Source organism: Palleronia sp., from assembly GCF_042089775.1.
Classification (GTDB): Bacteria; Pseudomonadota; Alphaproteobacteria; order Rhodobacterales; family Rhodobacteraceae; genus Palleronia.
Genome location: NZ_JBELKF010000020.1, coordinates 1 through 49926, shown reverse-complemented (window position 1 = coordinate 49926; position 49926 = coordinate 1). Strand labels below are relative to the sequence as shown.

46 protein-coding genes and 3 pseudogenes are annotated in these 49926 nt (G+C 66.2%); 11 read left to right on the top strand and 38 right to left on the bottom strand.

Annotation, left to right across the window (positions count from 1 at the left end):
- Positions 1–153 precede the first annotated feature (153 nt).
- The 17 genes and pseudogenes from ACFDS3_RS07585 to ACFDS3_RS07505 form a co-directional block, all read right to left on the bottom strand.
- Entirely contained in the window at positions 154–429 is a 276-nt protein-coding gene (locus tag ACFDS3_RS07585; protein ID WP_375261747.1) for a hypothetical protein, read from the bottom strand.
- A 24-nt stretch (positions 430–453) separates the two neighbouring features.
- Entirely contained in the window at positions 454–729 is a 276-nt protein-coding gene (locus ACFDS3_RS07580; protein WP_375261746.1) for a CBS domain-containing protein, read from the bottom strand.
- Positions 729–1634, bottom strand: a complete 906-nt coding sequence (locus tag ACFDS3_RS07575) for a FoF1 ATP synthase subunit gamma (protein WP_375261745.1) — start codon at positions 1632–1634, stop codon at positions 729–731. Before ACFDS3_RS07575 ends, ACFDS3_RS07580 begins: the two co-directional genes overlap by 1 nt.
- A complete protein-coding gene (locus ACFDS3_RS07570; protein ID WP_375261744.1) occupies positions 1618–3150 on the bottom strand; it encodes a F0F1 ATP synthase subunit alpha in 1533 nt (510 codons plus the stop codon). The genes ACFDS3_RS07575 and ACFDS3_RS07570 overlap by 17 nt, the downstream gene beginning before the upstream one ends.
- A complete protein-coding gene (locus ACFDS3_RS07565) occupies positions 3140–3910 on the bottom strand; it encodes a F0F1 ATP synthase subunit B (protein ID WP_375261743.1) in 771 nt (256 codons plus the stop codon). Before ACFDS3_RS07565 ends, ACFDS3_RS07570 begins: the two co-directional genes overlap by 11 nt.
- 3 nt (positions 3911–3913) lie before the next feature.
- Positions 3914–4204, bottom strand: coding sequence for a F0F1 ATP synthase subunit C (locus tag ACFDS3_RS07560; protein WP_375261742.1), 291 nt, complete (start codon positions 4202–4204; stop codon positions 3914–3916).
- Complete coding sequence (locus tag ACFDS3_RS07555) at positions 4201–4887, bottom strand: F0F1 ATP synthase subunit A (RefSeq protein WP_375261741.1); 687 nt, start codon at positions 4885–4887, stop codon at positions 4201–4203. Before ACFDS3_RS07555 ends, ACFDS3_RS07560 begins: the two co-directional genes overlap by 4 nt.
- Positions 4878–5177, bottom strand: a complete 300-nt coding sequence (locus tag ACFDS3_RS07550) for an ATP synthase subunit I (protein ID WP_375261740.1) — start codon at positions 5175–5177, stop codon at positions 4878–4880. The genes ACFDS3_RS07555 and ACFDS3_RS07550 overlap by 10 nt, the downstream gene beginning before the upstream one ends.
- Positions 5174–5458, bottom strand: coding sequence for an AtpZ/AtpI family protein (locus tag ACFDS3_RS07545; protein ID WP_375261739.1), 285 nt, complete (start codon positions 5456–5458; stop codon positions 5174–5176). Before ACFDS3_RS07545 ends, ACFDS3_RS07550 begins: the two co-directional genes overlap by 4 nt.
- On the bottom strand, positions 5451–5864 hold the full coding sequence (locus ACFDS3_RS07540) for an ATPase (protein WP_375261738.1): 414 nt from the start codon (positions 5862–5864) through the stop codon (positions 5451–5453). The genes ACFDS3_RS07545 and ACFDS3_RS07540 overlap by 8 nt, the downstream gene beginning before the upstream one ends.
- A complete protein-coding gene (gene atpD / locus ACFDS3_RS07535) occupies positions 5861–7267 on the bottom strand; it encodes a F0F1 ATP synthase subunit beta (protein ID WP_375261737.1) in 1407 nt (468 codons plus the stop codon). Before atpD ends, ACFDS3_RS07540 begins: the two co-directional genes overlap by 4 nt.
- 160 nt (positions 7268–7427) lie before the next feature.
- Positions 7428–8609, bottom strand: a pseudogene (locus tag ACFDS3_RS07530) (acetate/propionate family kinase); the annotation flags it as partial.
- A gap of 14 nt (positions 8610–8623) precedes the next feature.
- Positions 8624–10019, bottom strand: a pseudogene (locus ACFDS3_RS07525) (bifunctional enoyl-CoA hydratase/phosphate acetyltransferase).
- A 17-nt stretch (positions 10020–10036) separates the two neighbouring features.
- On the bottom strand, positions 10037–10867 hold the full coding sequence (locus ACFDS3_RS07520) for an SDR family oxidoreductase (protein WP_375261736.1): 831 nt from the start codon (positions 10865–10867) through the stop codon (positions 10037–10039).
- A 105-nt stretch (positions 10868–10972) separates the two neighbouring features.
- Positions 10973–12158: pseudogene (locus ACFDS3_RS07515) on the bottom strand (IS3 family transposase).
- Positions 12159–12184: 26 nt separating this feature from the next.
- The gene (locus ACFDS3_RS07510) at positions 12185–12439 is read right to left on the bottom strand and encodes a hypothetical protein (protein ID WP_375261735.1); all 255 of its coding nucleotides are present in this window, start codon (positions 12437–12439) and stop codon (positions 12185–12187) included.
- Positions 12440–13808: 1369 nt separating this feature from the next.
- Positions 13809–14900, bottom strand: coding sequence for a class I SAM-dependent RNA methyltransferase (locus ACFDS3_RS07505; RefSeq protein ID WP_375261734.1), 1092 nt, complete (start codon positions 14898–14900; stop codon positions 13809–13811).
- A gap of 84 nt (positions 14901–14984) precedes the next feature.
- On the opposite strand from ACFDS3_RS07505, the gene ACFDS3_RS07500 reads away from it, so the two are divergent.
- The 5 genes from ACFDS3_RS07500 (at position 14985) to ACFDS3_RS07480 (ending at position 20619) form a co-directional block, all read left to right on the top strand.
- Positions 14985–16400, top strand: coding sequence for an alkaline phosphatase D family protein (locus ACFDS3_RS07500; RefSeq protein WP_375261733.1), 1416 nt, complete (start codon positions 14985–14987; stop codon positions 16398–16400).
- An 86-nt stretch (positions 16401–16486) separates the two neighbouring features.
- Complete coding sequence (locus ACFDS3_RS07495; protein ID WP_375261732.1) at positions 16487–17014, top strand: 2Fe-2S iron-sulfur cluster-binding protein; 528 nt, start codon at positions 16487–16489, stop codon at positions 17012–17014.
- Positions 17011–17982 carry an FAD binding domain-containing protein gene (locus tag ACFDS3_RS07490; protein ID WP_375261731.1) on the top strand — a complete coding sequence of 324 codons (972 nt, stop codon included), beginning with the start codon at positions 17011–17013 and terminating at the stop codon, positions 17980–17982. Before ACFDS3_RS07495 ends, ACFDS3_RS07490 begins: the two co-directional genes overlap by 4 nt.
- Positions 17979–20153: a xanthine dehydrogenase family protein molybdopterin-binding subunit gene (locus ACFDS3_RS07485; protein ID WP_375261730.1), complete on the top strand. Its 2175-nt coding sequence runs from the start codon at positions 17979–17981 to the stop codon at positions 20151–20153. Before ACFDS3_RS07490 ends, ACFDS3_RS07485 begins: the two co-directional genes overlap by 4 nt.
- 52 nt (positions 20154–20205) lie before the next feature.
- A complete protein-coding gene (locus tag ACFDS3_RS07480) occupies positions 20206–20619 on the top strand; it encodes a VOC family protein (protein WP_375261729.1) in 414 nt (137 codons plus the stop codon).
- Here ACFDS3_RS07480 and ACFDS3_RS07475 read toward each other — a convergent pair.
- The 8 genes from ACFDS3_RS07475 to rsfS form a co-directional block, all read right to left on the bottom strand.
- Complete coding sequence (locus tag ACFDS3_RS07475; protein WP_375261728.1) at positions 20609–23608, bottom strand: error-prone DNA polymerase; 3000 nt, start codon at positions 23606–23608, stop codon at positions 20609–20611. The two genes, ACFDS3_RS07480 and ACFDS3_RS07475, sit on opposite strands and share 11 nt — an antisense overlap.
- 42 nt (positions 23609–23650) lie before the next feature.
- Complete coding sequence (locus ACFDS3_RS07470; RefSeq protein WP_375261727.1) at positions 23651–24121, bottom strand: hypothetical protein; 471 nt, start codon at positions 24119–24121, stop codon at positions 23651–23653.
- Entirely contained in the window at positions 24121–24603 is a 483-nt protein-coding gene (locus ACFDS3_RS07465; RefSeq protein WP_375261726.1) for an RNA pyrophosphohydrolase, read from the bottom strand. The genes ACFDS3_RS07470 and ACFDS3_RS07465 overlap by 1 nt, the downstream gene beginning before the upstream one ends.
- The gene (locus ACFDS3_RS07460; protein WP_375261725.1) at positions 24600–25943 is read right to left on the bottom strand and encodes a S41 family peptidase; all 1344 of its coding nucleotides are present in this window, start codon (positions 25941–25943) and stop codon (positions 24600–24602) included. Before ACFDS3_RS07460 ends, ACFDS3_RS07465 begins: the two co-directional genes overlap by 4 nt.
- A 7-nt stretch (positions 25944–25950) precedes the next feature.
- The gene (locus ACFDS3_RS07455; protein ID WP_375261724.1) at positions 25951–27066 is read right to left on the bottom strand and encodes a murein hydrolase activator EnvC family protein; all 1116 of its coding nucleotides are present in this window, start codon (positions 27064–27066) and stop codon (positions 25951–25953) included.
- Entirely contained in the window at positions 27063–28586 is a 1524-nt protein-coding gene (gpmI, locus tag ACFDS3_RS07450) for a 2,3-bisphosphoglycerate-independent phosphoglycerate mutase (protein WP_375261723.1), read from the bottom strand. Before gpmI ends, ACFDS3_RS07455 begins: the two co-directional genes overlap by 4 nt.
- 61 nt (positions 28587–28647) lie before the next feature.
- Complete coding sequence (rlmH, locus tag ACFDS3_RS07445; protein ID WP_375261722.1) at positions 28648–29118, bottom strand: 23S rRNA (pseudouridine(1915)-N(3))-methyltransferase RlmH; 471 nt, start codon at positions 29116–29118, stop codon at positions 28648–28650.
- A gap of 1 nt (position 29119) precedes the next feature.
- Entirely contained in the window at positions 29120–29488 is a 369-nt protein-coding gene (gene rsfS / locus ACFDS3_RS07440; RefSeq protein WP_375261721.1) for a ribosome silencing factor, read from the bottom strand.
- Between the two features lie 243 nt (positions 29489–29731).
- Here rsfS and ACFDS3_RS07435 point away from each other — a divergent pair, with 243 nt between their 5' ends.
- A complete protein-coding gene (locus ACFDS3_RS07435; protein ID WP_375261720.1) occupies positions 29732–30691 on the top strand; it encodes a YihY/virulence factor BrkB family protein in 960 nt (319 codons plus the stop codon).
- Here ACFDS3_RS07435 and ACFDS3_RS07430 read toward each other — a convergent pair whose 3' ends face one another.
- From ACFDS3_RS07430 to ACFDS3_RS07420, 3 genes are all read right to left on the bottom strand, one after another.
- The gene (locus ACFDS3_RS07430) at positions 30692–31423 is read right to left on the bottom strand and encodes a Crp/Fnr family transcriptional regulator (RefSeq protein ID WP_375261719.1); all 732 of its coding nucleotides are present in this window, start codon (positions 31421–31423) and stop codon (positions 30692–30694) included.
- A 162-nt stretch (positions 31424–31585) separates the two neighbouring features.
- Positions 31586–31945 carry a hypothetical protein gene (locus ACFDS3_RS07425; RefSeq protein WP_375261718.1) on the bottom strand — a complete coding sequence of 120 codons (360 nt, stop codon included), beginning with the start codon at positions 31943–31945 and terminating at the stop codon, positions 31586–31588.
- 3 nt (positions 31946–31948) lie between these two features.
- Complete coding sequence (locus ACFDS3_RS07420; protein WP_375261717.1) at positions 31949–32242, bottom strand: YqjD family protein; 294 nt, start codon at positions 32240–32242, stop codon at positions 31949–31951.
- A gap of 204 nt (positions 32243–32446) precedes the next feature.
- On the opposite strand from ACFDS3_RS07420, the gene ACFDS3_RS07415 reads away from it, so the two are divergent.
- Positions 32447–33052 (top strand): hypothetical protein, encoded by a 606-nt coding sequence (locus ACFDS3_RS07415; protein WP_375261716.1) that lies wholly within the window; start codon positions 32447–32449, stop codon positions 33050–33052.
- 3 nt (positions 33053–33055) lie between these two features.
- On the opposite strand, the gene ACFDS3_RS07410 is transcribed toward ACFDS3_RS07415, so the two are convergent.
- Genes ACFDS3_RS07410 through ACFDS3_RS07385 form a run of 6 tightly spaced genes read right to left on the bottom strand, consistent with a single transcriptional unit; the run spans position 33056 to position 38738 of the window.
- Positions 33056–33775 (bottom strand): gamma-glutamyl-gamma-aminobutyrate hydrolase family protein, encoded by a 720-nt coding sequence (locus ACFDS3_RS07410; protein ID WP_375261715.1) that lies wholly within the window; start codon positions 33773–33775, stop codon positions 33056–33058.
- On the bottom strand, positions 33772–34728 hold the full coding sequence (locus tag ACFDS3_RS07405) for an amidoligase family protein (RefSeq protein ID WP_375261714.1): 957 nt from the start codon (positions 34726–34728) through the stop codon (positions 33772–33774). Before ACFDS3_RS07405 ends, ACFDS3_RS07410 begins: the two co-directional genes overlap by 4 nt.
- Positions 34729–34762: 34 nt before the next feature.
- Entirely contained in the window at positions 34763–36304 is a 1542-nt protein-coding gene (locus ACFDS3_RS07400) for a phospholipase D-like domain-containing protein (RefSeq protein WP_375261713.1), read from the bottom strand.
- A complete protein-coding gene (locus ACFDS3_RS07395; RefSeq protein WP_375261712.1) occupies positions 36301–38016 on the bottom strand; it encodes a sensor histidine kinase in 1716 nt (571 codons plus the stop codon). Before ACFDS3_RS07395 ends, ACFDS3_RS07400 begins: the two co-directional genes overlap by 4 nt.
- A 1-nt stretch (position 38017) precedes the next feature.
- Positions 38018–38584, bottom strand: coding sequence for an RNA polymerase sigma factor (locus ACFDS3_RS07390; RefSeq protein ID WP_375261711.1), 567 nt, complete (start codon positions 38582–38584; stop codon positions 38018–38020).
- A complete protein-coding gene (locus ACFDS3_RS07385) occupies positions 38577–38738 on the bottom strand; it encodes a NepR family anti-sigma factor (RefSeq protein WP_375261710.1) in 162 nt (53 codons plus the stop codon). The genes ACFDS3_RS07390 and ACFDS3_RS07385 overlap by 8 nt, the downstream gene beginning before the upstream one ends.
- Positions 38739–38845: 107 nt before the next feature.
- Between ACFDS3_RS07385 and ACFDS3_RS07380 the strand changes: the two genes are divergently transcribed.
- Positions 38846–39670: a response regulator gene (locus tag ACFDS3_RS07380; protein WP_375261709.1), complete on the top strand. Its 825-nt coding sequence runs from the start codon at positions 38846–38848 to the stop codon at positions 39668–39670.
- An 81-nt stretch (positions 39671–39751) separates the two neighbouring features.
- Here the strand turns inward: ACFDS3_RS07380 and ACFDS3_RS07375 are convergent, their stop codons facing one another.
- From ACFDS3_RS07375 to ACFDS3_RS07360, 4 genes are all read right to left on the bottom strand, one after another.
- Complete coding sequence (locus tag ACFDS3_RS07375; protein ID WP_375261708.1) at positions 39752–39943, bottom strand: DUF1328 domain-containing protein; 192 nt, start codon at positions 39941–39943, stop codon at positions 39752–39754.
- Positions 39944–40056: 113 nt separating this feature from the next.
- Positions 40057–45351 (bottom strand): translocation/assembly module TamB domain-containing protein, encoded by a 5295-nt coding sequence (locus ACFDS3_RS07370; RefSeq protein ID WP_375261707.1) that lies wholly within the window; start codon positions 45349–45351, stop codon positions 40057–40059.
- A gap of 11 nt (positions 45352–45362) precedes the next feature.
- On the bottom strand, positions 45363–47171 hold the full coding sequence (locus ACFDS3_RS07365; RefSeq protein ID WP_375261706.1) for an autotransporter assembly complex family protein: 1809 nt from the start codon (positions 47169–47171) through the stop codon (positions 45363–45365).
- Positions 47172–47264: 93 nt separating this feature from the next.
- Positions 47265–48131: a formate/nitrite transporter family protein gene (locus ACFDS3_RS07360; RefSeq protein ID WP_375261705.1), complete on the bottom strand. Its 867-nt coding sequence runs from the start codon at positions 48129–48131 to the stop codon at positions 47265–47267.
- An 83-nt stretch (positions 48132–48214) separates the two neighbouring features.
- On the opposite strand from ACFDS3_RS07360, the gene ACFDS3_RS07355 reads away from it, so the two are divergent.
- The 3 genes from ACFDS3_RS07355 (at position 48215) to ACFDS3_RS07345 (ending at position 49862) form a co-directional block, all read left to right on the top strand.
- Positions 48215–48478 (top strand): Rho termination factor N-terminal domain-containing protein, encoded by a 264-nt coding sequence (locus ACFDS3_RS07355; protein WP_375261704.1) that lies wholly within the window; start codon positions 48215–48217, stop codon positions 48476–48478.
- A gap of 417 nt (positions 48479–48895) precedes the next feature.
- Positions 48896–49171: a hypothetical protein gene (locus tag ACFDS3_RS07350; protein ID WP_375261703.1), complete on the top strand. Its 276-nt coding sequence runs from the start codon at positions 48896–48898 to the stop codon at positions 49169–49171.
- Between the two features lie 136 nt (positions 49172–49307).
- A complete protein-coding gene (locus tag ACFDS3_RS07345) occupies positions 49308–49862 on the top strand; it encodes an MCP four helix bundle domain-containing protein (protein ID WP_375261702.1) in 555 nt (184 codons plus the stop codon).
- Positions 49863–49926 lie beyond the last annotated feature (64 nt).

Below are 49926 nucleotides of genomic sequence, written 5' to 3'. Positions count from 1 at the left end.
CAAATCACTCATATCGCCCCCTCTTGTTCGAGGGCCGCGAATCATGCGGGCCGCACAGCCTCAACCTGATTAATGGGTCCTGAGCCTAGCTCGCAAGGCCGCTCGAAGATGGCCATATTCAGGTTATTGCACAGAGCGAGTTTTGCCATGCCGCTACAATACCGGCGACAAATGGAGCGACTCAAAGTAGGAGGTTTCGCACCGCATACTATGTCGAATTGATTGGCCATGACTCTGTGACGATGGCAGGGCGGCAATGACGTTGACGAGGACGAGGACCGCCGGGTCAGCGCCGCTCCACGATCTCACCAGAGCCTGACCGGGAAGCTCCTCGCTGGCATCGAGGGCGATGTCGCCGAGGGACACGACACCGACGAGCCTGCCGGACCCATCGCAGACGAGTAGCCGGCGTACCTGGAGGTCACCGATCTGCCGCGCAACGTCCAGAACCGATTACCGCGGCGAGCAGGCGCGCAAGGTTCGGGACACGATCTCCGACACTGCGATCTCGGCCGTCGGTCCGATCTCCGGCAAGACACGGATCGCGAGGTCGCGATCCGTCACCACTCCGGTCGGGCGGCCGTCGAGGCAGATCGGCAGCCAGCCTATGTCGCGATCCTTCATCGGCGCCGCCGCCGCGCGTACCGACGCCTGCGGGCCGATCGTGGTGCAGGGCCGCCTCATGATCCGCTCCGCCAGCAATTCGCCCTCCCCCGCCATGCGGACCATCACCCCTCCACCTGCGCGGCCCCGTGCTTTGGCTTTCGGTCGCGGGCTTGCAGCGCCTCAAACCCGGAGATCACGTCCAGCAGTTCCGTCGTAATCTGCGTTTGTCGGACACCGCGCATGTCCGCGTTCAGATCCTCCAGGCGGTCGTCGACCGACTTCTCCGCCTGCTGCATCCGCACCAGACGCGTCGCATTCTCGGTTCTCATGGCCTCGGCAATCGCGCGGTAGAGCGTGGCGAAGAGCAGGTTGCGAACGATGGCGGCGAAGAGAGGCTCCGGCTTCATGGTGACCATTGGCAGAGTTGTCGAAGATCGCGGCCGTCGTGCCAGGTCTTTCAGCATGACAGGGTCCAGGGGCAGCAACTTGCGGGTCACGGGTCGGTGCTGGCCATTCTCCATCCGCTCGGTGAACACCAGCGTCACGGCGATATCGGCCTCGGCACTCAGGTCGTTGAGGCGTGCAACCAGCGTTCCGGCAAGGCGTGCGATCCCGTCGGTATTCGCAGCCGGAAAGAGCGTGGCATCGGGATGCAGTCCTTCCCCGAGCAAGGCGTCCTCCAGCTGCGCCCCGACGCAGAGCACCCGAAGATCGTCGGCCTCGGGCAACGTCTGGCGGGCGTGCAGAGCCAGCGCTTCGTTGTAATTGCCGCAAAGCCCGTGATCCGAGCCGAGGGGCACGACGACATGGCGCCGTGTCTGCGGTTGTCGTCCTGCAAGCGGCCCCACGCAGCGCAGGAAGGTCGCGAGACCGTCGAGCACCGTCTCGCGATAGGCGTCGATATTGCGCGCCGCCTCCTCGTAGGAGGTCGCATTGACCGCAGCCATGGCCTTCATCGCATGCACGATGCCGCGCACGCTATGGAAAGAGTCGATCCGGTGGGACAGGGCCTCAAGCGTCTCGGCCATTGCCACCTCCTGCAGACGCGGCCGCTTTTCGCCCCAGGTCCAGGACGCGATCCCGCTGAACCTCGTCCATCGGAGCGTCGGCGGCCAGTGTGTCGGCCAGCCCGGCATCGTCCTGCCGGATCGCCTGCCGGATCGCCTGTATCGCGGCGGCGGCATGCCCTTCGTCCAGCCCGTCCAGAACACCGTTCATCGCGCATGTCAGAACGGCAAGCTGTTCTACCGCCGGCATCGGGTCGCGCTCGGGCTGGCGCAGCGCAGCGCGCGCGGCAGCTCCGCGCGTCAATCGATCCCGCGTCGCCGGATCGAGACGCGTGCCGAAGCGTGCGAAATCCTCGAGCTCCTCGAACTGCGAAAGTGTCACCCGCAGATTGCCTGCGATATCGCGCATGGCGCGTGTCTGCGCCTTTCCGCCGACCCGACTGACAGAGAGGCCCAGATCGACCGCTGGAAACTGGTTCTTCCGCACCAAGCGCGGCGACAGGTAAAGCTGCCCGTCGGTGATCGAGATCAGGTTCGTCGGGATATAGGCCGATAGATTTCCCGACTGGGTTTCCACCACCGGCAAGGCGGTAATCGACCCTGCGCCCGCCGATTTGGCGAACTGTCCCGCACGCTCCAGAAGCCGCGCGTGCACGTAGAAGATGTCGCCCGGATAGGCCTCACGTCCCGGCGGGCGGCGCAAGAGCAGCGACAACTCGCGGTAGGATTGCGCATGATGCGTCAGATCGTCGAAGACGATCAGCACGTCGCGCCCCTTGTCCGCCAGCGCCTCGGCCATCGCCATGGCGGCGTAGGGTGCGATGTAGGCCAGCCCGGGGGCTTCCCCGTCGCCGGCGATAACTGCGATGGTGTTCTCCATCATGCCGCCGTCGCGGATCGCACCGAGGACCTTTGCCACCGCATCGCCACGCTGGCCGATCGCGCAGTAGATACAGGCGACACCCGTGGTCATCTGGTTCAGGATCGCGTCGACCGCGATGGATGTCTTGCCGGTCTGCCGATCCCCGATGATCAGCTCTCGCTGGCCAAGGCCGATCGGTATGGCGGCATCGACGGCCTTGAGCCCGGTCGCAAGCGGGCGCCTCACCGGCGTCCGGTCGAGGACGCCGCGAGCGTCGGCTTCGACAGGCCTGAGGAGCTGACAGGACACGGGCCCCATCCCATCCAGCGGCCGGCCAAGGGCATCGACCACGCGGCCCAAGAGTCCCGCACCGACGGGCACGCTGACCACGCGCCTCGTGCGCCGCACCTCGTCGCCGGGCAGAACGGCCTCGGGCGGGCCCAGAAGAACGGTACCGAAGCGGCCGGGCTCGAGGTCGAACACCATGCCTTGGACGCCGCCGGAAAAGATGACCAGTTCGTCGGCCAGTGCGCGGCTCATCCCCGTCACGATGGCGATGCCATCCCCGGCTTCGGCGACCTGCCCGACCTCGCGCAACGCAGGCTCCGGCGCCGGTGCATCGAGGAGCTGCCCGACGAGCCCCAGTGCCCCCTCGGCCGTGGGATCAGGTTGCATGGATCGCCTCCATCCTGTCGGGCGCAAGAGACGCATTGTCCCGCAGGGCGTCCTTCAGGCCGTCGAGGTAGTCGCCAACGGTCCAGCCCAATTCGGTTCCGCCGATCCGCAGGCTCAGCCCCGGCGACTGTGCAGGATCGGTCCGGAAAGAGACCGGCGCATGGACATCCATCTCGGCGAGCTTGTCCAGAAGTTGTTTCTGCAGCGCCTCCGGCAGCGGGCTTTGCGTTGTCACCACGATGCGTCCTGCGCCGCCCTCGATCCCCGAAGCCCTCTCCAGCATCGACGGTATCCGGTGGACCGCGTGGCGGACGATGCGCTGCTCCAGATCGTCATCCGCCAGATCGGCCAAAGCCTTGCGGGTCAGCGCCAGGAGCGCGCCGGCACCGCGGATCTGCAAGTCCTCCGCGAACCGGCGCGACGCCGTCTCGCGATCCGCCCGACTGGCCTCTGCCTCGCGCCGGCTCCGCTCGCACGCCTCGGCGATGAGCACGGCGCGCTCGGCCTCGGCCGCCGCCCGGACCTCGGATCGGATGCGTTCGCGGTCGGCGTCCAGACCGGCCACCCGGCTCTCGAACTCTGCCTTGGTCTTCTCGCCTTGGATGCGCACCTCCTCGGCCGCTCCCATTCGCCTGGCGATCTCCGTCTCGCGCGCTTCGATCCCATCGAGGATCGGGCGGTAAAGAAACCGCTTGAGCAGCCAGACCAGAACAAGGAAATTGGCGATCTGGGCGCCGACGGTGATCCAGTCGATCGACATGGTTCAGTTGCCCGCCCCCTGTGTCACGGTGACCGCAACGCTGTTCCAGAACGGATTGGCGAAAAGCAGGATCATCGCGACCACGAAGCAGTAGATCGCTGTGGATTCAATCATTGCGAGGCTGACGAACAGGGTGCGCGAAATGGTCGATGACGCATCGGGCTGCTGCGCCATTGCGCTCAGTGCGGCTGCCGCGGCACGTCCTTCTCCCAAGGCTGGGCCGAGCGCTCCGAACGAGACCGTGAGGCCCGCCGTGAAAATCGAGATCATCGCGATAAGTCCGGCATCGGTCATCGGTTTTCCTCTGGTTTGCTGGTCGGTGCACTCACCGACGAGATGTAGACGGTGGCGAGAATGGCGAAGATGTAGGCCTGCACGACGCCAGTCAGCAGCCCGAGCATGTCCATCACCACCGGGAAGAAGAACGGCGCGACTCCGAGGAGGATCGCCGCGATCACCGCGCCGCTCATGATGTTGCCATAGAGCCGGATTGCGAGAGAGACGCCGCGGGTGAACTCGCCGATGATGTTGAACGGAAGCATGATCGGCGTCGGCTCGAGATACGTCTTCAGATACGCGCGAAGGCCCCTGCTGCCGATGCCGAAGATCGGCACGGCCAGCAGCACCGAAAGGGCCAGAGCCGCAGTAGTGGACAGCGACGCGGTGGGTGCATGGAAACCGGGAACAACCATCAGCAGGTTGGATGTCACGATGAACAGGAACAGCGTGCCGGAAAAGTAGAGGATCCGCCTGTCCGGTGTCTGGCTGATCTCGGCGATCTGGCCCTGAATGGTCAGCACCACCGTCTCAAGCGTGGTGCGCCAGCGATCGGGTGGCACATCGGCCTTGAGGTTGCGCGTGATCAGCGCGGCGATTCCCGTCAGAAGCGCCATGACGAGCCAGGTGAACACGATCGTCGCGTTCAGATCAAAGCCCCGAAAGCTGAGAACGATTATGTCGTCCGACGTCAGTTCCACGAGGTCGCTTCCCTCGACGGCGCCGCGCGGACCCATTGGACGATGAGCATGCGGACGACCAGGAACCCGACCGCGAAACTCAGCACTGCCTGCGTCCCGACCAGCGCCGCCCCGTAGCCCGCCGCAAGCAGCGCACCGATCCGAAGCGCGGCGCTCGCCAACAAGATCGGAAGGGGCCGAGCGCGGCGCCATGCCATCCGCATGCCGATCGCCAATCCCGCCAGATAAAGCGCGGCTGCAAGCGCCCCCGCCGCAAGACCCGCGCCAAGCATGATCAAGTCCGGTGTCATTCCTTGCGCTCCTTTTCAATCCATCCCCAAGCGATGAACATGCCGACGACCAGCCCCCCCAAAAGCAGCGCCAGCGTCCAGGAAAATCCGTCGGGCCAGTTGCGGTCCAGCCAGAGGCCGATCAGCGCGCCACCGACCGTCGGCACGGCCACAGCCCAGCCTATCATGCCAAAGTACCCGAAGCCCCTGAGCGGGCTTGGACCTGGCGAGGCACGCGCGGACATCTTTCGGCGCGCATCCTCGTCGATCCGATCTCTGCGGCCGTTGGCGCCCTCAGACATGTTCCGGCCTCAGAACTTCGGCAAAACGCCGCACCATCGTCGCCTCCAGCCGCGACATGGCGGTGCGCGCCACCCGCTCGCTGTCCTCGCTGACGTCGAAATACGACCGGGCCGTCTTCCGCAGGCTTTCCAGGTCACGGCTCTCGACCCCGCGCCAGACGCCGATGTCGACCTTGTGCCCGGTCTTGACCAGAAGCCCCTCGTCGATGCCGAAAACGCGCTCTGTGCCCTCTGCATCGACGATCAACAGGACGGACGGGACCAGCGCTGTCACGAAATCCACGTGGTTCGGCAGGACGCCGAATGCGCCGTTGGAGGCAACGGCGTTCAGCTTCCGCGCGTCGCCCTCAAAGAGGGTCCGGTCAGGCAGCCGCAGCGCGACGGTCATCTTTCCGCGCATGGTCATGACCCGGCTTCCGCATCGGAAAGGGTGCCGATCATGTAATAGGCGCTCTCCGGCAAATCAAAGCTGTCCTGGCTCAACAGGGCTTCGCACCCGTCGAGCGTATCGGACAGGGCGACCGTCCGCCCGCCCGCGCCCGTGGATCCGGCGACCGTCACGAAAGGCTGGGTCAGGAACCGTTCCAGGCGGCGCGCCCTGGCGACCACTGCGCGATCCCGTGCGGAAAGCTCCTCCATCCCGAGCATGGCAATGATGTCGCGCAGGTCCTCGTATTCCGCAAGCGTGCGGCGCACCGCGCGCGCCACGTCATAGTGGCGCTGCCCGACGACCGAAGGGGTGAGCATCACCGACGACGACGCCAGGGGATCAACCGCGGGATAGAGCCCCTCGCTCGCGCGCTTGCGCGACAGCACGACCGACGCCGACAGGTGCGAAAAAATCTGCGCCGCCGCCGGATCGGTGAAGTCGTCGGCAGGAACATAGACCGCCTGGATCGACGTGATGGCGCCGGACTTGGTCGAGGCGATCCGCTCCTCCAGTCCCGCCAGCTCGGTGGCCAGCGTCGGCTGATATCCCACCCGTGAAGGCATCCGTCCCATCAGGCCAGACACCTCCGAACCGGCCTGAACGAAGCGAAAGATGTTGTCGATCAGCAGCAGGACGTCCTGGCCGCGGTCCTCGCGAAAGTACTCAGCCATCGTCAAAGCCGAATGACCGACCAGCATCCGCGCGCCGGGGGCCTCGTTCATCTGGCCGAAGAGCATGACGAGCTTGTCGCGCACGCCCGCCTCTCCCATCTCGCGCCAAAGCTCCTCGGCCTCGCGGGTGCGCTCGCCGATGCCGCAGAACAGGCTGACCCCATGATGATGCTCGACGACATTGTGGATCAACTCGCTGAGCAGCACGGTCTTGCCGACGCCTGCGCCACCGAAGAGCCCCGTCTTGCTGCCGCGCTCGATGGGGGCAAGCAGGTCGATCGCCTTGATGCCGGTCTCCAGCAGTTCCGGGCGGGGCTGCCGTTCGGTCAGCGCGGGCGGGGCGCGGTGGATCGACCGGCGCTCGTCGGTTGCGGGCGGGGAAAGCCCGTCCAGCGGCCGGCCCAGCACATCGAGCATTCGGCCCAGCACGGCGTCTCCCACCGGTACCTCGATCGGCGCGCCGCTGTCCCTGATGCGGCTGCCGATCTCCAACCCCCGGACCGGCGCCAGCGCGATGCATCGCGCGACGTTGCCCTCGACATGCGACATGACCTGAAGCGGGATCTCGCCCGCAAACAGGAGCCTGTCGATGCGAAGTGCAGGTCCCTCGGCGCGCACGTCGACGACGCCACCGCGGATAGCGACGACCGATCCCGCTTCGCCGGGTTTCGGGGCACTGGGAGCAAGCGCGACGGGTTCGTCAACCATCGGCCAGTCCGCCATCGGACCGGCTGGACGCGCCGGAGATGCGAAAGATGCTGCGCCGAAGCCTCCACATGGATCTTGTCCTTCACCGACCGATTCCATCGCGGCCGGGTCCCTCCCGAACGCGATGCCTCAGAGAGTACCGTGCATCGCCCGCGCCGCATTAATGCAGATCAAAATTCCAGATGCGGCCCCCGATAATGATCCGCTGCACCGCGCGGGCGATCACGATCTCCTCATCGGTCGGAATGCGCAGGACGTTCACCGCCGAACCTGCCGTCGATAGCCGCGTTTCTCCGGCTTGGTTGGCCGCCGGGTCCAGCTCGGCCCCGAGCCATCCCAGCAGCGCGACGATCTCGCGTCGGACCCGGGCCGAGTTCTCGCCGATCCCGGCGGTGAAGATCAGCGCATCCAGCCCGCCCAGCGCGGGCACGAGCGCTGCGATGCTGGACGCCGCGCATGCGCAAAACAGCGCGATGGCCTCGGCAGCCTCAGGCCTTTCGTCCGCTTCCAAGACCTGCATCGCGTTGCTGATGCCGGAAACCCCGTAAAGCCCCGATTGATTGTAAAGCAGGTCTTCGACCGCCTCCGCGGACATGCCGCGCGCACGGATCAGATGCAGCACCAATCCGGGGTCCAAGGACCCGCAGCGCCGGCCCATCATGAGGCCGTCGAGCGCGGTGAATCCCATGCTGGTCGCGACACTCTGCCCGCCCTTGAGGGCGCAAAGGCTCGCGCCGTTGCCCAGATGCGCGACGATCACGCGATCCCGCTCCGCCGCGTCCAGATGCCGGGGAAGGACATGCGCGATGTACTTGTAGGACAGGCCGTGGAAGCCGTAGCGCAGCAATCCTTCCTCCGCGTAGGAACGGGGGAGCGCGAAGAGCTGCGACAGACGCGGCATGCTGCGGTGGAAGGCGGTGTCAAAGCAGGCAACCTGCGGCAAGCCCGGCGCCACGGCCGCGACCGCGCGAATGGCCGCGAGATTGTGCGGCTGATGCTGCGGCGCAAGATCGCTCAGCGCCTCGAGCTGCGCCATGACGTCCTCGTTTATCCGCACCGGTTCCGCAAAACCGCGACCACCGTGAACCACCCGGTGCCCGGCGGCGATTGGCGTGCGTCCCAGATAGTGCTCGATCCAGCCGAGCAGCTCGCCCGTCAGGTCCTCGTGGGTCGCGGAACCGGACCGGGACACGGGAAGGTCCAGTGCCTGCCCATCTTTGTCCTTCGCCGAGACCTGAAGGCTGCGGCCGATACCCGCGATCATGCCCCGTACCAGAAGCTCCGGCTCGTGCGAGACGGCGTAGAGCCCGAACTTGATGCTGGACGACCCGGCATTGATGGTAAGGATGGCGTCTGTCATTTCAGCGCCACGTTCGCCGACGACCGCAGGTACAGCAGCGCCAACGCGCAAGAGGCAACGCGAGACAAGGTGCCGTCCGCCCGGCTGGTGAGGATCACCGGCACCCGCGCACCAAGAACGAGTCCGGCGGCGTCCGCTCCCGCGAGATAGACCAGTTGCTTGGCGATCATGTTGCCAGCCTCCAGATCGGGCGCGATCAGGATGTCCGCATCGCCGGCAACCTCCGATACAATCCCCTTCGCGGTGGCGGCGGTTTTCGAAACGGCATTGTCGAAGGCCAATGGCCCATCCAGAACGCCCCCCCGTGATCTGACCGCGATCTGCCATCTTGCACAGGGCGGCTGCGTCCAGCGTCGAAGGCATCGACCGGTTCACGGTCTCGACCGCCGAAAGAAGCGCTACCTTCGGCTCTGGCACCCCAAGCGCGCGGGCCAGATCGATCGCGTTCTGGACGATGTCGCGCTTGGCCTCCAGAGCGGGCGCGATGTTGATCGCGGCATCGCTGATGAGCAGCGGCTTGGGGTAATTCGGGACATCCATCGCGAAGATGTGGCTCATCCGCCGCTCGGTCCTGAGACCGCCATCGCGGTCGACGACGGCGCCCATCACCTCGTCCGTGTGCAGGCTACCTTTCATCAAGGCCTGCACCTTGCCCTCGCGCGCCAGCCGTACGGCAACGGCGGCAGCGGCATGGCTGTGAGGCGCATCGACAGTTTCGATGCCGTCGATCTTCAGGCCGGCTTCCTGCGCGGCGGCCCTGATCTTGGCCGCCGGACCGACAAGGACCGGCACGATCAGCCCGTGCGAGGCAGCCTCCACCGCGCCGCCCAGGGCAATCGGGTCGCAGGGATGGATGACGGCCGTGCGCACCGGCTCCAGATCCTGTGTGGCGGCGATCAACTCTGCAAAGCGGGCGCCGCGCACGTGCAGATGAACCTCTGGCAAGACGGCACGGGGGCGCCGCACCTTCTTGGTCGGCGCGATCACCTCGGCACGCCCGTCGATCACGGTCTTGCCGTCCTGATTGACGCAGAGGCAATCGAGAGACACGCGGTTCCTCGGCTTCTTCTCGGCGACCGTCACCCGGATCTTCACGACATCTCCAAGCCCGACAGGCGCCGAGAAATGCAGCGACTGGTCCAGATAGATCGTCCCCGGACCCGGCAGCTCCGTTCCCAGCACCGCCGAGATCAGGGCGCCACCCCACATCCCGTGGGCAATGACGTGGTGGAACATGTCCGACCGCGCGTAGTCCGGGTCGATATGGGCCGGATTGACGTCACCCGACATCACCGCGAACAACTCGATGTCTCGTGAACTCAGGGTGCGGGTCAGCTCCGCTGTGTCGCCGACAGTCAACTCGTCGAAGGTGCGGTTCTCGATATACTGCATGTGATGCTCCGGACGGATCAGGCGTTCGCGTGGAAACCGGTATCGACGTAGGTGTCTGCCGTGACGCGCGTTGCGCCTTCACGGACGAGCCAGACCGCCACCGCGAGGCGCGCAAGCCGGATCAGCGAGTGTAGCAAGATGTTCATGGCGCGCGCGACAAAGGCGATCGAATGCGCGACGAAGTCGAGCTTGGCCCACCTCGCAGCACCGGTATCGAAGACAGTCCCGACCTGCCCCGCGATCTCGACATCCAGCGCAAGGATGCGACGAACGCCAGGACCTTCAGCGACCGGTTCCCCAAGCGGGCTGGCCCGGCCCGACGGATACGTCACGGCGAGTTCGGCATCGGCCTCTACAACGGCCTGCGCGCTGCCAGTAGCGATCCAGGCTTCTTTGGCGCTTCCGACGACGAAATGCGGTTTGCCGCCGGATCCGTTCAAGGCTGCTGGCGCCATTTTAGCTTCCATCACGTAGGTGCCGGGCGCATCGCAAAGGGCCGTTATGCTCTTTGCCCCCAAGGGTGGCGGCGCGACCGGTGCGCCCGACCGCTCAAAAAGCCAGTCTGCAAGCGCCGGCCACCAGGACCCTTCGATTTCTGACACCTGCGCAGCCCACGTATCGGGGTCGATGGACCGCTCACCTTCCTTGCCGGTCGCCAGGCGGTAGTGCCGATGCGGATGTCCGGGCTCGCTGACGATACCGGTGTTGTGGCCGCTGCTGGTCAAGACGAAACTCACGTCGATATCGGCAAAGATGTGAAACTTGTAGACCGATCCCTCGGTGCAGCATGGTCCTGCTCGGTTCCCACTGCAAGAACTGGACCCACAGCCTGAGCGCCGCGCCGTCACAATAGACTAACTCCGTCTGGCACTTAGGAGTCCGAGATCACAATCCCTCAACGAAGGTGAATCGACGCGTGCGGCGAGCAATGCTGGTGACCTGCCACTGAACTTTCATCCAGCCGCGACCGGAGCCCGGTTTCTGTTTACGCCGGTTGGCGCAGGTTGAGCAATCGCCCGACGCGCGGAGCTTTCATCTCGCGCAGCGGGGCGGGCGATCGCGGTGGCTAGGGTCTGCGCGTAGTCGGCTGGGGCCTGGTAATCCAAGGCTGAATGCGGGCGCTCGGTGTTGTAGTCTGTGGCCCAGGCGGTGATCAGAATCCGCGGATGGGCCAGGTTGCGGAACATGGTCTCGTTGAGCAGCTCGTCGCGCATGCGACCGTTGAAGCTTTCGACGAAACCGTTCTGCATGGGCTTTCCCGGTGCGATGTAGTGCCATTAGATCCGGTGCTCAGAGCACCATCGCAGGATCGCATCACGGGTCAGTTCCGTGCCGTTGTCGCTGACAATCATGCCGGGCCTTCCGCGGCGCTCGATCAGGGCCGTCAGCTCCCGTGCAACGCGCCGCCCAGATATTGAGGTATCCGGGATCGCAGCGAGACATTCACGGGTGACATCGTCGACCAGATTGAGAAGTCGGAAGCGCTGACCGTTGGCGAACTGGTCGTGGACGAAATCCAATGACCAGCGCGCGTTCGCCCGCGCCTCGACCAGGATCGGGGCCCGCGTCCCGACAGCCTTGCGCCGTGCCTTACGTTTGCGCACCGTCAGCCCTTCCTCGCGGTAGAGCCGATAGATTCGGTTGATCTCCGAAGGCTCGCCCTCGCGGCGCAGCAGAACGAACAGGCGCCGGTAAACCGCCGGCGCTCGTTGGGCAGCTCCCGCAACCGCCCCGTAATGCCGTATCCGGCGCGCGTTGAGATCGATAGCGGATCATCGTTCGATCCGCGCCGACGATGTGACAGGCCCGCCGTTCCGACAGGCCAAGCTCGGCCCGGAGATACGTAACGGCTTCACGCTTCACGGCGGACTCTACCACTTTTTTTAGCACGAGATCCTTCATCGCAGCCAGATCCGACATCTGCTCGGCCAGAAGCTTCTTCAGCTTGGCATTCTCATCCTCGAGCGCCTTCAGACGCTTGGCCTCAGACACGGTCATGCCGCCGAACTTGGCCTTCCAGTTGTAGAAGGTGCCTTCCGACATGCCGTGCTTGCGGCACAGATCGGCGCACTTCGCGCCTGCCTCATGCTCTGCCAGGATGCCGATGATCTGTTCGTCCGTGAATCTCGTTCGCTTCATTGTCCGCCCTCATCTTGAGCCGGACTCTAATCGACGGTGGAGGAAAAATCCCGTGGCAGGTCATCGGCCAGATTGCGGGAGGAAAGCGGCTCGCCCTTGCGGAGTTCGCGCAAGAGGAACTGGCGCAGCCCGTTTCGGGCGAAGATCACAAGCCGGTACTGGCGCGGCTGACGGGCCTCTAGGTCGCCCTCATAGCCGAGGGTGTCCAGGGTGCGGTCCAGCGCCTCCAGGTCATTGTGTAGCTCGCCCTGTCGCTCTCTGAGGGCCAGCATCTCCCCCATGAGTTCGTCGCGCTTGCGGAGTATGCATGTATGGCTTGGTCTGGCATGCCCCTATCGTAGGGGATCAGGCGGGTTCATACTTGGTGCGCTTGCCACCTAACGCCGCACATGTCCGAGGTGAAGAGCATGGTGGACCGGCTGGCCAGGGCCTCGTTCCTGCAGCACCTGACCGGCTGCGTGTTCGCTTCAAGTCGCCAAGCGCTGAAAACGCGCGCTTCCAATGCCACCGGGGTCGCTCATCTGCCTTTCCCCGAGCGTCCCGGGACACGCTTCCTCCGGAAAACACGACCCGTCGTCTCTGGCTTGAACCGCGAAAAGAACACCACCCCAACTACGACATTATTCGCAACCTCGCCTACATAGGAAGATCATCGAAGCGACGCAAAAGTCCTCGCCCGCGATTGCGCCACATCCGAGCCATCCTGTCAGAACAGGCGGAGCCGGGGGCCGGACAATCCCGGATCAACGGATTCGCTGTCACCGTTCTGCCCACCGGCCCGCGGCCAGACGAGGACAGCCTCGACAATCACATCCTCGCTTTCGTCCAGCTGGCTCTCGAGAGGCCTTAGACCGCGCCCGATGTGGTGCTTGCAAGCATTCCCACCTGTCGGCGGACCTTGCCGAGGTCGTCGCGCAGCGTCGTCCTGTCGTGCGAGATCATCCTCCGCGTTAGCCGGATTCAGAAGGCTGTGTTCCGCGCCATGCAATCGCCTCAAGGCGAGGCAGTCATGCGACACCCTCCTCAGGCCCTCCGCCCCCTGCCTCGGGCGCGTAAGCGCGTGTTCCTGAGGATCTGGTTGAGATCAAGCACCGAGCCACGCCCTTCTGCATTGGCCATACGTTGCGAGTTGAAGATCAACAGCCCGGCCGTGCTGATCGAAGTCTCGCCACGAATACTGGCCGCTCCCCCGCGGATCTCGCCGATCGCGGTGCCCGCCATAGACCCGCTTGCGGATCTCCGGGCCGGGCTCCCAAACTCAGCGATGTTTCGTGGTCGCGTATGCACCACGCCCCGCTCCGCCAGCAGGTCCCGAACATCGACTACGGAAGCGGGCAGTGGCAGCACCACCGCACCGACAGCAGGGTCACATCCTTCAGGTGACGGTACCGTAGAGCGGATTGGACGCGGCATGGCGGTCTTCCCTGCTCACCTCACAACCTCCGACGACAGACGAGCCAACGCAGCGGACTCGATCGGAACGGTCGCGGAGGACGATCATCGTCGAACGGCGGGCCCGGCTTCCGCCACGAGCTGAACACGGTTCGCGGCGGCCTCGGCCTGAGATGGCCCGCACGTCACCGGCCACTCGGCTGGGGTGGCAACGCAGCGCGCGCTGTCCTCGACTCGCATCGAAGGCCGCTCAGGCCGTCACAGTCGGGCCGTGTAGAGCCGCACCTTCAGCCCGCCATGGGCGATCGGGGCGCTTTCGCCTAGCGACAATCCTGTGGCACGCGCAAGTCCGGCGTCCGAGGTGACGATCCCCACGCGCCAGCCGGCGAAATGCTCGGACAGGCGCTGCCCCAGCGTGCCATAAAGCGCAAACAGCGGCTTCCGGTTGCCGATCCGCGCGCCATAGGGCGGGTTGCAGATAACGAGGCCCGGCGGTCCCTCGGGCGGGGTCAGGTCGCTGACCGCCCGCTGGGTGAACTCCACCGCCTCGGCCAGACCGGCGCGGGCGGCGTTCCCAGACGCACCCCGCACCGCGCCGGCGTCCCGGTCGAACCCGTGGAACTGCGTCGGCGCGGTGCCGCCCGTCCGGCGCAGCGCCGCCACCGCCTGCGGATCGACGCTCGCCAGTTGCTCGAACGCGAAGCTGCGATCCCGGCCGGACTGCTGGCCCGCCGCCCATCCCGCCGCCTCGAGCACGAACGTCCCGGAGCCGCACATCGGATCGACCACCGGCATCCGCCCGTCGAAGCCCGCCATGCGCAACAGCAGCGCCACCATCGTCTCGCGCATGGGGGCCTTGCCGACCCATTCCTTGTGACCGCGCTTGTGCAGCCCCTCGCCGCTCGTATCGACCGAGACCTGCACGTTGTTGTCTTCGATCCGCACCTTCAGCGCGACGGGCGCATCGTCGGCAACCGGCGCGCCAAGCTCTTCGGTGATCGCGCGGGCGATTCGCTCGGTCGCGGCGCCGCCGTGGTAGATCTTGGACTTGCGCGTCGTGGACTCGATCCGCACGGGCACGTCGGGGCGCAGCACATCGGCCCACGGCACCTTGCGCGCCCGCTTGTCGAGCTGCGCGAGGTGGAACGCCCGGAAATTCGCGATCCGCGCCAGCACCCGCCCCGCGCCACGGCATTCGAGGTTCAGGCGCCAGACATCCGGCCACCCACCCTCCACGCTGACGCCACCCGGCGTCACCTCGGCCACGTAGCCCAGCGCGCGGACCTCTTCGGCCAGCGCCGGCTCCAGCCCCGGCGGGGCGACGAGAAAGATGTCCATGGGCTCCGTCATGGCGGGGTCATACAAGGCCGACAGGGGAACGGCGAGGCGAAACCGCCGTTGCATCCGCGCGCGCCCACCGCCAGCTTGGATCACATGACACAGACAGCTCCCCCGACCGGCCCCATGCTCTTCCTCCGCGCCGCCGGCGACTGGGGGGTGCGCGTCGCCGTCACCGCCATCCGCCCCGAAGGCGCCCCCGCCCCCGTCTTCGCAACCGACACCCCGCTCGAGGCCGAGGCGATCGCCACCTGCGCGGGCGCCACGCTCTGGCGGGCCGAGATGACGCTGCCGCCGGACGGCGCGAGCTACACCTGCGACGGCACCGAATACCGCGTGTCGACGAACGTGACTGGCGATGTCACCCTCGCCTTCGTGTCCTGCAACGGGCAGGAGCATGGCGACCTTGACCGCCCGCCTGCCGATCGCAACGCGCTTTGGACGCACCTCGCCCGGCGGATCGAGGACGAGCAGGTGCAGGTCCTTCTGCACGGCGGCGACCAGCTCTACGCCGACGAGGTCACGCAGGCGCACCCGCTGTCGCGCAACTGGCCCAACGACGTGCCCGCCCACCTGACGGGCGAGGAATGGCGCGACCTGAAGGACACGCTCAGCGCCGAATTCTTCCGGCGCTACGCCACCCAATGGGCGCAGGAAGGGTATACCGACGCGGTCGCGCGTGCCCCGTCGCTGTGCGTCTGGGACGACCATGACATCTGCGACGGCTGGGGGTCACTGCGCCGCAAGGCCCAGACGAGCGACGTGGCCAAGGTGCTCTACGCCGCCGCGCGCGAGGCCTACCTGCTGTTCCAGTTCGGCTGCCGCCCCGACGAGCGCCCCGAGATCTGCATCGGCCGCGGCCGAGCGATGGCATGGCGCGTGGACCTGCCCGGCGTCACGCTGATGGCCCCCGACCTGCGCGCCACCCGCTCGAAATCCCACGTGATGAGCGACGTGGCCTGGGCCGACTTCGCGCCCGCCCTGCGCGACACCCAGGCGCAGACCTTCTTGATCTCGTCCGTGCCCGCCCTCGGCCCGCGCATGTCGCTGGTCGAGCGCGCAATGAAGCTGACCCGCCACATGGAGGATTACGAGGACGACCTGCGCGACCAGTGGCAAAGCTACGCCCACCGCCCCGAGTGGCGCCGCTTCCTCACCGCGCTGATGGAGGTGCAGGACACCCCCGGCCACGCCCTGACCGTCCTGTCGGGCGAGATCCACCTCGCCATGCGCGGCACGATGCGCACGAAGACCGGCCACCTGCACCAGCTGACCGCCTCGGGCATCTCGCATCCCGCGCCGCCCGACGGGCTGGCCACCGCGCTGTCGCTGCTCGCCCGGCTGGGCGAGGCTCCGGTCAAGGGCCACCCGATCCGCCTCCACCCCCTGCCCGGCAAGACCCGCCCCTACACGTCCCAGCGCAACTACCTTGTCCTCCGCCGCCGCGACGACCGCTGGACCGCCGCGTGGCAGCTTGAGGAATCGGGGGAAACCGCACCGCTCCCCCTGTAATCTGACTATTTTTCACAGGTTTTATTCCGCGGAACCGACCTTCGGTGCCGCTCCTTACCCCGGCAGACCGACCAACGGGGGCCTTCATGGAAATCACGCTCAACGTAAATGGTGAGAGCCATCGGCTCGACATCGACCCGCGCACGACGCTCCTGGACGCGCTGCGCAACCACCTGGACCTGACCGGGTCCAAGAAGGGCTGCGACCACGGCCAGTGCGGGGCCTGCACGATGCTGGTGAACGGTCGCCGCATCAATGGCTGCCTGACGCTCGCCGTCATGCACGCGGATGACGAGATCACCACGATCGAAGGCGTCGGCCAGCCCGGCGCCCTGTCGCCGCTTCAGAAGGCCTTCGTGAAGCATGACGGCTACCAGTGCGGCTACTGCACGCCCGGTCAGATCATGTCCGCGAAGGGCATGATCGACGAGTTCAACATGGGCTGGCCGTCCAACGTCACCGACGACCTGACCGCCGTGCCCGATTTCAGCCAGACCGAGATCAAGGAACGCATGTCCGGCAACCTCTGCCGCTGCTCGGCCTATCCCGGCATCTGCGCGGCCATCGTCGAGGCCGCCCCCGATGAAGGCACGAGCAAGGAGGCCGCAGAATGAAGCCGTTCGACTACGTCCGCGCCACGTCGCACACCGATGCCCACGATTCCGCCGCGCGCATCATCGCGGGCGGCACCAACCTTCTCGACCTGATGAAGCACGAGATCGAGACGCCGACCAAACTTCTCGACGTCACGCGCCTCGACATGACCGAGATCGAGGACGCCGAGAATTCCGTCCGCATCGGCGCGCTGGTAACAAATGCCGAACTCGCCGCCGACCCGATCATCCGGCAGAGATACGCCGTCCTCAGCCGCGCCCTTCTTGCAGGGGCGACGGGGCAGCTCAGGAACAAGGCCAGCACCGGCGGCAACCTGATGCAGCGCACCCGCTGCCCGTATTTCTATGACACGACCCAGCCCTGCAACAAGCGCGAGCCCGGCTCGGGCTGCATGGCGATGGAGGGGCGCAACCGCATCCTCGCCGTCCTCGGCACCTCCGAGCACTGTATCGCCACGCATCCGTCGGACATGGCCGTCGCCATGCGTGCGCTCGACGCCCGGATCGAGATCGAGAAGCCCGGCGGCGCTGTCCAGATCCTGACGCTGGACGAGTTCTACAAGCTGCCCGGCGACACCCCGCACGAGGAAACCGCGCTGGAACCCGGCGACCTGATCGTCGCGGTCCACCTGCCCGACGCGCCCAAGGGCAAGCACGCCTACCGCAAGGTGCGCGACCGGTCGTCCTACGCCTTCGCGCTGGTCTCCTGCGGGGCCGTGGTGCACACCGAAGGCGGCAAGATCATCGACGCCGCGCTGGCCTTCGGCGGCCTTGCGCCCAAGCCGTGGCGCAACACCGACATGGAAAACCTGCTGATCGGCGAGGCGCCCTCCGAAGCCCTCTTCGACAAGGCCGCCGACATCCTTCTGGAAGGCGCACAGGGCCACGGCGACAACGACTTCAAGATCCCCCTGACCCGGCGCGTCGTGAAGGCCGTCCTGGGCGAACTGACGGGAGTGACCCAATGACCGAGCATCTGAAAATGGACAAGGTCCAGCCCCGCCTGCTGGACGAGACCGGACAGGGCGCGATCACCAAGCCCACCCCTCGCCCCGAAGGGCCGCAGAAGGTCGCCGGCACGGCCAAGTATGCCGGTGAATACAAGGCCGAGAACATGGCGCAGGGCTATCTCGTCCGCGCCGGCATCACCAAGGGCACGTTCACCGTCGACGAGAACTCGATCAAGGACATGCCCGGCTTCCTCGGTCTCTACACGGACCACATGATTCGCAATTCGGCCCAGGGCACGGCGAACACGAACCCGGTGCAGCCCGGCCACCAGGTCCAGTATCTCGGCCAGCCCATCGCCGTCGTCGTCGCCGAAACGTTCGAACAGGCGCGCCACATCGCGCACGCGGTCAAGGTCGACTACCAGCCAGACGACGACACGGCGCCCGACTTCGCCACCGCAACCGAGTTCGAGCTGAAGGAAAAGAAGTCCTTCAGCCAAGGCGATCTCGAACAGGCGATGTCCGAAGCCGCCTTCGCCGTGGATTCAACCTTCACGACCGCCCCGCACAACTCGGCCGCGATGGAGCCTCACGCCGCGCTGGCCAGCTGGGAGGGCGACAAGGTCACCGTCCGCGGCTCTCTTCAGATGCTGAAGTTCAACCAGAACGAGCTGGCGGATTCGTTGGGCATCCCGCCTGAGAACGTGCGCCTGCTGTCGCCTTACGTCGGCGGCGGCTTCGGCTCGAAGCTGGGCATCGACGCGGCCTGCGTCTCGGCGGCGGTGGCATCGCGCCACCTTGGCCGCCCCGTGCGGGTCGAGATGCACCGCAACAACGTGTTCGAGGCGATCGTCCTGCGCACCCCCTCGCGCCAGCGCGTGCGCCTTGCCGCCGACAGCGACGGCAACCTGCTGGGCGTCGGGCACGAGAACTGGCAGTCGACCCTGCCTGACGAGGTGTTCTCCGAGCCGATCGATACCGCCACGCATTTCCTCTATGGCGGTGACAGCCGGACCTATGCCACGCATGTCGCCCGGCTGAACCGGCCCGCCAGCGGCTCGGTCCGCGCACCGGGCGAGGCGATCGGAATGCTCGCGCTGGAAAACGCGATGGACGAGCTGGCCGAGGCGACGGGCATCGACCCGATCGACCTGCGCATCCGCAACATCCCCGCCGTGCATCCCGAAAGCGGCTTCCAGTATTCCTCGCGTTCGCTGGCGGAATGCCTGACCGAGGGCGCCAAGCGCTTCGGCTGGTCCGACCGCAAGGCCCCGAAGGCGCGTCGAGAGGGCGAGTGGTTTGTCGGCATGGGCGTCGCCTCGGCCGCGCGAACCAACATCCTGATGGAATCGAAGGCCCGCGTCACGCTGAACCCCGACGGCACGGCGCTGGTCCAGACCGACATGACCGACATCGGCACCGGCACCTATTCGATCCTCGCCATGATCGCCGCCGAGATGCTGGGCATGCCCACCGAAAATGTCACCGTCGCGCTTGGCGACACCGACTTCCCCCACGCCTCGGGCTCGGGCGGCTCGTGGGGCGCGGCGTCATCGGGCTCGGCGGTGTTCCTCGGCGCCAAGGCGATCCGTCAGAAACTGGCCGAGCGGCTGGGCTGCAGCATCGAGGAACTGCGCCTGCAGGACGGCGTCGCCACGGGCGGCAACGTCCGGCGCCCGATCTCGGAACTGCTCGACGGCCCGATCGCCGAAGAGGGCCATATCGAGCCGGGCAAGCAGGAGGTTGCGCAGGCCAGCTTCGGCGCCCATTTCGCCGAGGTCGCGGTCAGCGCCGTCACTGGCGAGGTACGCGTCCGCCGGATGCTCTCGACCGTGGCCGCCGGCCGCATCCTGAACGAGCAGACCGCACAGAGCCAGGTCTGGGGCGGCCAGATCTGGGGCGTCGGCACCGCGCTGACCGAAGAGATCCAGCACGATCCGCGCACCGGCCATGTCGTGAACAACGACCTCGCCGAGTACCATGTGCCGGTGAATCTCGACCTGGGCGACCAGGACGTGCTCTTCATCGAGGAACGCGACGACTACGCCAACCCGATCCAGGCCAAGGGCATCGGCGAGCTTGGCATCTCGGGCGCAGGGGCCGCGATTACCAACGCGATCTACAATGCCTGCGGCGTCCGCATCCGCGACTACCCCGCGACGCCCGACAGGATCTTCCCGCATCTCTGACACCGACCGCCCCCGGCCCGCCGCCGGGGGCGTCTTCGCACAGGGGAAAGCCATGACCACGCCCCCCACCTCCGGCCTTCTCGAGGCGGCGCTCTATGCCGACGACCTCGACGCGGCCGAACGCTTCTACGGCGACACGCTCGGCCTACCCGTGGTGCTGAAGATGGAGGGCCGCCACGTCTTCTTCCGCACCGGCCAGACCATCCTTCTGATCTTCGACCCCAACGCCGCCGAGACTCCCGGCGACAGCCCCCTCGCCGCCCCGCCCCACGGTGCGCACGGGCCGGGCCACGCCTGCCTCGCCTCGGACGACCTGCCCGCGTGGGAAAAGCACCTGACCGACTACGGCATCCCTGTCGAGCACCGGATCACCTGGCCGAACGGCGCCCGGTCGATCTACTTCCGCGACCCCGCCGGCAATTCGCTGGAAATAGCCGAGCCGAAGCTCTGGGACGCTACTCCCTGACCGTCACGCATTTCCCGCCCGACTCTTCCATGCTCCACGCATCGGACCGGACGAGGCCGCGCGCGTCGCCAAACCGCCGCCCCGGCAGCACGTCGCCCTGCGGCATCGTTCCCATGCCCGGCGTCAGGCGCGCGCGCAGGAAGGACATCGGGTGCGCCCGCAGGGTCAGGCGCGTGGCGACGTAATCCTCGACCACCTCTTCGCCTTCGGTCATCTGCGGCAGGTAGGCGGCGGGCTCGACGATGCCCTCGCCGTCGATATCGCCCGAGAACAGCGGCAGCGGCTTCGGCCCGCCCACCGCCTTCGCCGCCCACAACGCATCGCGCCGCGACAGGCCCATCGAGGCGAAGGCATCCGCCTCGGCCAGGATACGCAGCCCCCGCGGCCCCACCCCGGCCCGGCGCCACAGATCCTCAACCGCCTGATAGCCGTTGCCGCGCGCGGCGGGGATCCAGCGCCCTTCGTCCTCGCGCAGCGCCTTGATCTGCCGGAACCCCAGCCGCAGCGCCAGCCCGCCGCGGCCATCGGGTTCCAGCGCGTTGTCCCAGTAGCTGCGGTTGACGCAGATCGGGCGCACCTCGACCCCGTGCTCGCGCGCATCCCGCACGATCTGCGCCGGCGCGTAGAACCCCATCGGCTGCGCGTTCAGCAGTGCGCAGGCAAAGACGCCGGGATAGTGGCACTTGATCCACGCGCTCGCATAGACCAGCAGCGCGAAGCTTGCCGCGTGGCTTTCGGGGAAGCCGTAACTGCCGAACCCCTCGATCTGGCTGAAACACCGTTCCGCAAACTCGTCGTCATAGCCGTTCTCGCGCATGCCGCGCAGGAAACGTGTGCGGAACTCGCTGACATTGCCCAGCTTCTTGAACGTGGCAAGCGCGCGGCGCAGGCGGTCGGCCTCGTCGGGCGAGAACCCCGCGCCGACGATGGCGATCTGCATCGCCTGCTCCTGGAACAGCGGCACCCCCAAGGTCTTGGCCAGCACCTTGCCCAGCGCGTCCGAGGGGAAGGTCACGGCCTCCTTCCCCTCGCGGCGGCGCAGGTAGGGGTGCAGCATGTCGCCCTGGATCGGGCCAGGACGGATGATCGCGACCTCGATCACGAGGTCATAGAAGGTTCTGGGTTTCATCCGCGGCAGGAAATTCATCTGCGCCCGGCTTTCCACCTGGAACACCCCGAGCGAGTCCGCCTCGGACAGCATCCGGTAGGTCTTGGTGTCCTCGGCCGGCAGGTTGGCCAGCGTGTAATCCAGCCGGTGGTGCTGCCGCAGCAGGGTGAACGCCTTGCGCAGGCAGGTCAGCATCCCCAGCGCCAGGATATCCACCTTCAGTATCCCCAGGCTGTCGATGTCGTCCTTGTCCCAGCAGATGACGGTCCGCCCCTCCATCGTTGCGTTCTCGATCGGGACCAGCTCGTCCAGGCGCCCTTCGGTGATGACGAAACCGCCGACATGCTGGCTGAGATGCCGGGGAAAGCCGATGATCTGCTGGATCAGGTCCATGGTCATAGCCAGCCGCCGGTCCCGCAGATCCAGTCCGATCTCGGCCATGCGTGACGTCTCAAGCCCGTCGGCCCCGAAGAACCCCCAGACCTGGGACGAGATCGCGGCCACCGTATCCTCGCTCAGGCCCATCACCTTGCCCACCTCGCGCACCGCCCGCTTGCCGCGATAGTGGATCACGGTGGCGCAGAGCCCTGCCCGGTGGCGGCCGTAGCGTTCGTAGATGTGCTGGATCACCTCCTCGCGGCGCTCGTGCTCGAAATCGACGTCGATATCGGGAGGTTCGTTGCGGGCCTCGCTGACGAAGCGCTCGAACACCATCGTCCCGATCTCGGGCGAGACGCTGGTGACGCCAAGGCAATAGCATACGACCGAGTTCGCGGCCGACCCCCGCCCCTGGCATAGAATGTCGCGCGACCGGGCAAAGGCCACGATGTCGTTCACCGTCAGGAAATAGGGCGCATAGCCCAGCTTGCCGATCAGCGTCAGCTCGTGCTTCAGCAGGTTCTGCACATGCTCGGACGCGCCGTGGGGATAGCGCGCGGCCAGCCCCTCGTGCGCCAGCCGGGAGAGGCGCTGGTCGGCGGTTTCGCTCGCCGTCGCCTCACTGGGGTATTCGTAGCTGAGCTCGCCCAGGTCGAAGGTGCAGCGTTCGGCGATCGCGGCGGCGGTGTCGATGGCATACGGGAATCCTACGAAGATCCTACAAAGTTCATACGGACTTCTCATACGCTGCTCGGCATTGGGAAGCGCCGCCCGCCCGAGGGTGTCGACCCGCCGCCCCAGCCGGATCGCGGTCAGCACGTCGGCCAGCCGCCGTCGGCTGCCGTGGTGCATCAAGGGTCGCGCCGTGGCGGCCAGCGGGATGTCGAGCCGCTCCGCGATCGCCGCCAACCTGTTGAAACGCCTGGCATCCTGCCCGTCATAGCGGGGGCTGAGCGCAAGGCTGCACTGGCCCGGGAACGCCGTGACGAGGTGCGCAGCCTGCCCCTGCCAATCCTCGGGCCCGCCCGGATGGATCAGCAGCTCCGCCCCCTCACCCCAGTCCAGCAGATCCTGCAATGAAATCAGGCACTTCCCCTTCGCCTCCCGCAGCCGGCCCATCGTCAGAAGCCGGCAGAGCCGCCCCCATGCGGCGCGGTCGCGGGGCAGGAATGTGATCTCGAGTCCCTGATCCGTGACGATCCGCGCCGCGGCAAGAACGCGCGGAACGGTCGTGATATCAAGGCTTTGCGGCTTGGGGATATGGTCGGGCCGGGGCGGCCCGACGAGGTCCTGCGCCGCGCGCCATTCGACCTGGCGCCGCAACTCCTTCGCCCGCGTCCAAGCCCGGACGATCCCCGCGACCGAATTCTCGTCCGCGATGGCAAGCGCGCCGATCCCCTGCAGACCCGCCCGATCCACGTATTCCTCAGGATGCGAGGCCCCCGTCAGGAAGGTGAAGTTCGACGTGATCGAAAGTTCCGCGATGAGGGGCTGAGTCGTCATGCCTCATCATGTTCTACTTTCGTTCCAATGTGGAGTCCGCGGTCAGCCCTCGGGGCAGTCCTGGTCCACGACGCAATTGCGCACCGTTTCCAGCTGCGCCTCGGTGGGCTCGGGGAAAACCCAGCCCGGGCAGGCGTTCACGTCCAGCACCAGCTCGCCCCCGACCTCGCGGAAGAACGCCAGCGCCTCCGTATCGGCCGGAACCGATCCGCACGAGGGGCCGATGCACTCGACCTGGAGGACGACCTCGCTCGAGACTTCGGTCGTAAACCCCTCGCGGGTCAGCGCGTGGCCGTCGAACACCGCCGGGATCGAAGTCTCGGTCGGCTCGATCGAGGTGCCGTCGGCCGGAAGCTCGACTTCGTCATAGAAAAAGCTGCCCACGGCGATGCGAAAGGTCTCTTCGGCACTCACCGCCTCGACCGTCGAGCGCGCGACCGATGGTGCCAGGCATGACAGCGCAAGGGCCGGCTGCGCCGCCACGAGGGACAGAAGGGCAAGACGGATCATCATCACAGCCGGTCCTCGAATTCCTGGAACACGCGTTGATAGACCCCACGCTTGAACGGCACGATCTGGTCCAGCAATTCCTCGGGCGGCATCCAGTTCCAGGCGCTGAACTCGGGGTGAGGCGTGTCGATGTCGATATCCTCGTCCCGGCCCTTGAACCGGCAGAGCAGCCATTTCTGCGCCTGTCCCCGGTATTTGCCCTTCCAGATCCGGCCCAAAAGCTCGTCCGGCAGGTCATAGCGCACCCACTCGGCAGTCTCGGCCTCGACCTCGACCAGGTCGCGACTGACGCCGGTTTCCTCTTCCAACTCGCGCAGGGCGGCCTCGCGAGGGTCTTCACCCTCGTCGATACCGCCCTGGGGCATCTGCCAGGCACCCTGATCGTGGTCGATCCGGCGCCCGGCAAAGACGTGGCCGTCGGCATTCACCAGCACGACCCCCGCGCAGGGACGGTAGGGAAGATCCTCGCGCGTCGTCCGGCTCACTGTTCCGACCTCAGCGCGAGGAAGCCCTTGAGGATGTCGATCGCGTAGGCGAGCTGGTAGTCCTCTTCACGCAGGCGCGCCGCCTCTTCGGCGGCTTCCTGTTCCTGGCGGATGGTCTCCTGCTCGTCATCGCTGAGCGAGTCGTTCGTCAGCGCGCCGCGCAGGTCGGCCTCGGACCTCGAGAAGCGGGCGGCGGGGGTTTCCTCGTCCTCTTCCTCGACCTCGGACTCTGCGATGGGCTGCTGAACGACGATGTCCGGCGACACGCCGAGCGCCTGGATCGAACGGCCCGACGGCGTGTAGTAGCGCGCCGTGGTCAAGCGCATCGCGCCTTCGCTCCGCAGCGGCATCACCGTCTGGACCGAACCCTTGCCGAAGGACTTGGTGCCGACGACGATGGCGCGGCGGTGATCCTGCAGCGCACCGGCCACGATCTCGGACGCCGAGGCCGAGCCGCCGTTGATCAGCACCACGATCGGCTTGCCCTCGGCCAGGTCGCCCTCGGTCGCGTTCACCCGGTCGCTGTCCGCGTTCTCGCGCCCGCGGGTCGAAACGATCTCGCCCTCGTTCAGGAACGCATCGCTGACCTTGATCGCCTGGGTCAGAAGGCCGCCGGGATTGTTGCGCAGGTCGATCACGAAGCCGTTGATCTGGTCCATGCCACCGGCTTCTTCGACCAGTTCGTTCAGGGTCTCTTCCAGCTTGGGATAGGTCTGGTCGCTGAAGGTGATGATCCGCAGGACCGCCGTGTCGCCCTCGAGCCGACCGCGCACGGCCGTCAGTTCGATGGTGTCGCGGATGATCGAGACGTCGAACGGCTCCTCGCGGCCCTCGCGAACCACGGTGATCATGATCTCGGACCCGACCGGCCCGCGCATCAGTTCGACCGCCTCGTCCAGCGTCAGGCCGAGCACCGACTCGCCATCCACATGAGTGATGAAGTCGCCGGCCTCCATGCCCGCCTCGAAGGCCGGAGTGCCGTCCATCGGCGAGACGACCTTGACGAAGCCTTCCTCCTGCGTGACCTCGATCCCAAGGCCACCGAACTCGCCGCGGGTCTGCGTGCGCATCCGCTCGGCATCATCGGGCGATAGATAGGACGAGTGCGGGTCAAGCGAGGTCAGCATCCCGTCGATGGCGGCCTCGATCAGCTCCTTCTCCGAGACTTCCTCGACATATTGGGCGCGGATGCGTTCGAATATGTCGCCGAACAGGTCGAGCTGCTCGTAGACGCTTTCGTTGGCGGCGTTCTCCTGCGCGATCAGGGGACCGGCAACCTGCGTGGTCAGGATCAACCCCGCCACCGTGCCGCCAAGTGCGGCCATCGCGAATTTTCTCATCTCTGCCTCATCCTTGATCGAGCGCGAACCACTTCGCCGGGTCTTCCGGCTCGCCGTTGCGCCGCACCTCAACATACAATCTCTGGGTCGAGACCGCGCCCTCCTCGGGGCGGAACCCGGCCATCCCGGCCCCGTCGCTGCCGCCCATGATCCCAACTGGAGCACCGGCTGGAAGAACTTCTCCTGCTGCACCATAGACCTCGGCCAGACCGGCGAACACCACCAGATACCCGGCCTCTGGCTCCAGAATCATCACATTCCTGTAGTCCAGAAGCGGCCCGCGGTAGCGGATCGTCGCTGGCCACGGCGTCGTCACGAGCGCCCCGGGCTGCGTGGCGAGCACCCAGCCCGGGCGCCGGATGCCCGCGGCGTCGGCCTCGTCGAACCGACGCAGCACGTTACCCTGAACCGGCAGAGACAGCTGTCCGACAGCGCTTTCGAAGGGGGGAAGCCCGGCGCTGACCGCATCCTCGGGCAGCGCGGCAAGGCTGTCGGCGAAATCCGTCAGCGTTCGGGCGTTGTTGGCCAGCCGCTGCATCGTCGCAGGATCTTCGGTAATCCGGCGCGGCAGATCGGCCCGTGCCTCGATCGCATCCGCGAGGCGGGTGCGGGCGTCCTGCCACTGCTCGAGCCCCTGCTCGAGATCGCCCAGCGCCGTGTCCTGCAACGCGCGAAGGGTGGAAATTTCGCGCAGGTCGTCCTTCAGGGCCTCGACCTCGCCCAACATTGCAGGGGTCACGTCGCTCATCAGCATGCCCGCGCGCGCGGTCGCCGCGGGGCCGGCGGGATGAAGCAGCAGCGTCGCCTCGGGCGCCTGCCCCATCGCGGTCAGCGCGTTCAGCACCGCGCCCACCCGGGTACTTTCATCGTCGAGCCTGCGCGTGATCTCGGCCTCACGCAGGCGGGCGGCGCGCAGGCTGTCGCGCATGGCTGACAGGCCGCTCTCGTAGGCGCGGATCACGCGGGTCAGTGCGTCGATCCGGCCGTATCCTTCGCCGCCCTCTGTCAGCTCAGCCCCCGCCGCCTCGAGCTGCCGCGCCGCGTCACGCGCCAGCGCCTCGGCCGTCGGCTGGGCTGCCGCGGGCAAGGCGAGCAGGGCAAGAAGGGCGGCGATGCGGATCATCGGCGGATAAGGCTCTTTCCCGTCATTTCCTCGGGCTGCTCCAGCTCCATCAGCTCAAGCAGGGTCGGGGCAAGGTCCGCGAGCCGTCCGTCTGCAAGCCCCGCGCCCTCGGGTCCGCCCACCAGGATGCAGGGCACGAGGTTCAAGGTATGCGAGGTATGCGGACCGCCCGTCTCAGGATCCACCATCGTCTCGCAATTGCCGTGGTCGGCGGTGACGATCATCGCGCCGCCCTGCTTTCCCAGCGCCTCGAGCACACGTCCAAGGCCGCGGTCCACCGCCTCGCAGGCAGCCACGGCGGCGTCGACGTCGCCGGTATGGCCCACCATGTCCGGGTTGGCGTAGTTGCACACGATCAGGTCATAGTCGGCCTCGATCGCCTCGACGAAGCGGTCGGTTACCTCGTCCGCGCTCATTTCGGGCTGCAGATCGTAGGTCGCGACCTTGGGCGACTTGGGCATGATCCGGTCCTCGCCCTCTTCGGGGGTTTCCTTGCCGCCGTTGAGGAAGAAGGTGACGTGAGGGTACTTCTCGGTTTCGGCCACGCGGAACTGGCGCTTTCCGTGCCTGGCGACCCATTCGCCCAGCGTGTTTACCAGTTTACGCTTGGAAAACACGGTCGAGAACCACTCGGTATGGTCGTCGCTGTATTCCACCATCCCCAGCCGTGCCACGAGGTTCGGCCGAGCTGAGACGTCGAACTCCGCGAAATCGGGCTGGCCCATGGCGCGCAGGATCTCGCGCGCGCGGTCGGCGCGGAAGTTGAGGCAGAAGACGCCGTCGCCGTCCCGCATCCCGCGATACTCGCCGATCACGGTGGCCGGGATGAATTCGTCGGTCTTGTCGTTGTCGTAGGATTGCCGGACCGCCGCCTGCGGGTCCGGTGCCTTGGCCTCGCCCTTGCCTTCGACCATGACGCGGTAAGCGGTTTCGACCCGCTCCCACCGATTGTCGCGGTCCATTGCGTAATAGCGGCCCGTGACTGTCACGATCTCGACCCCATCGGGCAGCTTGGCGATGAGGTCCGCGAGGAATCCTTCGGCCGACCGCGGGGAGACGTCGCGACCGTCGGTGATGGCGTGAATCACGACGCGCACGCCGGTGTCGGCAACGGTTTGGGCTGCGGCAGCGATGTGGTTCAGGTGGCCGTGCACGCCCCCGTCCGACACGACGCCCATCAGGTGGGCCGTGCCGCCGCTTTCCTTCAGCTTGTCGATCAAGGTCAGAAGCGAGGGATTCTCGAAGAACGAGCCATCCTCGATCGCCAGGTCGATCTGGCCCAAGTCCATCGCCACGACGCGGCCTGCGCCGATATTCGTGTGGCCGACCTCGGAATTGCCCATCTGCCCCTTCGGCAGGCCCACGTCAGGGCCGAAGGTTGTCAGTTGCGAGGACGGCCCGTGTGTGCGGATGCGGTCGAAATTCGGCGTGTTCGCCAGCGCCGGGGCGTTCGCCTCGCGCTCGGGTCGGTCGCCCCAGCCATCGAGGATGCACAGGACGACAGGTTTCGGCGGGGTCATGGGACGCTCCCTTCGCAGCTTCGCCCCTTAGTTAGCGGGCGTGCCGCCGGACGGAAACCTCTCAGGCGCGATGATAGGGACTCCCAGCCAGGATCGACGCCGCGCGGTAGAGCTGTTCGGCCAGCATCACGCGGGCCAGCATGTGGGGCCAGACCATTTTGCCGAAGCGGATCGAGGCGTCGGCGCGGGTACGCAGGGACGGATCCAGCCCGTCCGCACCGCCGATCAGAAAGCAGATCTCGGGCCGCCCCTCGTCGCGCCAGGCGGCCAGGCGGTCGGCGAACTCGGGCGACGTCATCTCGCGCCCGCGCTCGTCGAGCGTCACGATCAGGGCGCCATCGGGCACGGATTTCAGAAGGGCCTCGGCCTCGGGAACCGGCCCCGAGACCTTGCGCGTCTCGACCTCGGCCTCTTCGAGAGGGCCGAGGAACAGGGCCCGCCCCGTTCGGTCGAACCGGGCGGTGTAATCGTCGATCAGCGTGCGCTCGGGGCCGGACCGCAGCCGGCCCACGGCGCAGATGCGAAGCTTCACCTTACGAGCGGGCCGCGGCCTGCTCGGGAGAGAGCCACATCTTTTCGAGCTGGTAGAACTCGCGCACCTCGGGGCGGAAGACGTGGACGATCACGTCGCCCGCATCGATCAGCACCCAATCGCCGCCATCCTTGCCCTCGACCTTGGACTGGACACCGTGGTCCTGCTTCAGGCGTTCGGTCAGCTTGTCGCTGATCGACACGACTTGGCGGGTCGAGCGGCCAGTGGCCACTACCATGTAATCGGCCATTTCGGATTTCCCGCGGAGATCGATCTGCACGACATCCTGGGCCTGGTCATCATCAAGGGAACCGAGAATCTCGGCCAGCAGATCTTCGCTGGTCGGCTTCAGCTTGGCCGCGGCACTCATGCCAGACAGCCGGTTTGCGGTATCAGAATGCACCGCGATCTCTGCAAGAGACAGGACATCGTCCTCCTTCGCACTTACGCCGCCAAGCCCCGGCGCCGGGCATGACGAAAGACTAACCACTCAAGAGCGCATGTCCAACAGTTCCGCGGCAGCATGACGCACCCGACTGTTGCGACGCCGCGACAGTCCAGACGTTGACCCTCTATCAAGATGCCGCGGGGAGCGCATCATCTATATCGTGCCATGATGGAAACTCACGTCGAGAAACCCCTGAGGACGAGGACGGCCGCACTTGGGCCGGGGCTGGGCTGGCGCGACTGGGCCGGCGCGGTGCGCGCGGTGTTCATGGGCCTCAACGACAGCAACCTCGGCCTGATCTCGGCCGGGGTCGCCTTCTTCGCGATGCTCGCGATCTTTCCCACCCTCGCCGCGATCATCGCGATCTGGGGCTTCGTCGCCGACCCCGACACGGTCTACGATCAGCTCGCCACGATGCGCGGGCTGATGCCCGGCGACGCCTACGCGATCCTCGACGAACAGATCACGTCGCTCATCACGGCCAACACGTCGACGCTGGGGTGGACCACGGCCATCTCCCTCGCCGCGGCCGTTTGGTCGTCACGTGCGGGGGTGGCGGCGCTGATCCGGGGGCTGAACGCGATCTACCACGAGAAGAACCGCGTGGGCCTGCGCCAGCTCGCCGCCGCGTTCGGAGTGACCTTCCTGCTGATTGGCACCGCCCTTGTTGCGCTGCTGTCCGTGGTGGTCCTGCCGATTGTCCTGTCGATCCTGCCGCTCGGGCCTTTGACGACCCTGCTGGTGGCGAGCGTGCGCTGGGTCGTGGCGCTGGCGGTCGTGATCGTCGGGATCGGCGTCGTCTATCGCTACGGCCCGAATCGGCGCCATGCGCGGGTGCAGTGGCTCACCCCGGGCGCGCTCGTCGCGGTCGTCATCTGGGGGTCGATCTCGTACGGGTTCAGCTACTACCTGTCGAATTTCGGCCGCTACAACGAGGTCTATGGCGCATTGGGCGCCGTGATCGCGCTGCTGATGTGGCTCTACCTCAGCGCCTTTTCGGTCCTTCTGGGCGCATCGCTGAACGCCGAGCTCGAACGGCGGACCCGCCAGGACACCACCGTCGGAGAGGACCGCGCCATGGGCGAACGCGAGGCCGCCGCGGCAGACAGCTTTGTCGGCGAGTGATCACATCAAGGGACGCTCCCTCAGCAGCGGGCCCCGCCCGACCATGGCGAGCTTGCGCAACCCTTCGATGTCGTGGATCGTCAGCTGACGGTCGATCCAGGCGGCAAGCTGCCGCTCCCGCAGCTTGGCCAGGGTCTTGTTCGTGTGAACGAGGGACAGGCCCAGCGTGTCGGCCAGATCCTGCTGGCGATACGGGAAAAACAGCGTGTTGCCCTCGGTCATCCCGAGCAGGCGCGCGCGCTCGAAGATCTGCACGAGGCCCCAGGCGATCCGCTCGATCGCCGAACGCTGACCGACGCTGGCGAGCGCCTCTCCCAGGAAACGCTCTTCGGTGGCCGCGATCCAGGTGACGTCGTAGGCGCGCGAGGGCTGGATGGAAAAAAGCGAGAAGAAGTCGGCCCGCTGGAAAACGCACAGGCGCATCCGGGTCGTCGCCTCGACGCTGTGGCCCATCTCTTTCCCGACGCCAGCCTGCAGCCCCAGGAAATCGCCGGGCATCACGAAGTTCAGAACCTGCCGGCGCCCATCCTCGAGCGCCTTGAATCGCAGGCCCATCCCGTCAAGCACGGTGAACAGACGCGGCGATCCCTGCCCCTCGACGAGGATAGGCTCCCCGGGCTCGACCTCGATCTCACCCGATTTGAAGTCCCGCATGAACTCGAGCTCATTCGGCGACATGTCCTGAAAAAGCGAATTGGCCCGAAGCGGGCAGTTCACGCAGTCGATCCCCATCGGTCTTTCCTTTCGGCGGATCGCTGCGAGCGACCACATGCGCAACGAGCGCAAAGGGCCGGAAGAATCAACCCCTTGGGTCAGCTAATCATGACCAGCGTTAAGCAAACGGGAAAGCGGGGTAGGGAAAGGGCGCGTGCGACGCCCCTTCCACGGCCGGGGTCAGCGCCTGCGCAACGCGCGGCCAGCGGCAATCCCCATGATGACCGCGTTGATCACCGTGGCCGCGTTGAACGGCTGGCCATATGCCGGTCCGGGCGCGGGCGCAGCGGCCGGTTGGGTGACCACCCGCGGCGGGTAACGCGACATGGCACGAGCGACGGTCCCGAACAGGATGAACAGGAGGCCCATGATCACCAGGGCGCCCAGTAGGCCGACCGCATATTCCAGCACGACGAAGATGGCGATGCCGAAGAAGATCAGCCCGACAAGGATCAAGAGCCCGCCGACAGCGTTCCAGGCCGCGCGACGCGCGTTAGCCCTCAGCGAGAATTTCAGCGCTGCGATCTGTGATCCGAACATCGATCAGCGGCGGCTGAAGAGGCCGATCAACAGACCGACGCCAGCAGCGATGCCAAGCGCCTGCGCCGGGTTCTGCCGGACGTAGACCTCGACTTCTTCGATCCGGCCCTGGGCTTCATGGCGCAGCTCTTCCGCGCGCCGTTGCGCCTCGGTGCGGTACTGGTTGCCCTTGGCCTTGCCGTAGTCGCCCAGCGTCTCGGTCAGGCGGGCGATGTCCGCCTTCAGCGCATCGACCTGGCGGGACAGATCCTCGGTCGTGGGGTTCCGGGTTGTCGGGTCCATGTCTTCGGAGGTCACGGGTCGCACCATGTTGCAGCCTTTCGGTCGAGAGTTGTTCCTGAGTTCAATGCGGGCCCGCCGGACTTTGTTCCAAGCATGCGCGTGAAATCAATCGCGCCCGGCGCAGGTCCGGCGACGATGGGAAGCAAACCCCGGGGCGGCCGTCATGTTCCGCCGGAACCAGCGAGGCTTGCGGCGCTTTGGCCCGGCAAGGAGGACCAGATGACCGAACGACTGACACGCCTTCTCGACCTCGACGCCGTGAGTGGGGACGACCGCTTCCCGATCCGCGCGCTGTTTCACGACGAGACGTCCCGGCGCCTCAAGGCCGCTGCCGTGGATATCGGCGGATGGCTGGATCGGCGCGAGGTGCTCGTCTCGATTGACCGCTTCGGCCCCCCGGACGACGGCAGCTGGCCGCTGTCCCTCGGGCGGGACGAGCTGCAGGATGCCCCCGAATGGGAGCATGCCGACAGCGCGGCCTTGGGAATGCCGCCGCTGATCATCGGGCCCTTCGGCTACACGTTTTCGCCCCTGTTGATGGCTGCCGGAATGAACGCTTCGGCCGAGCGAAGCCTGCCCGACGCCCCCGACTCGGGCGAGCGGGCGGTGGTCGAAAGCGAAGACGGCCGGTTCGCCGGCCTCGTCCGCACCGCCGATTGGCTGAACCGCGACGCGTTCGGACCCAAGGGCCACTTGGGCAAAGTGGCGGACCTTCAGCTGGACGACAGCTTGGCGATCACTGCGCTGATCCTCGATGACGACACCATCTTGCCCATGACGCGGCTGCGCAACATGCCCGAGCAGGGCCACTTCGTCTTCGACTGACCCTCAAGGCGTCTGCGGCGCGCCAATGTCGACCTTTGGCAACTGTGCCTCGGCCCGCGCCGAGGCGCGCGCGGCATTGACCAGCGCATGGAAGATCGCGCGCTGCCGGCGGGCATAGAACAGGTGCTCTGGATGCCACTGAACGCCCAGGGCAAAGGGGTCTTCGGTGCGCTCGATGGCCTGTATCATGCCGCCGGTGTCGCGTGCGGCCACGCGCAGCCCCTGTCCCGTGGTCGTCACCGCCTGGCTATGCAGCGCGTTCACTTTCATCGGCTCGGTCCCTGCATGGGCGGCGAGGCGGGTCGCGGGCACGATCTCGATCGTCTTTCTGGGCAGGATCGTCCAGTACCTCTGAGAGGCGGAATAGGTGCCGTAGGCATCCTGATCGAGCCGCCCGCCCAGCGCCACGTTCAGCATCTGCGATCCCCGGCAGATCCCGAGGACCGGTTTCCCCTGCTCCATCGCCTCTTCGACCAGGCGCCGCTCCATCGCGTCGCGCTCGGCGTCGAGGCGGGACGAGGCAATCAGCTTGCCGCCATAGAGGTCGGGCGAGATGTCGTCGCCGCCGCCGATGATGATGCCGTTCACGCCCGACACGTCCGACGGCTTGCCGGCAACCCACCGCACGCCGCGCCCGCCTGCGAGCCACAGGTTGAACGCCACGAGCGGAAAGATTCGCCAGCCCGAGCGGCTGGACGTGGTCACGCCGATGAGCGGTCTCATGGCAGTCTCACCTCGCGTTCCAGCACTTCGCCCGACACTGCATACCAGCGGCCTGGGATAGGCAGCGCCCTGCTGCGATAGGCGTGCCACGCGGTCTTCAGGCGTTCGACCAGGTCTTCGTTCTGCGCGACCTCTTCGACGACGCACCAGCGGTTCCACTCGAGCGCGACGGACCAGGTCGGGTCGTCGAGGCGGCAGTCGGGCAGCCGGTAGTGCCAGGCGGGCCGGCCACTCTTGTGAGACATCTGCGGCACAGCGGCGACCACGGCGGCAGCGTTCAGGTGCTTCAGGATCGGCAGCGCGTCGAGCGCGTGGTTCCGGTCAGGCGCAAGGGACAGGTAGGTGCTCACGAGGCGTTGGATGGTCCAGTTCCCCGACGGGTCGCACAGCCGGTCCACCAGTTCGGACGGATAGGTGTCGACGAAGGGCTGGACCCGCCGCGCCGCGTCGAGGTGCATCTTGTCGCGCATCCAGTCCTCGATTAGCGCGAAGGCAGTCAAGGTAGGCAGAATGTCGTCCACCTGCGTGCCGGGCAGCGCCACGTTCAGGTGCAGCCCAAAGCCCAGGAGCAGCCCCGACTGCGTGCCCGTGCCCCCGGCCAGGCTAAGCGCGCGGCACGCCCGGTCGACCAGCGAGATTTGCTCGGGCGCGACGGGATCGGTCACGAACTCCACCGGGATCACCGCCCGCCCGAGGTCGAGTCCCATGCGCGTGATCTGCCCGGCGACCCTGTCGCGAAGAGCGGTGTCCAGCAGCACGTCGATGTCACCGATGGCGCTGCCTTCGACGCGCCGCTCGTATTCGGCGGTGCGCTTGATCGTGCCGCCCAGCTGGGCGGCAAGGATTGCGGCGACGCGGTCCTCGTCCAGCCCCCCAAGCTCGACCTCCACCCCGACCTTGCGGATTTCGCCGGCGTGGGTCGTGGGGGCAGGGAGGGATTTCAATTCCGGCATGGGCCCCGAACGCAGGGTGGAAGGCTTCGTTCCCTCAGACCAGTTCTTCGGGAACGCCCGGCAGATTGATCCCGAATTTCCTCGCGGTTTCGACGTCGTAGGGCAGCAGGTAGCCCTCGCGATTGTCGGGCTGGCGCACCGCGTCCAGCTCGGCCTGCGCGCGCACCTGCGGAACCAGTGGCTTCGTGTGGTCTATCTCGGTCTCGGGCAGCCAGTGCGTCATGGAGCGGCGCAGGATCTCGTTGGCAAGCGCGGGATCCTTCCGCAGGATCCCGGCCTCTGTGTCCCAGCGCAGCGACCGTGCGTTCAGGTTTGCCGAGCTTATGATTGCCGAGCGCCGGTCGAAAACGCTCACCTTCGCGTGGACATAGATCAGCGGAGCCCCGCCAAAGGTCGAGCGGTCATCCTCGTCGATCTGGCCGGGCTGGGCCGTCCGCCGCTGGACGGGCACGGCAAAGAAGCAGCGGTCGCCGAACGCGTCCATGACGCGCGTGACGCACTCGGCCTGCATGTATTCGCCGTACCGCGAGTCGAGCTTGCGCCGATGCTCGAATGCCACGTCCTCGGGTGCCGCGGGCAAGACCATCAGGAACTCGCTCTCGGGCATCTCCTTGCCGCGCGCGGCCAGCGCGTCGGCCAGGCGCAGGTCGCGGAAGAACTGCGTCTCGAAGTAGAACTGCCGCTCGGTGCGGGCGATCTCGGCGTAGTGGTTATCGCCGATCGAATTCCGGATCACGGTCGGGGCCATGGAGAGATGGTTGCTCCGATAGGCCGCGATCGTCGTGCAGAGGCCGCCCGCTTCCTCGGGCGGATCATCAACGCCAGCCACGGTGTCGAGCATCGCGTTCAGATGCGCCTCGGCCGCCTTGGCCGCTACCTCATCCCGGACCAGCACCTGCACGTCGTGCCAGGTCTCTTCGGCCGAGCGGTGATGGACCGGGGTGTCATAGCGCCGCGGGTTCAGGTCGAGCCCCCCGATATACAGGACCTTGCCGTCGAACACCGCCAGCTTCTGATGGTGCGACACGGGGTTCAGGCGCGGCGGGCGCAGGGTTCCGTTCTGCAGCTTTCCCTCGCCGTCGAACCGCAGCAGATCGCGGATGCCAGGCAGATCCGCAAAGATGCGACGCCGCTCTTCGAGCGGCCGCTCGTTCAGGAGGTCGCGCAGGTCGTGCAGCTCTTGCGACACCTTCGGCCAAAGGACGGTGCGCGCCACCCCTCCGACCTCGGCCGGATGCATGGCTGCCACGACCGACAGGGGCGCGTCAGGGTCGGCAAGCTCACGCAGAACGGCGAACTTGCGCATGCTCGACCATGTCAGCTCGTGCATGTCGGCGGCGATGATGGGATCGAAATCGGCCAGGATCAGTTCGAACCGGACCCCCTTGCCCAGCACGTGCAGGATCAGGTCGAACCAGTCCTCGCCAACGGCCTGCGCCTCTTTGGTTCTGAGCTTGGTCGCCGGATCAAAGACGCGGAAGCCCGCAACGACCCTGTCCTCGGCCCGCAACATCTCGCGCTCGAAGACCGGCCACGCCTCTCCGGCAGTCAGCAGGTAATCGACGCCGCCGGTCATAGCTCGTTGGCGAATTCGCTGGGCCTGAAGGTGACGTCCACGACGAACGCCCCGTCGTTCTCGCCGATCTCGCTTTGCGCATCCAGTTGCATGGCAAATGCGCTCATCAGCTGCGTTCCCAGACCGGTCGTGATGCGGCTTTCATCGCTGACAGGCTCGCCCAGAGAGTTCGCGACCCTCAGCCGGACCTCACCCGTGTCGAGCGACGTGAGCCGAAGCTCGATCCAGGGCGCCCCTTCAGGCGGACGGCCGACATATTTCAGCGCGTTGGTGATGGTCTCGGTCACCAGGAGCGAAAGCGGTACCGCCTGGTCGGGATAGAGGGAGACCTCGTCCACCGTCATGTCCAGCTTCACCCCCAGGCTGGGCGCCTCGGAGTTGCGCACGCTCTGGGACACCAGTTCCTCGATGAGCTGCGAGGATTTCACACGGCTCAGCACCGTCGCCTGATAGAGATTGCGGTGGATCGTCGCCAGCCCCAGCACCCGATCCTGCAGGCGGCGCAGGATGAAGCGCGTCTCGTCGTGCTGCGCCTTTCGCAGCTGCATGTTCATCATCGACGCGATGAGCTGAAGGTTGTTCTTCACCCGGTGGTGGACCTCCTTCAGCAGGACGTCCTTCTCATGCAGGTTGTTCTCGAGGTCGGCCTCATCGCGGACAATCCGCTCGGTCATCTGGTGGAACGCCTCGATCACCTCGCGCAGGTCCGAGGGCGTATCGGCGGCATAGCTCGGCGCCATGATCCGGCGGTTCGCGGTGAAGGCGCGGATGCGCAGCCGCAGGTACCGGATATGCCGCACCACCAACCGGTGCACGGCGAAATAGGCCACGCCGATGGACACCAGCCACATCAGGAGCGGGAACAGGAGCGCACTTGCCGCCGTCAGCCCTGCGGTGCGGATCGCGCCTGCCGGCCAGATCGCAAGCGCGTAAATCTCGCCGGCGATCAACGGGGCGACGGTGTAGAAGCGCTCGTCCCCGGAGACGGAATCGGCCCGGAAGCTCACCGCGTCGGACCCGGCCAGCGCGGTGAGCGACCGGTCCGCGGGCAAGGAAAGCTCGACCTCTTCGATGTTCTCGTCGGACCAAAGTATTTCGCCCGTGTTGGTGAACGTGGTGGCGAACAGCGGCTCGAGCCCGACGTTCTGCTCAGCCTGCATGCGCAGGGTCTGCTGCGGCACCGACATGGCGATATAGCCGATGGGCGTGTCATTCACGACGACGGGCTCGGTGACGACCACCACGCTGCGCTGCGAGATCTGGCCGATGACTGCCTCGATCTGCGGGCTCGGGTCGTCGAGGAAGGCGCGGTAGACGACGCTCTCGCTGAGGTCGGTGCCCGCCCCGTCCGAGGCGCACAGGGCCACGCCGTCCACCGAGACGAACGCCGAAAGCGCGATGTTGGGGTTCGAGCGGACGAAGTTCTGCATCCGGTCGGAACAGAGGGCGAGATCGTCGAGGATGTCCGGCGCGTATTGGGCGGCCATCTGCGCCGCCCCGCGCACGCGCAGGATCGTCTCGCGTTCGCGCGTGGCGGCGGACAGGGTGACGCCGGTCAGGGCGGCTTCGGCGGTGCGGTCGGCCTCGTTGATGACCCGGTAGGTCTGGACCATGGCGATCAGCCCGATCGGCAGAAGCGCGAGGCCGAGAAGCGCCACGAGCCTCACGTCCAGCCGATCAAGGCCGTCGATCCCCTTCCCGCCGCTCAGCACGTCAGCCCTGCCGGGACTGCGACGAAGCGATGATCGAATCGTTCGTGGTATCGCCGATGACGGGATCCTCGTCCGGGTCCAGCCCCATGAGCTCGGCCAGACGACGCCGGCCGCGGTTGGCACGGCTCTTGATCGTGCCGACGGCAACGCCGCACATCTCGGCGGCTTCCTCGTAGGCGAAGCCGCTCGCACCGACGAGCATCAGCGCCTCGCGCTGTTCGTCGGGAAGTTGCTCGAAGGCCTTGCGGAAGTCGTTCATTGCCAACCGGCCGTCGTGCGCCGGCTTCTCGGACAGGGATGCCGCCATCGCGCCGTCCACGTCGGCAACCTCGCGCTTTGCCTTCCGCCTGATGGAGTAGAACGCGTTGCGTTGGATCGTGAAAAGCCATGCCCGTAGATTGGTACCCGGCTGGAACTTGTCCATGTTCTTCCAGGCTTTCTCGATCGTATCCTGCACCAGGTCGTCGGCCGCGGCCGAGTTCCGGGTCAGGGACATGGCGAAGGCCCGAAGCGCGCCGAGGTGTTCGACAAGCTCGTCGCGAGGGTCGCGGTGTGCACCGTCAGCCATTCGCGTCCCTCTTGCCGGTATCCTGGTCCTTCAGCTTCGCCAGCAACTCCTTGAAGCGGTCAGGTACGTCCTCTTCCTGATTTTCGAAATAAACGCGGCGCAGATTCTCGTCGATCTGTCGCATCACGTTCGACGTCTTCTTGTCTTTCGACATAAGTTGGATGCCACTCAGCTGATTATGATTTTTTCACCGGACGGGAACAAACGTGCGCCCCGACTGTTTGTTCCAAAATAAATCCGCGACTAGGGACTTACATCACCATGCCATCACGGTCCGAGCAGGTCGACCTCTCAGAGGTCATCGGAGAAGAACTTCCTTACCTCCGTCGTTACGCCCGCGCCCTCACCGGCTCCCAGCGAACCGGCGACAACTATGCCGCTGCGACGCTCGAAGCGATCCTGCAGGAATCGTCCATCTTCGAACGGTCTCTGGCGCCCAAGACGGCGCTGTTCCGCGCCTTTCACATGATCTGGTCGACCGCGGGTGCGCCTACGGCCGATACCGAAGATCCGACCTCGCGCCTGGAGAGCCGCGCCCTCGACCACATGGCCGGGCTGACGAACAACACCCGCGAGGCGTTGCTGCTGTCCACGATCGAGGGCTTCGACTTCGAGGAAATCGGCCGCATCATGGACGTCGATGCGGCCGAGGCGTCGTCTCTCGTGGACATCGCCATCACCGAGATGGAGAAGTCGATGACCGGAAAGGTCATGATCATTGAGGATGAGGCCATCATCGCGATGGACATCCACTCGATCGTGTCCGAGATGGGCCACAAGATCACCGGCATCGCCCGGACCCGCGACGCTGCCGTCGAACTCGGCGCGCGCGACAAGCCCGACCTGATCCTCGCGGACATCCAGCTGGCCGACAACTCGTCCGGCATCGATGCGGTAAACGACATCCTCGGGCAATTCGGGGACATCCCAACGATCTTCATCACCGCCTTCCCCGAGCGTCTGCTGACCGGCGACAAGCCCGAGCCGGCGTTCCTGATCGCGAAGCCCTACTCGGAAGAGCAGGTTCGGTCGGCCGTGAGCCAGGCGATGTTCTTCTCCTCGACCGAGTCTCTCAAGGCTGGCTGAGAACTCCACCACGAACAGCAAAAGGGCGGCCCCGGGTCTCGGGTGCCGCCCTTTTTGCTGCGCTTGCCTTGCGACAGCAGGTCAGTCCCGCTGCCGCCTGCCACTCGCGTCGTAATCCTGCGCCACCTTCGCCGCAACCAAAGCGAACGCGACGCCGAGGAACACGAAAAACAGGGTTTGGGCCACGCCCTCGGTTACCGTCGAGCCTCCGCCGAAGCCGAAAAGGCCGGCGGTCAGCGACACTGCGAACGAGATGAATGCCCAAAATATCATGTCATACTTCCATTACATTCCTTGCCCCCGGATAGAGAAGCCGCTCGCGCCTCCACAGTTCCGGACGGAATGTCAAAAACTGTAGCTATGGGATCGCGCCGCCGGTCTGTGGCTCAATAGTCGCGCTCGAAGAACACCCCGAGAGACGTCTCCCCCTCGTTCGAGGCGCTCCCGCGGACGGCGATCGAGTCGGTCACGTCGAGGTTCAGGTTGATCTCGGCCTCGCCTTCGGAGTCCACGTTGACGCTGGAATACACGTTCTCGGACAGGTAGGCGCCTGCCTGAACGCCGACATTGCCCTCTTCATCCGTCGTCACGTCCAGATCGTCGAGCCCGGTGCTTTCCCTCAGGCTCTCGACGATGCCGATCCCGCCACGGCCCGACAACGTGGCCACCGCGTTTGCAAGCTGCGCCGCCTGCAGCGCCGAGATGTTCTCGATCGAGCGGCCGAAGAGCAGGCGCGACAGCACCTCGTCCTCGGGCAGTTCCGGATCGGACGAGAACGTGATTTCGGGTTCGGTCACCTCGCCCTCGACGATGATGCGCACCGTGACGTCGTCCGCCTGGGTCTCGGCCACCAGCCGGATCGTGGGGGTGAAGTCCCCGGCGAGCGTTGCGTAGCCTTCCGTCAGGATGATCCGCTGGCCCAGGAGGTCGATCCGCCCGCGGATCAACTCGAACCGGCCAGTCGGGACGACGTTCGCCGTCGTTCCTTCCAGAGTCAGGCTTCCCCCGAGCTCGGCATCGAGACCCCGCCCACGGATGAAGATTTCGTCTTCGGCGAGAATGGTCAGATCCAGCCCGTAGACGACGGCAGGGCCGTCATCCTCCTCGCCCCGATCCTCTTCGACCAGATCGGCGCGGGCGAGCGTGCGAAGGATCTCCTCGGTCGCATTCTCATGTATCAGCCCGTCCGGGATCGGCCCGCTCGCACCCAGACCGGTCGATGGGATGCGGATCTCGGTCTCGCCGATCAGCAGCGTGCCCCCGATCACCGCGCCGCCGGTCAGCGGACCGGTCAGCGTGACGCGTCCATTCACGATCGTCCGGTAGAGGCGCGGGTCCTCATGGACCACGCGGTTCACCTCGATGCCCAGATCCGCCGGGAAGCCGGGATCCAGACCGATGGTGCCGGCAAGCGCCAGCGTGCCGCCCTCCTGCTTGGCGGCTGTGGCATTCACGACCACCTGGTCGCCCTGCAGCCGCGCCGTGCCGTCGATGTCGTTCAACACGAAGGGCACTGTCGGGTCGACCAGCCGCCCATCCTCGACCGTCACGGTGCCGGTCAAGGAACTCAGCGCCAGCGGCCCGTTCAGACTGAGGTCGTAGCTCGCACTGCCGCTGAGCGTGCGGTTCCCCAGGAACGGGTTCACCAGCCGCAGCGGAGCATCGCCCGTCACGTCGATATCCGCCTGATCAAAGCTCTCGGCCACCGTGCCGTCGACGCGTGCCGAAATCCCTTGCGGCCCGGTCAGCGCCACGTCGAGTGTGAGGTTCGATCCCGACTGCCCCACCCTTCCCTGCGCCGTCAGCGGGCCATTCAGGTTGGGCACGAAGGTTCCCAGATTATCCAGCCGCGCGTCGAGGCTCAGGTTGCTCGCCCCGCCCAAGATCGTTCCATTCGCCTCAGCGTCGAAACCTGGTGCATCAAGCTGGAACCGCTGTACCTGGATCGGCGCGCTCGCCCCGCTCCGGCTGGCCGCGACCGACAGGCTCGTCGGCCCGCCCGAGAGAAGCTGGTCGACCTGCGGTACGCCGACGCGCAGATTGTTGGCCCGTCCGGTGGCCGTCACGTCGAAGCGGCTCGCGTCCAGGCTGGCTTCGCCCTCGGCCTGCAGGTTCACCGATCCGGACAGCTGCCGCCCCGCAAGGCGCGAAAAGCGAGAGATCTCCTGCGCCTGCAGCGCCACGCGTCCGTCGAAGACGGGCGTGGCGTCAAGGTCGCTGATCTCGCCCAGGACCTCGGCTGTCACACCCGCGCCCTCCCCGTCCAAGGCGACTTGCCACGTGTCCCCGGTCTGCTCGGCCACAAGGTTCAGTTCGGCCGAACCCCTCAGCTCCGGCACCACGTCCGACAGCTCGGCTACCGTCACCTCCGCTTGCAACGCGTTTGCGCCCGGGCCGCCATAGCTGCCGTCGACGACCGCCGTGATCTGCGGGTTCTCGATCTGAAATTCTTCGATGAGCAACGTGTCGCCGTTCTTCTCGGCCGCGACCTCGAACGTCGTCAGCCCCTCGAGCAGCCGGTCGATCTCTGGCTGGCCGATCGCAAGGTTGCGGGTCGTGCCGCTCGCCTCGACCGACGCTTCGCTCAGGTTCAACCGCGCGCGCCCGTCCAGCGCCACGTCCACCGCGCCGCCCAGGTCGCGGTTGGCAAGCCGGGAGAACACGCCGAGGTCGTCCACCTCGACCTCGGCCGTACCGCCCACCAGGGGCGAGACGCCCTCGGTCCGCAGATCCTCGACCGTCGCGTCCGCCACGACCCGCGCGCCGGCGCCGGTGGCATCGAGGTCGAGCACCCAGGTGTTGTCCTCCTCGGTCGCATCGAGGATGATCACCGCCGGACCCCGCATCTCGGGGATCACGTCGCCAAGTTCGTCCAGCTGCACCTGCAGCCGGGCGGCACTGTCGCCCGGAGCGATGTCGCCGCTGCCGCTGACGGTGATCTGCGGATTCTGGATCAGCAGCTCCTCGACGTCGATCACGTCGCCGTCCTTGGCAGCGTCGACCCGCAGCTCCGTCACGCCCGACAGCAGGCGGTCCACCTCTTCGATCCCGATCTCGAGGTTGCGCGAGGTGCCTTCGGCCTCGACCGAGGCTTCGCTCAGATCGAAGCGCGTGCCGCCCGTCACGGAAAGGTCCAGTGCACCGCCAAGCTCGCGCTCGACGATGGACGAGAACACGCCGAGGTCATCGACCTCGATTTCGGCGACCCCGGCAACCATGGGCGAGACGCTTGGCGTTCGCAGATCCTCTACGGCTCCGTCCACCACGACCCGCGCACCCGCACCGGTGGCATCGAAGTCCACCTCCCATCCATCCGCGTCCTCGCGCGCGACGAGCGAAATTTCGGCAGGGCCGCTCATCTCGGGCACGACGTCGCCGAGCTCGTCCAGGAGGATGCGCGCCTCGATCGCGCTTTGGCCTTCCCCGTAGAAGCCGTCGGCCGTCGCCGCGATCTGCGGGTTTCGGATCGCCAGGTTCGGTACCGTGAATTGCGGCCCCTCGCGGCGAAGCCGGATGCCGATCTCGGTCTCGCCCGAAAGCAGGCAATCCAGCTCTTCCCGGCCGACTTCGATGTCGGTCGTGGTGCCATCCAGCACCACGTTCCCGTTGCTCAGGTCGAGCCGCGTCTGTCCGCGCGCCGACAGATCCGCCGCCCCTCCAAGCGGACGGTCGAGGATGGCGCCAAAGTTCGCCAGGTCGTCCGCCACCACCGCCAGGTCGAAGACCGCCAGCGGGCTCTCCGCTTCAAGGTCCTGAATCGTCGCCTCGCCGGTGACGACGGCCTCGGCGCCCTGGAACTCGAGGTCGATCTGCCAGACGTCAGCGGGACGTTCGGCCGTGGCGATCAGCGTCGCCGGCCCCGACAAGGTCGGGTCGATCAGCGACAGATCCTCCACACGGGCCTCCAGCTCGGCCGCCCCCCCTTGAGAGGTGATCGCAGCCGACGCGGCCACCTCGATCTGCTCGTTCTGCAGCACGAGCCGTTCGACGTTGAGGCCCACCTCGTTGCGCACGGCTTCGAGATCGAGAAGCGTCGAGCCGCTCAGAAGCGGATCAAGCTGCGGAATGCCGACCTCCAGTTCCTGCGCGCGGCCCTCCAGCGATACGTCGAAGGCGCCCGATAGCGCCTCGGCCGTCAGGTCGACGTCAAGCGAGGCCCCGCCGTCGAGCGGCCGCCCCACCAGTGGGGCAAAGACCGAAAGATCCTCGGCGTCCAAGGCGCCGGTGAAGGAAACCGGCAGGTTCTCTCCGTCGGGGTCAACCTCGCCCGAACCTTCCAGCGCAAACCCAGCACCGGTCACGTTCAGCGTGTTAAGCAGGATCGCCTCTCCGGTGGCGTAGGACAGCTCGATCCGGCCATCGATCCTGTTGCCGAGCGCCGCCTCAAGCCCACCATCGTCCAAGGACAGCCCGGCGGCGGCGAAGTCGAATCCCGCCTCGACCTCCAGTGTCTCGCCCGAACCCGAGATGATGCCCGACCCGTCCAGCGCCACGCGCTCGGCCTCGAGCCCCGGCCGGTCGAGCCCCTCGATCACGACCTCGCCGGACCACTCATCGCCTTCGCTGGCGTCGAAGTTCACGTCGAGCCCGACACGATTCACGCGGATCTCCTGCCCCACGGGCAGAAGGACGGGCGAGCCGTCCTCCGAGGCGATCTCGCCGGTCACGTCGATCAGCGTCGGCACGTTGTTCGGGCCGATCCGAACCTCGCCCTGCAGGTTCAGCGCCTGCGACCGGAGCGACAGCTGGTCCAGGGTGACCGCGCCATTGGGGAATCGCGCCCCCTGCGCCTCGAGGGACACGTTGGGCCCGAAGAACGGCCGGTAGCTCGGCGCGAAGAGGGCCGTGACGTCGCCGCTCAGGTCGACCGCAAAGCTGTTGGCGCCGTCCACCTCCTGCAGCGAGATGGTACCGTCGAGCCGGTCCTCGCCATCGGTGTCGAGGTCGATATCGGCGGTGAAGTCCGAGATCGGTCCCGCGCCCTGAACGCTGGCGGAAAGGGCCGGCCGGCCGGGCAGGTCGATCAGGTTCGCGACGATCCCGTCGGGGCCTTCCTCGAGCTCGACATCGATCTCGAGCTGCCCCGTGCTGTTCTCGTAACTGCCGGCCACCTGGAAGATGCCCCGCTCGTCGTCGATCCGCTCGGCCCGGACGTCGACCTGGCCTTCGCCATTCGCCAGCTGAGCCGAACCTTCGAGCGTGATGACCGCCTCTTCGCCGATCACCGGCTGACCGAGCTCGATCCGCTCGGCATTGATCTGGCCGATATTGATCGACACCGGCAGCTCGGGCAGGGAAAACGGCTGCGCCTCGGGCTGCGGGACGTTCACCTGATCTTCGCCTTTGGGCAGGCGCGGCAGGAGGATTTCCTCTGCGGCGAGCTCTTCGATGCTCAGCCGGCCGCGCAGCAAGGCCGAGCGGTTCCAGTCGAGTACGGCATCGTTGATGGTCAGCCAGACGCCCTCGGCATCGGCGATGGTGATCCTCTCGATTGTGGCGCGCGAGGACAGCGCGCCTTGGAAGCCGCGCACCTGGACCTGGAACCCTTCCGAGGACAGCCGATCCTCGATCAGGTTCTCGAGAAATCCGCCGCCCTCGTCTTGGGCATCCGTGTTCTGGGCGGCGACCGGCACGGCCGCGAGGCCGAGGGACAGGACGCAAAGACGCGCGAGTTTCCGCATTGTGCCCATCCTCAGAATGCCTGCCCGATGCCGACATAGAGCTCGAACGAGCGGTCGTCGTCGTCATCCCCGTCGTCGAAGCTGCTGACCGGCGTGGCCACGTCCAATCGGATCGGTCCGACGGGTGTCTGGTAACGAATGCCGATTCCCGCCCCGGAATGGTTGCGATCACCGTCCGGGAACGCGTCGTATCCGACCGTGCCGTAGTCGTAGAAGCCGACCAGCCCGATGTTGCGGGTCACGCCGGCGCGGATCTCGGCCGAGGCGACGGCAAAGCTTGCTCCGCCCGAATTGATCCCGGAATCGAGGACTACGCCCAGCGACTGGTACTCCTGCCCCCTTACGGTGCCACCACCGCCGGAATAGAAGCGGAACTCGTTCGGCACCATGTCGAGCTCGGCACCCACGATCGACCCGCCCTGCAACCGGCCGGCCAAGACGAAACGGTCGTCCTCGCCCAGGCCGAAATAGGTTCGCCCGTCCCAGGTCATGCGCGCGCCCGTACCGGTTTCGTCGTTCGTGCCGGCGAAGGGCGTGATCGTCGTCTGAAGGTAGAAGCCCTCGGTCGCGTCGAGAGGCTCGTCCCGATTGTCGAACGTGCCCGACAGCGGCGCGGTGAGCATGCTGTAGTCGGTCGTCCCGCCTTCGTCCTCGACCCGGCTGAACCGGTAGCCGAGGCCGTACTGGATCTCGATCTCTTCGTTGACGTAGCGCTGGATGCCGAAGGTCAGCTCACCCGTGTCCGAGGTGTAGTCCTCTTCGTCCAGCCGCGCGAGGTTGGCCTCGGCGAAGAAGGTGTTCTCGGGCGAGAACGTCGCCGGGCGCTGGAATCTCGCGCCCAGCTCGTAGTCGCGCCCGCCCGTACCGCCACCCAGCCCCGAGACCTCACCCTCCACGCGCAGCCGCTCGGCCCCGCCGAAAAGATTGCGATGGAGCCAGAAGCCCGTCAGCGTCAGCCCCTCCACGGTAGAGACTTCGGCGCCAAAGCCGATCCGCCGGGGCGGGAAGGCGACGAGGTTGGCCTCGACATCCAGCCGGTCGCCGAAGTCAAGCACCTCGGCTTCGGTCAGGGCGACGGTCGAGAAGACCTGCGTGCGCCGGATCCTGCGGGCCACGTCTTCAAGCTGATCGGGGCTGTAGATCTCGCCGCTGGGAAAGCCGGCGATCGCGCGCAGGCGCTCGGGGCGCACGGCGTCGCTGCCGGTCAGGATCAGGTCACCGAACCGCACCAGCGGCCCCGGGGCGATGTCGATATCGGCTGCGACCTCATTCTGTTCGTGCTGCGCCACGATCGTCTGGTCGCCCACCTCGGCCTTGGCGTGCCCCACTTCTCGCCACGCAAGCACGGCGCTTTGAGCAGCGGCGCGGATCGTGTCGGACTCAGCAGGCTCGCCGACCGTGAAGCCGTCGGGGATCTCGGTGTAGGGGGCAAGTGGCCCCAACTCGGTCTGCGAGAAGGGATAGATGGGGCCGGGCTGCACCTCGACCGTGATCGAGTCGATCGCCTGCAGGCGGGTCAGTGGCGAGAGAGAGGCCGCTTCCTCTCCGTTGACATATATGTGGATCACGGGCCCGTACCGGCCCGTCGCGTACAAGGCACCCACCAGACGGGCGTAATCCGCCCGTGCGGCAGCCAGAAGCTCTGCCGGATCGGTCACGTCCTCGTTCGCGGCGGCGACCAGGAGCGAGGCGTTGCGCAGGTCCTCTTCGAGGTCTTCGTTGCCGCCTCGAACGATGAAGCGCAGATCGTCGTAGGCCCATGCAGGGACCCCGAGCAAAAGAACGACGAGTCCAACCCCGCCGGCCAAGCGTCCCTTCACGTGATCTGCCCCCCGCTTCGCAACGGAGCAAGTGTAGAACGGGCCCTACCCAAGGGCCACCCGCGGCAGATCACGTTTCGCTTTCGCATGGACCTATTGCGTCACCTCGGCCGCCACCTGCGCCCACGTTATCAGCGTGAATACCACCGTCCCCCCCACGACGTTGCCCAGGAACACCGGCACGAAGAAGTTCAGGGACCCCATCAGGCCAAGATCGCCGCTGACCACCAGGTACGCCATCTCGACCGAACCGGCGATGATGTGGGTGAACTCGCCTACGGCGATCAGCCAGGTGAAGGTGACGATGATGAAATACGGCGCGCCCGTCGATGTGGGCAGCATCCAGACCACCGCGGCAATCAGCACGCCCGCAGGCAGCGCCTTGAAGAACCCGACCAGTGGAGGGTGCGTCACCGCGCGTTCGGAGATCGTTTGGAAGGCGTCTTTCAGCTCGGGCGAGAAGGCCGGGGTCAGGTGCATGAAGGCGCCCGCGATGAACGCTCCCACGACGTTGGCGGCGAGCACGATGAACCACAGGCGACCGGTCAGGTAGAAATACTCCCGGCACGGGTGCGACATCAACGGAAGAACGGTGGTTATCGTGTTCTCGGTGAACAGCTGCATCCGGCCCTTGATGACCAGCAGGAAGCCCAGCGAATAGCCAAAGCTCTCGACCAGCCCTCGCCACGGGGCATCCGGAAGGTGGACGTAGAAGATCGCCTCGGCGATGACCGAGAAAGAGATCAGGATGCCGGCGGCCAGCCCAGAAAAGACCAGCGAGGTCTTGGGGCGCGTCATCTCATCCACGCCGTCGCGGCGGATCACCTCGTAGATGAGGCGGGCCGAGAGGCGCGTGGCCTCGTCGACCCATTGCTCTTCTTCGCCCTCGACGTCGGACTGTTCGCGCTTCTGGCGCTTGAGCTCGTGCTCCTTAACGCGCGTTTCGGTGTCGTCCACCATGCCACTTCTTCCCTGGGAAAAGGTCCGACCGGGAACCGCCCCGGGGTCTGTCAGTTCCGGAACAAATTAGAACGGAGCGAAAGATGACCAAGGACCACGGCCCGTCGATCAAGGACGACGAGACGTTCGAGGCGCTACGCGACAAGGGCATGTCGAAAGAGAAGGCCGCCAGGATTTCGAACGCTCAGGCGAACGAGGACATGCACCCGTCGAAAGAGGGCGGCAAGCACCCGCGCTACGAGGACTGGACCAAGGATGACCTTTACAAGCAGGCGAAGAAGGTCGGGATCGAAGGGCGGTCCGAGATGTCCAAGGACGAGTTGATCGACGCCTTGCGCAACCACTGACAGAGCGCTTGCTCTGCCCGCTCGGGCAGTGAGATTCGCCGGCGACTTGCCTTGCCGGAACATTCCGTCCGCACGGTCTTCTGCCGCACGAGGTATGGTGCCTCTATTGATCTGGACCCGATAATTTTCCTCGAAAGAATAACGGCTCAACACGCTCGCCGCACTTGCACGCGACCTAGCGGCACCATGAGCGCACGCTTGTCATTACTCGCAGCTCACCATTTCGTCGTGAGGTCGTGCGCCCGCGAACCGGCTCGCCGGTGCTACGCCGATGTCACCCTCGGGTAAGGGACACGTGAAACATCAAGCGTGCAGCCAATCGAATGGCGCGAATGCTCAACGAAGCCCGATTAGTAATTCACCTTTCTTTTGCACTTCCATGAGAGGTGTTGCGGCAGAAATGCCTCAGGAGCCAACATGTCCGCCGAAAGTCCCGGAAAAGAGAAAACGATAGTGATCCCCGCCGAACTCGATGTGACCGGCGCTGTCGAAGCACATGCCGAACTCGTGTCGAGGCTCGAAGAGGTCGAGTCTTCCGACGAAGCCACTCTTCTCGATCTGAATGACGGCAGGGCAACTCCGCTTGCGGTTCAGCTTGTGGTGAGCGCGACTCGCAGCTTCCCCGCGGATCGCTTCCGACTCGGCTCAAGGGCCGCTGCCGCACTGGCTACCTGCGAAACGTCCGTCAACTGAAACAGTGTCGGCTGTCAAAACGGCCACGACGCTTTGTGCAGCCTTGCCGAAGTCCCATCCACTGCCTGCGACGGAAGGTCGCACCTCGCCCCGACGCCGGACCATTCAAGCTGAAAACTAAAAGAAGATCACGCCCATGCGTATGACGATCAAGACGAGACTTGTTGCTGCCTTCGCAATGCTGATCACCTTGCTCGGCGTGTCGAGCTTCATGGCATTGCACGAAGCGTCGCAACTCCAGGCGCAGTTCGACGAAGTTGCCGACCGTACGGCGGTGCAACTCAACGACAGCCTGTCAATGGAGGCCACCGCCGCGCGGACGATGAGCCTCGTCGAAGGCTATCTGGCGCAGAGCGAGCGGGAAACTGCAGCCCAAATCGCCGGCCAGGTGGACCAGCAAATCGCCACCGTCGCCAGAAAGCTCGAAAGCATCCGCCCCCTGCTGAACACGGGCCTCGCGCACGGACTGCTCGATGATTTCGAGGCGCAGTGGGGCCCGTTCATCGAGGTCGAAGACGAGCTTCGCGAGTTTGGCCTTGCCAACTCGGGTGTCCGTGCCCGTGAAATGTACTATGGCACGAGCGCCCCCGCTTATCTTGAAGCCAACGAGAAGCTCGAAGCGTTGATCTACAGTGTCCGCAGTCGGCTGGCTGTTGATTTCCACCCAGAAGTGACCCGGGTAGCGGCATAATTTCCATTGAGAATTGACCCATGTGAGCCTTCCCCCAGCGCCATGCGCAGCGGGGGACAATGGA

Coding starts and splice junctions, on each gene's coding strand:
- ACFDS3_RS07580 (WP_375261746.1), bottom strand. CDS start 729: ATGGTCCGCATGGCGGGGGAGGGCGAATTGCTGGCGGAGCGGATCATG.
- ACFDS3_RS07575 (WP_375261745.1), bottom strand. CDS start 1,634: ATGGCCGAGACGCTTGAGGCCCTGTCCCACCGGATCGACTCTTTCCAT.
- ACFDS3_RS07570 (WP_375261744.1), bottom strand. CDS start 3,150: ATGCAACCTGATCCCACGGCCGAGGGGGCACTGGGGCTCGTCGGGCAG.
- ACFDS3_RS07565 (WP_375261743.1), bottom strand. CDS start 3,910: ATGTCGATCGACTGGATCACCGTCGGCGCCCAGATCGCCAATTTCCTT.
- ACFDS3_RS07560 (WP_375261742.1), bottom strand. CDS start 4,204: ATGACCGATGCCGGACTTATCGCGATGATCTCGATTTTCACGGCGGGC.
- ACFDS3_RS07550 (WP_375261740.1), bottom strand. CDS start 5,177: ATGACACCGGACTTGATCATGCTTGGCGCGGGTCTTGCGGCGGGGGCG.
- ACFDS3_RS07545 (WP_375261739.1), bottom strand. CDS start 5,458: ATGTCTGAGGGCGCCAACGGCCGCAGAGATCGGATCGACGAGGATGCG.
- ACFDS3_RS07540 (WP_375261738.1), bottom strand. CDS start 5,864: ATGACCATGCGCGGAAAGATGACCGTCGCGCTGCGGCTGCCTGACCGG.
- atpD (WP_375261737.1), bottom strand. CDS start 7,267: ATGGTTGACGAACCCGTCGCGCTTGCTCCCAGTGCCCCGAAACCCGGC.
- ACFDS3_RS07510 (WP_375261735.1), bottom strand. CDS start 12,439: ATGGGGGAGATGCTGGCCCTCAGAGAGCGACAGGGCGAGCTACACAAT.
- ACFDS3_RS07505 (WP_375261734.1), bottom strand. CDS start 14,900: ATGACGGAGCCCATGGACATCTTTCTCGTCGCCCCGCCGGGGCTGGAG.
- ACFDS3_RS07500 (WP_375261733.1), top strand. CDS start 14,985: ATGACACAGACAGCTCCCCCGACCGGCCCCATGCTCTTCCTCCGCGCC.
- ACFDS3_RS07495 (WP_375261732.1), top strand. CDS start 16,487: ATGGAAATCACGCTCAACGTAAATGGTGAGAGCCATCGGCTCGACATC.
- ACFDS3_RS07490 (WP_375261731.1), top strand. CDS start 17,011: ATGAAGCCGTTCGACTACGTCCGCGCCACGTCGCACACCGATGCCCAC.
- ACFDS3_RS07485 (WP_375261730.1), top strand. CDS start 17,979: ATGACCGAGCATCTGAAAATGGACAAGGTCCAGCCCCGCCTGCTGGAC.
- ACFDS3_RS07480 (WP_375261729.1), top strand. CDS start 20,206: ATGACCACGCCCCCCACCTCCGGCCTTCTCGAGGCGGCGCTCTATGCC.
- ACFDS3_RS07475 (WP_375261728.1), bottom strand. CDS start 23,608: ATGACGACTCAGCCCCTCATCGCGGAACTTTCGATCACGTCGAACTTC.
- ACFDS3_RS07470 (WP_375261727.1), bottom strand. CDS start 24,121: ATGATGATCCGTCTTGCCCTTCTGTCCCTCGTGGCGGCGCAGCCGGCC.
- ACFDS3_RS07460 (WP_375261725.1), bottom strand. CDS start 25,943: ATGAGAAAATTCGCGATGGCCGCACTTGGCGGCACGGTGGCGGGGTTG.
- ACFDS3_RS07455 (WP_375261724.1), bottom strand. CDS start 27,066: ATGATCCGCATCGCCGCCCTTCTTGCCCTGCTCGCCTTGCCCGCGGCA.
- gpmI (WP_375261723.1), bottom strand. CDS start 28,586: ATGACCCCGCCGAAACCTGTCGTCCTGTGCATCCTCGATGGCTGGGGC.
- rsfS (WP_375261721.1), bottom strand. CDS start 29,488: ATGAGTGCCGCGGCCAAGCTGAAGCCGACCAGCGAAGATCTGCTGGCC.
- ACFDS3_RS07435 (WP_375261720.1), top strand. CDS start 29,732: ATGATGGAAACTCACGTCGAGAAACCCCTGAGGACGAGGACGGCCGCA.
- ACFDS3_RS07430 (WP_375261719.1), bottom strand. CDS start 31,423: ATGGGGATCGACTGCGTGAACTGCCCGCTTCGGGCCAATTCGCTTTTT.
- ACFDS3_RS07425 (WP_375261718.1), bottom strand. CDS start 31,945: ATGTTCGGATCACAGATCGCAGCGCTGAAATTCTCGCTGAGGGCTAAC.
- ACFDS3_RS07415 (WP_375261716.1), top strand. CDS start 32,447: ATGACCGAACGACTGACACGCCTTCTCGACCTCGACGCCGTGAGTGGG.
- ACFDS3_RS07410 (WP_375261715.1), bottom strand. CDS start 33,775: ATGAGACCGCTCATCGGCGTGACCACGTCCAGCCGCTCGGGCTGGCGA.
- ACFDS3_RS07405 (WP_375261714.1), bottom strand. CDS start 34,728: ATGCCGGAATTGAAATCCCTCCCTGCCCCCACGACCCACGCCGGCGAA.
- ACFDS3_RS07400 (WP_375261713.1), bottom strand. CDS start 36,304: ATGACCGGCGGCGTCGATTACCTGCTGACTGCCGGAGAGGCGTGGCCG.
- ACFDS3_RS07390 (WP_375261711.1), bottom strand. CDS start 38,584: ATGGCTGACGGTGCACACCGCGACCCTCGCGACGAGCTTGTCGAACAC.
- ACFDS3_RS07385 (WP_375261710.1), bottom strand. CDS start 38,738: ATGTCGAAAGACAAGAAGACGTCGAACGTGATGCGACAGATCGACGAG.
- ACFDS3_RS07380 (WP_375261709.1), top strand. CDS start 38,846: ATGCCATCACGGTCCGAGCAGGTCGACCTCTCAGAGGTCATCGGAGAA.
- ACFDS3_RS07375 (WP_375261708.1), bottom strand. CDS start 39,943: ATGATATTTTGGGCATTCATCTCGTTCGCAGTGTCGCTGACCGCCGGC.
- ACFDS3_RS07370 (WP_375261707.1), bottom strand. CDS start 45,351: ATGCGGAAACTCGCGCGTCTTTGCGTCCTGTCCCTCGGCCTCGCGGCC.
- ACFDS3_RS07360 (WP_375261705.1), bottom strand. CDS start 48,131: ATGGTGGACGACACCGAAACGCGCGTTAAGGAGCACGAGCTCAAGCGC.
- ACFDS3_RS07355 (WP_375261704.1), top strand. CDS start 48,215: ATGACCAAGGACCACGGCCCGTCGATCAAGGACGACGAGACGTTCGAG.
- ACFDS3_RS07350 (WP_375261703.1), top strand. CDS start 48,896: ATGTCCGCCGAAAGTCCCGGAAAAGAGAAAACGATAGTGATCCCCGCC.
- ACFDS3_RS07345 (WP_375261702.1), top strand. CDS start 49,308: ATGCGTATGACGATCAAGACGAGACTTGTTGCTGCCTTCGCAATGCTG.